The following is a 57,671-nucleotide window of genomic DNA, read 5'->3' as shown; positions in this document are numbered from 1 at the left end:
TGCTCCTATGGTTATTGTAGTCGGTCTTACGGGGATAACAACACTACTAAACCCCAAAATTACGGGTCCTTTAATAATAATCAGGGTTTTATTACTGATACTGGCCTTTCTATTAGGCATATATGGGTATTTCTTAGGGCTGCTTGGTTTGGTAGTTCATTTGATGAGTCTTCGTTCATTTGGGGTGTCTTATATGATTGGCGTAGGTTCGATTCGTCCTCAGGATATAAAGGATACAGTGATCCGGGTTCCGTGGTGGGACATGTACTTGCGTCCGGTGGTCATAGGGGCGAGGAATATGAAGAGAAAGTCATCTAAGAACAAGGGACATCATCGATGATACAGGTGAAACGTTTGCTGCAGATACTAATAGTACTGTTTTCGCTAGTTGCGATTTCAGGTTGCTGGAATTACGTTGAAGTTGATGATTTGTCCATTGTGGCAGGTGTGGCAATTGATAAGAACCCGGCAGATGGAAAATTGTTATTAACAGTAGAACTGATTGACACAAAAGGGGGGACAAAGCAGACGCAGGCAGGCTACAAGACGATTAGCCTTACAGGAGACACGATGTTTGAGATTGTCAGAAACATGATATCAATGACAGGCAAGAAATTATTCTGGAGTCATGCCAAAGTGATTATTATCAGCGAGGAGGTTGCCCGGAGTGACGGGGTGATTAGATTTATTGATTGGTACACGAGAGATACGGAAACGAGAGCTGATGTATTTATTTTTGTATCCAAGGAGAAAACAGCCCGGGAGATTCTTGATCTTCAAAGCACAATGGAGTCAATCACTTCCTTTGAGTTGGCGCAAATGATGCGGGATGAGAAGTATGTTAGCTCAGCTCCGACTGTGGAGATATGGGATTTTATCGATAAGTTGGAGTCTCGTGGGAAGTGCGCAATAGCACCGCTAGTTTATATTCACCAAAATGATACGACTAGCAGTGAGCGAGTCAACGGAACCGCTGTTTTTAGTAAAGATCGAATGGTGGGCACTCTCAGTGGTGAAGAAAGTAAATATATGCTTTTTGCCAAAAATGATATAAAGGGAGGCATTTTACCCGTGAAAGATGAGACGGGAAAACCAAGCTTCTCATTGGAAATTATATCAAGCCAAACGAAAATTAAGCCGATATTGACACTGAGGGAATCCAGATTCAGATTAACACCGTGACTCATACCGGGTTGGATGAGGTCATGTCTTCAAACGGATTGTCAGATTTCCAGAGCCAGAAGGCAATTGAACAACGTGCTGAGGAAGAACTCGAAAAAAATATCTTGAAGGTAATTTATAAAGTACAGCAGGAGTATCGTAGCGATATTTTTGGGTTTGGAGAGATTATTCATGAACAGTTGCCTAAAACGTGGAAAGAGATGGATGACACATGGGAAAATGAATTTAGCAAGTTAAAGTTTACGGTTCAATCGAAGGTTATGATTGATAACAGCGCTAGAACTTCAAGATCAATTAGAATAGGTGATTAAAAATGGCTGTATTAATTGTGTTTCTTTATGCTTTCATTGTTTTGATTGATCCGTATGGTCTGCTGAAACAGGGATTGAAACGTGACTTTTATGTATGTTCTGCCCTGTGCTTGCTTTCGTTTGTGATCGCCTTTTCACTGACGATGAAGTGGGATATTCCCAGTCCTACCCCATTAATTGAAGGCTGGGTCAAGCAACTTCACTAGAATGAATGAATACCAAGAAAGAAGGTGACCTTTCATGAGTAAAGAGACGATTACGGGTGGCCAGTACACTAGCATAACGATCATGTTTATGATCAGCAGTTCATTGTTCATGGGAGGTGCAGGTCTATCCGGCAACAGCATTTGGGTTTCTTTGTTGCTTGCGATTACAATGGCAGTGCCGCTTGTGTGCATCTACGCAAGACTGCATGCTCTGTTTCCTGGTAAAAATATTTTCGATATGTTGATTGCAGTTTTTGGCAAGGTAGCAGGTAGAGTAGTAGCCTGTTCATATATATGGTATTCCCTACATTTAGGAGCCCTTGTGCTGCGTAATTTTGGCGAATTCAGTAAAACGGTCCCGTTAACTGCAACGCCGATGATTGTGCCTATGCTATGCATTGGGCTACTCTGTGTTTGGGCAGTAAGAGCAGGGATTGAAGTGATCGGAAGAAGTGCGAAGTTCTTAGTTCTGTTTGTGCTATTTGAGCTCTTTATCATACAAATATTTTCGCTCCCCCTTTTTGAATATCATCATCTATTACCGTTGCTAGATAACGGTTGGAATGCCGTACTGAGCGATGCCATGAGTTCATTCTCATTTCCTTTAGCTGAGACTGTATTGCTGTTGGGCGCTTTTCACTCCCTACCGGATCGAGCCTCAGCCTATCGGGTAATGCTAAGTGGGGTGTTGATTTCAGGGGGAGTTATTATTCTAGTTTACCTACGTAATATGTTAGTACTGGGACCTGAGATCATAACCTCTTTGTACTTCCCATCTTATGTGGCGACGAGCCGGATCAATATAGGGGATTTTCTCACAAGAATCGAAGGCTCCTCGGCGATAGCGTTTGTAACAGCGCTGGTCATCAAGGTTAGTTTGTGTTTATATGTAGCCAGCATTGGAATTGCCAAAGTATTTAACCTAAAGAGTTATCGTTCCGTTGTCCTACAGATGGGGTTGATCATGGTGTATTTGTCGGTATTTATATTCAAAGATATTATGGGGATGCAGTACTTCGCCTTTCATATTTATAAAGTCTATGCCTTCCCTTTTCAGGTGATTATCCCGATGATATTGTGGATTGGGTCTGAAATTGTAGTTCGAAGAAACAAGAATAAGACGGCGGTGGCTTAATAGCGACGACACTCTAATGTTAGCAAATATCAGCACGGATAAGAATGGACTTGGACAATGTCAAGGATAAAAATTACTGTTCGAGAAGAAAAACAATGAAATTATCGTCAATATGGCAACATTTTCAATATTTTTTCGTCCTTGCTATTGCATCCGATCCAGAAGGAAGATAACATGGAAGAAGATGTGATAAACCGCTGATTAAAGAGGGGGCTTCGATATGTGGTTACTCGCTGGAGCTGGTGAGACTACAACGACCTATAACGGCTTTGATATCTTTATGTTATTGTTTACGCTGATTATTTTTATTGGTGTGGTACGTCTACTGATGGAGCGTCCCAAGAAGAATCTGTTTGCTATCGGATTCGGCATGCTTTGCTTGGTCATTTTTTTGGTCTCGGATGTCATCATGATCAAGGCTTGGTTCAGTTAAATCATCTGATGGCCACAACTAATGATTAATTATATTTCGCAACAAAAAGGTGGCAGCCCAAGTAATTGGCCTGCCATTTTGTATTTAGGATCACAGTTTAACTTATAACCTAACTGAAACTGTACATTGGATAGCACCGGATAGTGTCCAAAATTATTTAGTTGCATTAGTTACACTTAATATGGGTTCAATCTACGCTGCACGAGTATTAGTTGCAAATAGTACACTTAAACTTCCCATGTTCGAGTAAGTCTCCAGTTTGGCTTGAAATAGCTGTATGTTGTACAACTAAAGTGAGCGAATTCATCGATGAAGCCAATTTGGTGTATTTTATACAACTATGTGTGGTTTGGAAGTTGCTGAGTGACTAAATAGTGTAGCGGTGGATGGAAGTTGTTAAGTAACTCTAGAGTATATAGATGTATGAAGGTAATGAGTAACTTTGTGGTATTCCATGTTTGCTTATATTTTCCGCTGGATACGTGGGAATAAAGCTAGAGTGTGAGGCCGATGTCTGATAAAATAGATAAGTTATAGGAATCTCAGATTTTAGATGTTGTTAGTTCTAAGAGAGATGAATACAGAATTTAATGATGAATCCAAGTGATTTATCTAGGAGGATATAAATGAGTAAGACAGCATTAACAAGACAAGACGTGGAACTGCTTGCACCCGCAGGTGATTGGGATTGTATGCGGGCTGCGGTAGCCAATGGAGCAGATGCGGTATTTTTTGGAGTGGAGAAGTTTAATGCTCGTGCACGGGCGAACAATTTCCGGATGGACGAGTTGCCAGAGATTATGGCCTTTTTACACAGCTATGGAGTGAAAGGGTTTTTGACCTTTAATATTCTCGTTTTTGAGAATGAGTTACGAGATGCAGGAGAGTTAATTGAAGCATGTATCGATGCAGGTGTAGATGCGGTGATTGTACAGGATTTAGGTCTGGTTAAGCTGATCAGAGAACTGTCACCAGACTTTCCGATTCATGGTTCGACGCAAATGACGATTACTTCGCCGGAAGCGGTTGAGTTTACTAAGCCGTGGGGGATGGAGCGGGTTGTACTTGGACGTGAAAATAACCTGAAGCAAATCGAGAAGATTGGAGCGCAGGCGAAGCTGCCGATGGAGGTATTCGTACATGGTGCTCTATGCGTATCTTATTCCGGTCAATGTCTAACATCGGAAATGTGGGGCGGACGTTCGGCGAACCGCGGCGAATGCGCACAGGCATGCCGTCTTCCATATGACCTCATGGTTGATGGAGTGCAGAAGCCGATGGGCGATATAGCTTATCTGTTGTCGCCTAAAGACCTCGCTGCTATTGATATTATGCCTGAATTGATTGAAGCGGGAGTAACGTCTTTCAAGATCGAAGGACGGATGAAGACCCCGGAATATGTTGCTAATGTCGTGAGTAAGTATCGGAAGGCAATCGATAGTTATTTCGAAGGAGATGGAGTCCGGCCATCAAAGGAAGAAATTCGAGAGCTTCAACAGAGCTTCTCGCGTGGTTTTACGCACGGATTCCTTGAAGGAACGAACAATAAGCAATTGGTGGAGGGAACATTTCCTAAAAGCCGTGGAGTATATCTAGGTGTGGTAGAACAGGTGCTTCGTGATGGTGTTGTCTGTAAGATTGAGGCGCCAGTGAAGCGTGGGGACGGTATTGTGTTCGATGCGGGGGACCCGACGAAGAAGGAAGAGGGGGGCCGCATCTACGATTTGCGGCGCAAGGGTGTGAAGCTGGAAGGCGAAGCGGCTGAGAGTTGGATCGTGGACATTGTGCCAGGTCGCAACGATGTTGATCTGCGCCGTGTTCATGTAGGCGATCGTATCTGGAAGACGAATGACCCTGCTTTGGATAAGCGTCTTCGTCAGTCATATGAAACTGAAAAGCCGTACCGGGTGTTCCCAGTACATGTCCGGGTAATTGGACATGCAGGTGGGCTGCTCTCGACTTTCTGGACCGATGTCCAGAAAGGAACGACGGTACAAGTCGACTCGGAGCTTGAGCTCGAAGTCGCGCAGAAACGGCCGATGGACTACGCCCTGCTCGAAGAGCAGTTTGGCCGTCTAGGCGGTACGGTGTTCCAGCTTGAGAAGCTGGATGTGGAGCTGCATGGCGACGTAATCCTACCGATGCGAGAGCTGAACGGCATTCGCCGCCGCGCAGTGGAACTCCTGGCGGGCGAGCGGCCTAAACCGCCCGTTTACGTGAAACGGGCGGAAGGGCTTGATGGCGCCCTCGCGCATAGCGGGGCGCCTGCGAATGGCGGCGCGGATGCTATGCCGCGCCGCGTGCCCGTGGCTCGCGGTGAGGCGAAGCTCACCGCGCTCTGCCGCAGCCTGCCGCAGGTGCAGGCTGCACTCGAAGCTGGCGTAGAAATGATCTACGCCGACTTCGAATTCATTAAGCAGTTCCCGGCAGCGGCGGAAGCCGTACGGGCTGCAGGCAAGTCTATTGCGCTAGCGACGCCGCGCATTCATATGCCAGGCGAGAACGGCTACCATAACAACATCCTGCGTCTTGAACCCGACGCAGTGCTAGTACGCAACACAGGTGCGCTGTATTTCTATTTGCGTCATCGTCAGGAGAATCCTGATGCTAAGCATCCGCAAATTATCGGTGACTTCTCGCTTAACATCGCCAATCACAAGGCGGCAGAGTTGTTCCTAGATGCGGGCTGTGATCTCATCACACCGTCATATGACCTGAATATTCAGCAGATGGTTGATCTGCTGGGTCAGAGTCAGACTTCTGCGGTGGAGATCGTTATTCATCAGCATTTACCAATGTTCCATACGGAGCATTGTGTGTACTGTACCTTCCTTAGTGAAGGAACAGACTTTACGAACTGCGGACGTCCATGTGAAGATCACAGCGTATCCCTGCAGGACCGTATTGGAATGTCTCATCCGGTTCGAGTAGACGAAGGCTGTCGCAATACCGTGTATAACGCTATTGAGCAATCAGGTGCAGAATATTTGAATCACTTCCTTGAGCTTGGTGTGCCAAACTATCGGGTAGAATTCCTGGAAGAGACACCAGAGCAGGTACATGAGGTCATTGATCTGTATACCCGTGCGTTACGTGGTGAGATTAGCGGAACACAGGTATGGAAGTCACTTAAAGCGACTAACCAACTTGGCGTTACGCGTGGGCAATTAGTGAAATAACAAGGTTGCACCAATCGGCGTTGCTCGATCATGTTCATAGGACTGCTTCTCCGTGTGATTTACGGAGGGCAGTCTTTTTTCAAAAAAAGGTTTGTTTTTATAGGCTCAATTTAGAAATCAGTGGTTGACTGTACGCGTGAACACAGCGAAGGGTCGGAAGGATTCTGAAGAAACGGTAGTGTTCGCCTTTAAAGAACTATTTCAACCAATAATCCTTTTATAATCAGGAAATAGGGCTTTAACAGCGATCGTAAGAACCCTCCGAACCCATAGCGATTCAATTGAGCGACGTCAGCCGCTGATTTTGGTCTTGGGCCTTATTTTATAGATAAAAGATAAAAACCGAGGGGAATGGATAGAAGTATGGTTCCTTTTACATTGGGTGAAGTCAGATCACTATGCGGTAGAATCTCATATAAGCGGGGAGAGCAGCTCGTTAAAGAGGGCTTGGTGGCTGAGCTGAATAGCGATGGGGCAGGTCATTTTGAAGCCAAGGTTCACGGGGAGCAGCAATACGTTGTGAGGGTAGACGTGAACAGATCAGGTACACTCAAAGCGCAGTGCAATTGCCCGGCCTATACACCTTACTATGGATATTGTAAACATATTGCAGCAGTGTTGATCATGATACATCAAGTGCATAGTGAACCGGGAATCCGAAGTGGCTATGTAGTTCCCTTGTCTCCGCTATTTGAGAATACTGAATCAGTTGGTTCTGCAGATGATGAGTATCCTCAGGATTCACAGCCTAATACCACAGTCGCATATGAAGGGGACGACATAGTATCAAGCAGTCTTATTTCCCTTTTTCAGCGTAAATCCGGTGTAACTAGGAAACATGGTAGCGAACTAGCCACTACGGTCCCTTTACATGGTCGCAAGGAATTGTTGAATGTGGAGTTCACTGTAAAAAGAGTGCATAGTCTGGGCGATGAATATAAGTTTGTCATGGAGATGAAGGTTGGAGAAAAACGGCTTTATATCGTTAATGATCTCGGTGAGTTTCTTGGACACGTTGAAGCAGCCGATCGATATCCTTTTACCAAACTATTCGCCTATGATCCCAATGTGCATGAGTTCAGCCCAGAGGACTGCGAATTAATCATGAGGTTGATTGATATTCATAATAGTGAATATGCCTATAAAGAGGCTACTCACCTTTCTCCTAGGTACTCCAGCACTCGTTCCAAAGGAGACAAACGACAGTTGATCCTACCTCCGCTTGCTTGGAAGTCGCTAGTTCAACTCATGACGGGAGTTGGACTGAACGTGCTCATGGAGCAAGATAATGGCGCTACGCGTTCATTTGTGGCAGAAGAGGGCAAGCTTCCGGTTTCTTTTAAAATTAGTAAGGAGCAAGAGACCGAGAGTTACCTGATGGATATAGAAAGTTTGCAGGAATGTACTTTAATGCCTCGTTACGGATGTGCTGTAGCGGAAGAGCGAGTCATTATGCTTGAGGAATCGGATACCCGGATCGCAAGTGAATTGTGGAAGCTGTTGTATCACAAGGACAGTAATCAGTTGCACATTCTCCCTATTCAAATAGATTCTTTCATGGAACATGTGGTGCCCGGCCTGCGCCGACTTGGGAATGTGAGTATGGAGCAACAAATCGCCGACAGGCTTGTTGAAACGCAGTTGCGCGCTAAGTTGTTCTTGGAGCAAGATGGTGAGGTATTACGGGGCATGTTGGAATTTCATTATGATGGGATTAAGTTGCAGCCGCTGTCTTTGGGGAATAGGAATGAGAGTGAAGCTGGGAGCGGAGGCTGGGGCGTAGATTCTATCGGATCCCCATCACTCGGCGATGTTATCTTAATTCGGGATACGCAGCGCGAGGCGCTTATCTTGGATATGATTGATAGATCGGCTTTTCGAATTTATGAAGGTGGGTTGATAGCGGAGGCAGAGGATGAACTTTACGACGTGTTATTCAATTTACTCCCGGAACTTGAGCATGTGGCTGAGATATATGCAACGCCATCTGTTAAACGAATGATCCATAGCAGCAACCGTCCTCCTAAGGTGAAAATAGATACGGATAGCTCGCTGAATTGGCTGGAGGTCTCTTTTGAAATGGATGCGATGAGTGAGGATGAGCTTAGGGGAATATTCCTTAGCATCGTAGAGAAGAAGAAATATTACCGACTGCCTGAAGGAGCGTTTCTTTCCTTGGAGAATGAAGAGTTTCAGGTGTTCAATCGGTTGTATAGTGATCTGGGAATGAAGAAAAACGATATCAAAGGTGGTTTGATTTCACTTCCGGTGGCACGGGGATTACAGTTTCAGGACCGGAATGAGGATGGTTTACAAGGCGTTCAATGGGGCAGGTCTCTGCGCCGACTACTAGACCACCTAAAGGACCCGGAGGCCATGGACTTCGAAGTCCCGAGCTCACTTGCCTCTATACTGCGGGATTATCAGGTGACAGGATTCAGATGGATGAAGATGTTGGCTCATTATCATTTTGGAGGTATTCTTGCCGATGATATGGGGCTTGGTAAAACATTGCAAAGTATCGCTTATATTGTTTCTGAGCATGAAAAGAGCAGCGCCACAGGCGTTGAGCGAAAGCCGGTACTGATTGTTGCGCCAGCATCGCTAGTCTATAACTGGGAAAGTGAGTTCCACAAGTTTGCTCCGCAGCTTCATGTTAAAGTGGCTGCTGGAGATAAGCAGGAACGTAGCGAAGTTCTGAGTGAGGTTGAAAAGGTCGACGTAATCGTGACGACTTATCCATCACTGCGTCGTGATTTGGAGTGGTACCGGGAGATCACATTTGACACGTTGATCATCGATGAGGCGCAGTATATTAAGAACCCGGCGTCGCAGACAGCACAGGCTGTGAAAGAGATTTCTGCGGCTCACCATTTTGCTCTTACTGGCACTCCAATTGAGAATTCACTAGAGGAGTTATGGTCGATTTTTGACGCAGTATTCCCAGGTCTGTTCGGTGGACGGAAGACGTTTATAGAAATGCCACGGGATCGAATCGCAAAGAAGGTGCGTCCTTTCATACTGCGGCGACTTAAGAAGGACGTGCTGAGGGAGCTTCCTGATAAAATAGAGACCGTACTACAGTCCGAACTACATGTGGAGCAGAAGCAACTCTATAGCGCCTATTTGGCCAAATTGCAGGAGGATACCGCAAAGGATTTGGAGGAAGGAAACTTTCAGAAAAGTCGGATCAAAATACTAGCGGGCATTACTAGACTACGTCAATTGTGCTGTCACCCTACTTTGTTCATAGATTCGTTTACAGGCTCTTCAGGTAAGCTGGAGCAGTTACTAGAGCTGGTTGAAGAAGCACTGGACAGTGGGAAGCGGCTTCTTATCTTTTCACAATTTACCGGCATGCTGAGTTTGATCCGTTCGGAGCTCGTGCAGCGAGAGGTGGATTTATTCTATCTCGATGGCTCCACACCTTCAAGAGAGCGTGTAGACCTGTGCCGCCGTTTTAATGAGGGAGAGAATCAGATCTTTCTTATTTCGCTCAAAGCGGGAGGAACCGGACTTAATTTAACAGGAGCGGATACAGTTATTTTGTATGATCTATGGTGGAATCCGGCTGTAGAGGAGCAAGCAACGGGTAGAGCTCACCGGATGGGACAGAAGCAAGTTGTACAGGTTATTCGTTTAGTATCCAAAGGAACTATTGAAGAGAAGATTCTGGAGCTTCAGGAACGTAAAAGAGATCTGATCGAGGAAGTCATTTCATCGGAATCAGGAGAAGGGACTTCGAGCTCCCTAACCGAGCAAGAAATTCGCGGGCTACTCATGATATGAATATGAGTAGTCTGTTTTTTTGTTAGATACTAGTTGTGCTTAGCGCAGCGGGAATTTCGAGCCCGCATTTCTCATAATCGTAGATGTATCAATGGTTTGGTGCAACGCTTTAAACTGCTGATCTCTTTATTAAGTTTCTGTGACAAGGAGATATTTTCCATTGATAATAGAAGTTTATCAGTGCTAAAAAATTGTTTATATGATAAAATGAAAGCGTAACCAAAATATAAATGGAGGCAGAGTTCTACAACGTGAATTAAGTTTTCCAAGTGATTTTTTTATGAAAATCGAAAGGGAAGGATGATTCGCAAAACGGATTATGCTAATGAAGTAAGTTTTGTTACGAAGCTCACAAGAAGTCATTGCTTGCTCGAAAAAGCGTTTAGGTTTATGAAATAGATTTGTTTGTGGAAGATCAGATGGAAGGCTGTATTTCACAAAACGGATGTGCTTAGGAAGTAAGTTTTGTTACACAAAACTTTTAGGAGGCTGGATGAGATGTTTGAAGGATTCCTCGAAATGCAATCGGTAGTTTCTCGGGTTCAAGGACGACTAGAAATTGGAGGCGATCAGGCGTATCATAAACTCGAATACGGTACGGAACGTTTCTTGCATACACCTGAACCAGGCAACCGTATTCGCAAAGAGGAACCACCTCAACGATTCTCTTTCCGCAGATTTTGGAGTTAATGAACTAGTGATACAACAGCAATAGTAAATCAAAAGGCGACTTTCCCGGAATCATTTATTTCGGAGAGAGGAGCCTTTTTCTTGTTTGCTAGCTTCCTTAATAACTGTGATATAATGTAAGTAACTGAGATCCTACAATGGACAAGGAGATATTTATAAAATGAAAATTCGTAAAGCCATTATCCCGGCCGCAGGGTTAGGTACGCGTTTCTTACCTGCAACTAAAGCGATGCCGAAGGAAATGCTACCCATTGTGGACAAGCCGACTATTCAATATATCGTGGAAGAAGCCGTAGCTGCAGGCATTGAAGACATTATTATCGTCACGGGTAAAGGCAAACGTGCCATTGAGGATCACTTCGATAATTCCTTTGAGTTGGAACATAACCTCAACGAGAAGGGGAAATGGAAGCTACTAGAGGAGGTCCGCAAGTCATCTGAAATGGCGGATATTCATTATATCCGGCAGAAGGAACCTAAAGGTCTTGGACATGCTATCTGGTGCGCCCGGAAGTTTATTGGTGATGAACCCTTTGCAGTGCTACTTGGTGACGATGTAGTTGAATCTGATGTGCCTTGTCTGAAGCAAATGATTGATGTCTATGATGAACAGCAGGCTTCGGTAGTAGGTGTTCAACCTGTGCCTTGGAATGAAGTATCTCGCTATGGTATTGTAGACGGAACCGAGATTAGAGACCGGGTATATTTAGCTAATCAATTGGTAGAGAAACCCGAGGTGAACACGGCCCCTTCTAATCTGGCGATTATGGGCAGATATATTCTAACTCCAGCTATTTTCGATATACTTGGTGAACAACATGCAGGCGTAAATGGTGAGATCCAACTAACGGATGCGATATCCCGCTTGCGGGAGACCGAGCGAGTTATAGCCTATAACTTTTCAGGTATTCGGCACGATGTTGGAGAGAAACTTGGCTTCATCCAGACAAGCATCCATTATGCGTTGCAGAACATCGAACTTAGGGAACAATTACTAGATTACATGACAGAGATTATAGAAAATACAGGACATAAGAAAACGACCTCTCATTGAGAGGTCGTTTTCTATGTTTATTGTACTAATTATCAGAATGTCATCTGAGCCAATTGATCGATCGCATCTTTGGCCGTTGGGTCTATTTGAATGTATTGATCATAAAGTGGTTGATCGTTAGTTCCTGTCATCTGTAAGGCGGCCAGATACCAACGGATTATTTCTTGGTTTGTTGCTTCGGTTAAATCCTCTGTGATCCCTTGCTTCAGAATCTCAGCAGCTTCAGCAGGATTATTCAGCATGTACTGCATCTTACCAGCATTTAAAGCCATTTGAGGTGTAACATAAAAAGGATTCCCTTGGAACTGCCCCTTTGGCAGTGTCTTCAAATGCTCGACACCATCTACGACATGCTGATAGGCATCCAATCCTGCCTTAAAGTAATATTCTTTCTTATCGTTATCTTGCTCGCTGAGGGCTTGATAACCGAGTTCAAAGGATTGAGCAATCAGTTTCTCGTACCAAGCCATATCCCAGGCGTATCGATCTGCATTATCCTTCAATACCTCGTATGCTTGGTCGTTCGAACCCTTTTTCTGATGCAAAATAATGAGCTGATTATATATATTTTTATCGTACGGTTCCTTCTTTAGAGCTGACATTAGAAGGTCGTAATCAGCAGTGAAGAATGATTCGTCTTGGGTTTGCTCATAACCAGCTTGCAGTAGAGCATTCATATTGAGTACAGCATCTGGTAGGCCGCTGCGTTTATTTAGTGCCTGATCCAGCGGTGTCTTAATTTCATTAAAATCGTTACTGGTAGTCATCAACTCTCTACCCTTGATAGCGGCATTGTTTGCTTGAATATACCGGATCGAGGTGAAGATTAGAACCACTGAAGTAATGACCAGAACACCACTATAGATAACTCTGACATTCCCTGGCTTTAGGGTAAAGCGTCTAACAGGCTGATTGTCCATTGCGGCAACCATGCCCCCAAGTCCAAGAAAGACGAGCATGCCTATGAAGACGTAGCTCATATTAAAGTCCATCATACTGTGAATCAGAATGGAGAACACAACAATGAAATAAACAAAATAGGAGTCCCGTTCGTGTTCTTCTGATCGCATATACCCACGGATGTATTTATAGAAAATAAAGAGTATGAAGGCCAAAAATATGATGAAGCCTAGAAGTCCAACTTCTACTAGATACTGCATGACAAAGCTGTGGGCCTGTCGGCTCGTGTATGGATTGTTCTGGTACTTTTCGTAAATGGAAGCCCAGGCTCCGCCTCCAGCACCGATGATAGGATAATCTTTTACAACCTTCGCCGCATCTTTATAAAATGTCAGACGTTCCAGCACAGAGTGTTGTTGAAGGTTGATGTTTTCGAGGCGTTCACCGATATTTCCGGGTAAAATGTGCTTCAGGTTTGTTCCAAGGAACAACGCGATCAGCAAACCTACCGCAACGACAGACCCGATAGGCAGCCACAGATTCGAGAATTTTTTCTTGGTCAATTTACTCATACCGTTCTCTAAACGAGGTGCCACATAACGTTGGATCAAGCAGGCTAATAGGGCTGTGATCAGCGATGCGCCTAATACGTAAAACCATCCCTTGGCAGGATCGCCGATTTGTCCAAGGTGAAATTGTTGCCCAAGTTCCGTAACTGGCTTAGCAATTAGCAGTGTTCCTACACCCGCAATCAGGCAATAGAGAATCCACAGAACTTGATTGGCAGGTTTAAGGAATAATAATAGTACGATAAATACGATGGGTAGAAACATTAGACCGCCGCGTGACAATGTCAGTAGAATCGATAATACGATTGGCACGAGTGAAAAAGCGTGTATGGCTTGTCCATACCATTTTTTCGAGCGAGTAATAGCAAATATCGCAACGAAGAAGAAGGCCATCAAGAACGCAGCATATGTATTCGGATACTGGAAGACCGAAGCCAGCCGCGGACCATTGGAATCAATCCAAACTGCCTGGTTATATTGTCCATTAATGACTGTAGGTGAGAACCATCCGACTATGCTTGAAGCCAGCCGCCCTTGTCCTAACCAATTTAATAGTCCAAACAAGATAGTGAGATAGGCCACGGTAATCATTGAGGTCTCTATGATAGAATTAGCTTGTTTATTTTGCAGTAAATAGAGGCCTATAATAAAGATAAAGGCGTATAGACATTGAATAAGTACTGCGTTGGTCGCATAAAAATGTGAAGCTGCTGAGATCAAAGCAAGCATGTAAGTAATAGGAAGTAATAGTACAGCAATCGCAGTCCAATCGCGCTGATCTTCCAATTTGAATTTGTTGAAGAAGGCGAATATCCCAACTAAGAGCAATAGGCTCCCAATAATGGTTGCCCAATAAATAGGCTTCTCAAAGGTTGATACAAGTCCGTTAAATAGACCCGCTTGAAAGGGTGCCCACACCATGAAAATGATTAATCCGATAATTAACAACCATAAAGCGACAGGTAACTTTTGCCCATTTCTCGACGCTATGGCTTTTTTCCCGTATACTGGATTCGACAAGGTTATAATCTCCTTTTCTTCTAGGTACGACAATATTTTAGCATAGGTAAGGTATATAAGTATAATCGAGTACAATTTTTGGCTTAAGGGTATAGAGTAAAACGAAATACCAAGAAGCGATTGGGTGAAACACCTAAAATTAGTTGTTTGATTGAAGGAGTACGTGAATGAAATATAAAAAAATAATATTTATTGTAATAGCAGTCATACTAATGTTTCTTTACTATAATATGTTTATTTCATACCAAAAGAGTGAATCAAAGCTAAGTTTTCAATTTCAATTGAATGCTGATCAAGCCGATGATTATCAGTTATTTTATATTACCAAGGAAGGGCAAGAATGGTCTGAGGAACAATCTTTTCATCAAGCCTATGATCAATCAGGAACTTGGCAAACTATTAAATATAATATACCCAAGGATGTATATTCTCTTAGATTAGATCTGGGTAATCAGAAGGCGATAGTTAATATTAGGAATATTAAGTTAGTAGGGAACTCTAAAGTTAGCATTTCTCTTAATGATATAATGAATCAACATCATGATATAAAGATAATAAGTATGATGGATCAAAAATCGGAACTACAAGCAACGGATAAAGATCCATATCTAGTGCTAGATATTAAACCAATCCATGATGCTGCTGTAAATGGCATTAACCCTCTTAAAGTTATTCTTGGCTCCTTTGCTAGTATAATAACTACTTTAGTAAGTTTGTATATATTAAATTCAATCAAAGATTTATATAGATTTTTGATAGAGATATATAGAGGAAGACATTTGATTTTCAGCTTAGCTAAAAATGATTTTAAAACGAAATATGCTTCTTCTTATTTAGGGATAGTTTGGGGATTCATACAGCCACTACTTACCATTATTACATATTGGTTTGTATTTCAGGTGGGTTTGCGAAGTGGTAGTGTATCGGACGTCCCGTTCATACTTTGGTTTATAGTCGCTATAATCCCATGGTTTTTCTTCTCTGAAGCCTTATCTGGTGCTACAAATGTATATTCAGAATACAGTTATCTTGTGAAAAAAGTAGTATTTAAGATTGAATTGTTACCTGTAGTTAAGATTACATCTGCATTATTCGTACACTTGTTTTTCATTCTATTTATTTTCGTGATGTACACTGGATATGGATATTATCCTAATATTCACAATGTTCAATTGCTCTATTATTTGATTTGTACAATTGCACTTACTTTTTCATTATCATTAATAACATCTGCTATTGTGATATTTTTTAAGGATTTAAACCAAATAATAATAATAGTTTTGCAAATTGGATTTTGGTTCACGCCGATTGGATGGTCATACACAATGCTTTCTGATTTCTGGAGTAATATATTCAAATTGAATCCAATGTTCTATATTGTGGAAGGGTATAGAGATACCTTCATTAGACAGGTAACCTTTTTAGATCATCCATATTACACGTTTTATTTTTGGATGTTTTGTATAGCTGCGCTTGTGATTGGAGTTAAGAGTTTTAAAAAGTTAAAACCTCATTTTGCAGATGTAATATAAGAGGTAAAGGTGGAATGAAGGTTGAATGAAATAATTAAAATTCAAGATGTTGTGAAATCCTACAAATTGTACGATAAACCCTTAGACCGTCTAAAAGAAGCAATCTCTCCCACTCATAAAATATATCATAAGGAGTTCAAAGCCCTTAATGGTATTTCTTTTAAGGTTGAGAAAGGTGATGCCCTAGGTATTCTAGGAAAGAATGGATCCGGAAAATCAACTTTATTAAAACTAATAACAGGAGTTCTATCTCCTTCAAGTGGTAACATACAAGTAAATGGTAAAATATCAGCCATATTGGAGCTTGGTGCAGGATTTAATCCAGAGTATAGTGGCAAAGAGAATGTCTACTTAAATGGTTTAATGATGGGTTTTACCCGTGAAGAGATCGATAAGAAAATGAATGATATAATTGAATTTGCTGATATCGGTGAATTTATTGAGCAGCCTGTGAAAATTTACTCTAGTGGTATGTTTGCCAGGTTGGCATTTGCTGTTTCTATTAATGTTGAACCGGACATTCTGATTGTAGATGAGGCTTTGGCAGTGGGTGATGTACGTTTCCAAACGAAATGTATTGATAAAATGAAGGAATTAAAGAATAAAGGAACAACAATATTGTTTGTATCTCACGCAACTGAGCAGGTCAAAAGGTTCTGTAATAAAGCAGTGTGGCTTAAGGATGGTATATTGCAAGCCTCGGGTGAATCATCTGAGATTGCTGATTTATATGAGGATTTCATGAAATATAATACTGAACATAGTATTTATAATGAGATTCTAAGTGGAATAAACGAACCAGGAATTACTCAACTAGAGGATTTTGTGAAACCAACCAACCCTGATATTGTAGCATCAATAACAAAAGTGAACTTAAACAAGAATAGTTTCAGAACTTTTGATGAATTAGAAGTTGAAATAGAGTATGAAGTCTATGATGATTATATAGAAGATTTATTATTGGGTGTCGCGATTTATACACCAGATCGCAAATATATATTCGGACCTAATACTCACTTAGAGAAAATTGATATTCCGAATAAATTAGGTAGACATAGAATGAAGTATATTATTTCTAGCCTACCGTTGCTTAGTGGAACGTTTTGCATTGATGTGGGTTTATTTAATAATGAAGGCATAGTATGTCTACACTACAAAGAGAATGTGGTGGACTTTAATATAACGAATAAGTATATTTCAGAAGGATTAGTATATATGAATCATAGATGGGAAGTGTTGGGATGATTAATACTCTCTTTGATCAATATCAAAGATATAACAATGTTCGAAGAATTATCAATAATTTAAGAGTTGATAATGAAAAGTTTCGTGTTCTAGAGGTGGGGGCAAATGAACATCGGAATTTGGAGAAATTCTTGCCTATGGATAACATAACTTATTTAGATATTCAATTGCCAGAGGAATTAATGGATGATCCGAACTATATTCTTGGTGACGCCACGAAAATGCCCTTTCCAGATAACGAGTACGATGTGATTGTTGCCTTGGATGTATTTGAACACATTACAATGGAGAAGAGAAATCAATTTGTAGACGAAATTTATCGTGTTAGTTCTCAAATTTGTATTGTGACTGCACCATTTTATTCTCAACAAGTGGTAGGTGCGGAAACCAGAGTGAATGCTGTTTTTAAAAGCTTATTCAATAAAAACTTTATTTGGCTTGAAGAGCATATGGACAACGTTCTCCCCAGTAAAGATATTCTTGAAGATTATCTTAAGTCGAAAAATATCAGCTATAAGATGATCGGTCATGGGAATATAGATATTTGGGAAAGGCTAATGGGAATTCATTTTTTCGCCGCGAAGAATCCCCAACTGGGGCTTTATCGTCTCGAAATAGATAAATTCTATAATTCATATATATTTGATTATGATTACGTGGAAGAATCCTACAGAAAGGTTGTTGTTTTAGAAAAAAATAGAAAGTGTCCTAAACTAGAAATATCAACTATGGAAGTACCTCAAACAACATTGAGAAAGTTCGATAGGATGGAACGGACATTCTATAATCTGTGTTTAATGATAAATAAGGATGATGAAAAGGATTTAGTGTATGAAGATAAGGTCCAAGTGTTTATAGATTCCGGGCAAGGGTTCTCTGAATCTGAGAGTGAGTGTTTTCAATTTAATGATAAAAAATTAATAAAGCACATTTCGGTTGATCTTCATAATATTAAAGGAATTCAAAGTATAAGAATAGATCCTTCAAACTATAGTGGTTTTTATAGAATTGAAATCCTTAAATTTATTGATGAAAATAATGGGAAATCAATCAACTACCAAATAACAGGTAATTTCGATCTAGAAATATCGGATGTTTATTTTTTTGGAACGGATGACCCTAACATTATATTAAGTCTCGACTTTGAAATAGATATTTTGGGGTTAGAGCTTACAGTTTCTGAATTATCAAAAGAAGAGATTGTTTTTCATGTAGTGAAAATGTTATCGAGTAAAGAAAATGAGATTGTCTCTATAGCTGAAGAATATAAGCACCAAGTTAAGATGAACGAGACGCTTAATGATAACTTGGCTAATAATAATCATAGTTTTGAGGCACTGCGTAGTGAAATGGAACGATTAAGAGAAGTGAATGATGAGACGGAATCAAGGTTGAAGACTTCTACTGAGAAGATTAATGATGATGAGAATGAGAAGCAAGAGCTTATCAGGTTATTGCTTTCAAAAGAGCTTGAACTGAGAGATATATATGAATCAAAAGCTTGGGCATTAGTCGTTAAAATAAGGAAAATACTAGGAAAGTAACTCTGCAAGAAAAACCTGATGAGGAGGATTGTATTGAAGATTAAAGGCATAATAAATCGGATTCTAACTGCGTTAGCTGGATTAATTAGATTTGAATCAACTCTGAATCTTAACCCAATATCAGATCTGAATAAGTTGGATGGGACATGGATATCAACAGGGGGAGATCCAGCGTTCATTTTAGACGGAAGGTTCTTTGGAGGTTGGAATATTATAACTTGGGATTCAGTGAGTTCACATAACATTCCAGTTAAATTATATTGGGATGAGGGTGCTGGCTTTTCTGAAGATAAGAGTATGAATCTGGTTTGGATTACTTCTGGAGCAAGTAAGTATAAATCAACTTTTTATATTCAGCAGAGTGTTAAGAGACTTCGATTAGATCCAGGCGAACAGGAAGTTAAGTTTAAACTTGAAAATATAAAAATAAAGAATACAACAAAGTACTACATATTAGTTGAGTACATTGTGAAGATATTGAAACAACGCGGGTTCAACATCCGGACGTTAAGAACACTTATAAACAAAGCAATTACTGTTTACAAGTACGACGGACTAAAGGGATTGAGTCAAAAAGTAAAGGAATTACAAGGCGGGACTTTTGATAATAGAAACAGCTATGAAATATGGCTTTCAAGGAATCAAGTTACTGAAAATGTTATACAAGAGGCCGAACGAAATATGAGGATTTTTGAATATAAACCATTAATATCAATCATTCTTCCCGTTTACAATGTCGATGAAATTTGGTTAAGGAAATGTATTGATTCAGTTGTAGACCAGATTTATTCGAATTGGGAGCTATGTATATCTGATGATGCATCTACTGAACCTCATATTAAAAAGGTGCTAACGGAGTATGCAGAGAAAGATGAACGAATTAGGGTTGTATTTAGGAAAAGGAATGGACATATCTCTGAAAATTCAAACTCTGCAATTGAAATAGCAATAGGTGAGTATATTGCTTTATTAGATCATGATGACGAATTAGCAATCGATGCGTTATATGAAAATGTTTTATTGTTAAACACAAATCGTGATGCCGATGTTATTTATAGTGATGAAGATAAAATTTCTATTGAGGGTGAGCGCTTTTCTCCATTTTTCAAACCGGATTGGGCCCCGGATTTATTAATGTCTCAAATGTACATATGTCATTTAACGTTGTATCGTAAGGCATTAGTAGATCAACTCGGAGGATTTCGAACCGGATACGAAGGTAGCCAAGATTTTGACTTAATGTTAAGAGCTTCTGAGCTAACTAATAAAATTTATCACATCCCTAAAGTTTTGTACCATTGGAGATCGATTCCTAACTCTACTGCTACTAACACTAAATCAAAGGATTATACTCATGTTGCCGGAATTAAGGCATTGGAGGATGCTATTGAAAGAAGAGGGGGGAATGCTTTTGTTGAATCGATAGAAGATCATTCTAATATATATCTAACAAGGTATTTACCCGTAGGAAATCCAAAGGTATCTATTATAATACCAACAAGAAACATGGTGTCGGTTTTACAAAAGTGTTTAGAATCAATCTTCAAGAAAACAAGCTATGAAAACTTTGAGATAATAATCGTTGATAACAATAGTGATGATCCAGCGACATTTGAAGCTTATCATTATTGGGAAGAACGGGAAAAGTCACGAATTAAAGTATTCTCATTAAACATCCCGTTTAATTATTCTAAGTTAAATAACTTTGGCGTGACTAAAGCAGAGGGTGAATTATTGTTATTACTTAATAACGATATAGAAGTAATATCTGAAAACTGGCTGACTGAAATGGTCGGACAAGCTATCCGTTCAGAGATTGGAGCAGTAGGCGCCTGCCTATATTACCCTGATGGTTCTTTACAGCACGGAGGAGTGGTATTGGGTCTTGGTGGTGTTGCTGGTCATAGTCATAAGCACTTTTCAGCAGAAAGCCCAGGATATTTCCGTAGATTAAAGGTGGTTTCTAACTATACAGCAGTCACTGCTGCATGTTTGATGATACGTAAAGAGATATTTATTGAAGTTGGTGGTTTTGAAGAAGAGCTACAAGTAGCATTTAATGATGTTGATTTTTGCCTTAAAGTTTGGAGTGAAGGGTACAATAATGTATGGCTTCCCCAAGTGAAACTTTATCATCATGAATCGAAGAGTAGAGGCTATGAGGATACTCCTGAGAAGCAGGAACGATTCAAGAAGGAAATTGAATGGATAAAACGACGTTGGGAAAGAGTTCTTAATAATGATCCTGCGTATAATCCAAATTTAACGAAAGACAGAGAGGACTTCTCTCTTGAAGAATCTTCAATTTCATACGAAAATAATATTGGCATTAACAGATCTTGAATTTCAATAAGGGTATTCCGTAATAATTCCAAGAAATACACTGTTGCATGACGAAGAAATCAGATACTGTCATTGACATTAGGAATTTGGATTTGGAAAAGAAACTGTATTTAAAAGTTAGGAAGTACTATAAAAAGCGAAGGGTCGCCGGATGTGCAAACGAAAGCAGAGCAGAATTTGATTTGCTAACTAGCCTATATTCCCGAATGAAAGATAACAAGGGATTTTGGGTTTCGCATTGATTAAGGCAGGAACCAAAACGTAGGCAGAGTGCTCAGATAAGGCTGATCTCCTTGAGGGGGCAGCCTGTTAACAAGTTTTGACCTTATGTAACTTTATCATTATGCATGTCAAGTATTGAGGAGAGATCTGTTTGTTAAAAGAAGCGATTCAACGAGACAAATATTATTGGTTGTTAATAACGATAACTATATTGTTGACCTATGGGTTCACGTTAACAAATTTTTCTATGGGTGTAGACGATGAGAGTTTCAATATTTATATTAATGAAGGTGCCCTTTTAGGTCAGGGGAGATGGGGAGGCTATATAACAAAATTCATATTTAATACTTATGACTTTTTGCCTTTCTGGCGGGACATCATTGGTGTGTTACTTATCACTGCAGGGATTACTTTTTGGGGGTATTTGATACAGAAGTTTTCTAATAATTACTTTAATAATGTCTCCATAATTATTTTTTCTTGTGTAGCTATAAGCTGTCCTTTTATTGCGGATAATTTTATTTTTATGTTGACTACTATCGAGATGGGGACAGTTTTATGTTTAGTCCCCCTATCACTTAACTGTTTCTTCGAATGGGCTATGAATCGGAATTCCTTTAGAAAGGTATTCATTTCTGGTGCTCTATTATTGTATGCACTTTCTTTCTCGGAATTAGCAATCGTTTATTTTTTACTTGGTATATTCATCGTATGTCTTGTAACTGTGTGTTTCTCGGAACGTAAGATGGAGTATACTATTCCAAATATTCTTTTTATTTTGTTGAAAGGATTTTCTTTAATTGTTGGAGTGCTTCTTTTGAATTCAATTATTATATCCATTCTGCAGAAAGTATTTTCAATTAGTCCAAATAAGTATATATTCAATCATATTCAATACGATTTTAGTAGCATTGGAAATTTCATTGATTCTCTTATGAAATTTCTAAAGGCATTCTTTCAATTTGATTATATATCGCAAAATTTGGGCACATTTATTGCATTTTTATCAGGTTTATTTTTACTGCTGTATAGTACTGCTTTTTCCCTGAAAAAGAAAAAAATGATTTATTTATTATTAGGTATTGGATGTGTTCTTGCTGCATTTTCAATGTACTTTATAAACGGGAGCATTCATATTTTAAATCGGATGCTTATAACTAATAGTGTGTTTACTGGTTTTGTTGCTTCATTATTCTATATGTATTTTAAGAATAAATATTTTTTGAAGATAAAGCTTCGCAGGATCACTACTTTATTAATAGTGTTAATCGTATTGTATCAATCAAAGAATATGAACCAGCTGTTTTATACTGACTATTTACGTTATCAGCTGGACCTAGCAAAAATGAATTCCATTGCCGAGGAGATACAAAAATATAGTGGTGGTAACTCTCAAAAAGAAATTGTTTTTATTGGGCAACCTGAAAATTACAATTTAAAGCTCGGGAATACAGAAGGTTACTCTATCTTTCAATGGGATAGGAATTTTGGCCTTCAGAGCCAATTGAGAAATTCAAGTAGGATATTCCGCTTTATGAATTCGCATGGATATAATATTAAACAACTTATAGATATGGACGAGCAAGAGATCATCACTAGAGCTGGCGGAATGGAGCATTATCCGAATGATGGGTATGTTAATAACTTTGGTGAATACGTAATAGTTAAACTTGGACCAATGCCATATGTAACAAGCGAACTTACTTTGACTGAATTTTATAAGAAGTATAGAAATGATACGAGTGGGGTGAAATATTCAAAAGATTGGTTCTCATTTGAAGCCAATATCCTTAGAGTGGAAGGATGGGGGCATGTTGACGGTATGAATTCTTCAGATACGGCTATTCAGGTTGCTCTCTTTAATGATCGAAGGCAATATTTGTTGAAAACAGATACCTTGCTTATGGAAGATGCTGCAGCCGATGTCGATGATGGATTGATTACTAGATTCAGCGTTTCGCTTGATACCACTACACTAATGGAAGGAATCTATGATGTTGCGTTGATCATTAGTGATCATGAGAATACACGAGTAGAACCTATAGGGGAAACTATTCAACTTCCTTAATTCGATTGTCATACTAAATTAGCAAAAGAAAAAAGAGGCCAATGCATTGTTGAAAATAGACTATACATTCTAAACCTAGAAAATGATGTCCTGTAAAAGAGTCCAACTCTGCTATAAATGCTTTTGAATCTTGTCATATAACATTGAGAAGTTCGTGCCGAGTAACATCTAAGGAATGAAATATTGCTCTGATTTTAAATTATATCAGTATATTTAGTTTGGGCTCCTAATTAAAGGAGATGGGGACTTGCTGAAAAAAAGTAATAAAATAGGGGGGGGAACATGATTAATGAACGGAGATTATTTATATCTGCTTTTTTTAGTATAATATTTTCATTTATTTTAATGTATTTTATAGGTATTTTTATTAATCAGGATATTCCAAGCAGTTTATTTCCCGATATTAAATTAATGTTTTCTGTAGATTCAAATTCATTTTTACCAGAACCAGGTGAAAGAAATATATTCGTTATATCAGTATTTTTTATTCCAATAACAATGAGTATTCTCTATATATTTTTAAATAGAATATTGATTAGGATTCCATCACTTTCTTCCAAATTAGTTTATAATGTAACCTATTCGTTAAGTATAGTAATTGTATTGGTTTTACTGATTTTATATAGTCTGCAAGGTGATAATATATTTTTTTTGGATAATTTTTTTGTGAAAGAGTATCCCTTGTTTTTTATAGTAATCATTTTATCTATTGGGGTAGTCGGATATCTTTTTGGGAAATTGGATTACAAGGCTCACACTTACATTAAGTTATCTGATGAAAAATCTAGAATCATAAAAAATTCACTAGTTTTGTTGTTTATTCTTTTTATTGGATTATCGAATGTATATTCAGTTTATTCACTCGCGGATACACCAGAATATTTAAGTCACCTTAATGCAATATTTCATTCTATGGCTGCTGTTTATATGGGAGAGAGTATGTTAGTAGATATTACTAATCAATATGGACTATACCCTCATATATTGGAAATGGTATTTAGGTTAATAGGATTGAATGTTTTTACTTTCACGTGAGAGCGTAAAATATTTTGTGTAAATAGATAAATAGAAAAAGGAAGACCTTTTCTTGTAGAATTGAGTTACCACACAACAATTCAAAGAGAGGTCTTCCCTATGAATCATTTTACAACAGATTTAGTCCAAGCTCTAGTCACAAAACAAGATGTAACGGAAGTATTTCGCAGTCACTTAGAGTGTGCTATGAATCACCTGTTAGAGACGGAGCTTACTGCATTCCTAGACTATGAAAAATATGACCGTATAGGTATGAATTCAGGGAATTCTCGAAACGGTGGCTACTGCCGAACGCTTCATACCGAGTATGGGGACCTGCAACTCAACATTCCTCGAGATCGTAACGGAGAGTTTAAGCAACAGACTGTAGCACCGTACAAACGCTCGAATGATACGCTAGAATCCTTTGTCATCCACATGTTTCAAAAGGGTGTCACGATGACGGAGATTGCCGACCTAATCGAGAGAATGTACGGTCACCACTACACACCACAAACCATATCGAACATGACAAAAGTGATGGTAGAGCATGTCGATGCGTTTATGAAACGACCTCTTGAGGAGCGCTATGTGTGCGTCTATATTGATGCGACCTATATCGCCGTTAAACGTGAAACGGTATCTAAGGAAGCGGTCTACATTGCCGTGGGAATTCGTGAGGATGGCTCCAAGGAAGTTCTTACGTACGCCGTTGCACCGACCGAATCAGCTTACATTTGGAAAGAACTCCTTCAGGACGTGAAACAGCGTGGCACGGAACAAATCCTTCTGTTTATCTCCGATGGACTCACAGGTATTGTGAATGCGATTCAGGAGATCTACCCGCAGGCGAAGTACCAAACATGCTGTGTTCATTTAGCACGTAATATTGCCCATAAAGTTCGTGTCTCAGATCGAGCAGAGATCTGTGAAGACTTCAAATCCGTCTATCGATCTGACGATGAAGCAGCTGGTAAAGCGGCGCTGGCAACCTTCTGTGATAAATGGAAAACAGCATATCCTAAGGTCACTAAATCCCTGCGAGAAAATCCCTATATCTTCACGTTTTACAGCTTTCCTAAGCCGATCTGGAGAAGCATTTATTCAACGAATTTAATAGAATCCTTTAACAAACAGATTAAGAAATACACTAATCGTAAAGAACAATTTCCCCATGAAGAGGCACTAGAAAAATTCTTGGTTTCACAGTTTGAAAGCTATAACCAACGCTTTGCTACCCGTTGTCATATTGGCTTCGATCAAGCTCGATCAGAACTGCTAGCAATGTTCTCTAACAAAAACTAAACGAACTTCTACAAGAGAGGTATATTTTCATTTACACAAAATTCTTGACGCTCCCTTTCACGTTTGTAATGAGCCTTCTAATATCACTGTCATTATATTTTTTATATAAGGTTCTAGATAAATTAATTATTAATAAAGTTTTCTCTGTAATAGCATTTTCTTTTGTCTTATTTTATGGTTATGTACATTTCAAACTTGTAAACCCTGATCCTTATTTTCAGTATTTTCCAATAAGAACACTGTTTCCTACTTTAATAATATATGGATCCCTAAAATATTTTGAAAATAAAAGCTCTTTGAGATATTATCTTGTTACATTGCTATCCTGTATTTCTGTATTGTGGAATTTAGATACAGGCTTAATTGTCTTTTTAACTTGGATATTGGTGCAGATATTTGATGAATGCTTTAATTGGAAAGATGGCCTCTTATTCGTTAGGAAAAGTCTTATACATATATTAGTTTCAATAAGTGCGCTTATTGTTGTTCTAGTACTATTTCTTTTCTATATTTATTTTAGATCAGGAACTATCCCTAATTTATTTGAGTTCTTTAATTATCAAATCTATTTTTATGGCTATGGATTTTTCATGTTACCTATGGATTTAATTCATCCTTGGAATCTAGTTGTACTAGTATATATTATTGGACTCGTCGTTTCATTGAACGCTGTACTTAAAAAAGAGAACACGTTATTAGTAAGGATGATCTTTCTTTTATCTATACTTGGTGTAGGATTGTTAAGTTATTATCAAGGTAGAAGTCATAATCACGTTTTAACACTTGTATGGTATCCTGCATTGATGTTACTGGTAATATTTGTCTACATGCTATACTGTAAAGTTGAAAAAAAGATTGTTAAGGGAGAAAATAAAAACTGGTTGCAAATTTGCGTGTTGTTAACTCTAATTTTATTTATGGCTTCTTCAATATTTAGTCTCTCAAAAGGTAGCATTACAATATATCAATTATTAGAAAATCGTTGGTCATCGACATACGGGAAAAAGGAGACTCCCATTACATCCGGTATTGACTTTATTAGAGAAAATACAAAAGAAGGTGAAGAAACCTTAATATTATCGTATCATTCAGGAGTAGATTATCTATATTCAAAAACTACTGCTCAAATTAATATTCCTGGGATGTCAGAAATATTTTTGAATAAAGAATACGATAAAATTAATGAAGCTATAGTGAACAGTTCTTTGCAAAAGATATTCTTAGATAAAAATTTTTTAAGTAACGTACAACAAAATTATAAGGCAAATATAAAGGTGATAAGTTTGTTGTTCGATAACTTTAAGATTGTAAGCACAAGTGATTATAACAATGTGTTGATGTTAAGTCGAAAGTCTGATAATTTACCATTTAAAAATACAACTTTGTTACCTAATTCTAAGAGCAAGCAGCACTATGTTTTTTATAATGATCTGTTTGCGGTGGATTCTATAAGTAACCAGTTTGTTGGATTTAAGGAGTATTTACCTTCAATCGATCTAGATCAAAAGTTTTCTATTGAAGTTCTATTAAATCCAAATAAAACCCAAAGTCCATACGCCTCCATTATTGGAAATCATCCAGGAAACGGATTTCAAGGCTTTGTAATTCACCAGGAAATCGATAATCCAAATGTATATTCCTTTAACTATGGTGATGGACTTCAGTGGTCTTCCCCATTGAGTTTCCCATTAGAACCAGGAGAATGGAATTACCTTGCCGTTGTATTTAATATAGGGAGTGTTAAAATTTTTAAGAATGGTCAGTTTATTGAAGAGGCAAACGATTCGATACTTGATCATTTCAAAAATAGCGAGATACCACTCTCAATAGGTAATTGGGCAGGTAACGATCGAGAATTTAACGGTACTATTAGAGAAGTAAAAATAAGTGATGGTATCTTGTCAGATCAAGATATACTAGATAATTGGAAGGGTATGCTAGAACACTTGCTAGATTAAAATTATTAATAAATAAGAAGTTTGGTGATTTATGAAGAATCAATCGATTAAGTTCATTATAGTAGGCGTATTAAATACTGTTGTTGGTTTCCTTGTGTACGCTGCATTTATTCATTTCATTCACAACAATTACTTACAAGCGCTTATTACTTCACACATTATTGGTGTTGCCCATAGTTATCTCTGGAATAATAGATGGACTTTTCAACAAAAAAAGTATAATGCAAGAAGTGCTGTGAAATTCATGTCGGTATATGTTGTAACTTTTTTTGTTAATTTGTTTCTACTGGCTATATTAGTTGATACAATAGAGATGAATAAATTAGTTGCTCAAGCGATTGCTCTTTTCTTAACTACTTTAGTTAGCTTTTTCGGTCATAAATACTGGAGTTTTAGAACTTCCAAAAAATCATTAGGAGTGAAGTAATGTTAAAGCAAGGTAATATTGTTGTAATAGAAGAAACACAAGAATATGCGTTGATCTGCGGTACGGAAGCGAATCTAATTCAAGTGTATGCACTATCTAGTAACAAGCCTGAAACATTTTCAGATAGATATAACTTCGAAATTAATCATTTGAATTTAAAGATACCATTGTATTTAGATATCCGTGAAAAATTGAGTTTATCTCCAGATAACGTTAGTTTTTTTACTGAAATTAACAAGGTTGAATATGAGAAAATTATGAGATTAGATATCTTGTCGAAAGTTGAAAACTATTATGAATTAGTTTATTCAGATAGAAATAAAAATTTCGACAAGGATAGTTCCTCTATTGTTTACGGGGGGCGTGTATTTGATGAAAGAGAGATGAGAAATCTGGTGGACTCATCTTTAGACTTTTGGCTAACGGCAGGTCGATATCATAAGCAGTTTGAGAAGGATTATGCAGAGTATTTAGGAGTAAGATATGCGCTGTTAACGAACTCAGGGTCATCTGCTAACTTATTGGCTTTCTCTGCACTAACTTCTCCTAAGTTGAAAGAGAGACGGGTTATGCCTGGGGATGAAGTGATTACGGTAGCAGCAGGATTTCCTACAACTGTTGCTCCAATCATTCAGAATGGTGCTGTACCGGTCTTTATTGATGTTGAGCTAGGTACATATAATATTATGGCAGATCGTATTGAGGAAGCGATCACACCAAAGACCAAAGCTATTATGGTTGCTCACACGATGGGTAATCCTTTTGAGTTAGACAAGGTATTGGCTATCGCTAATAAATATAACCTATGGTTAATTGAAGACAACTGTGATGCGTTAGGTTCAACCTTCAATGGACAATTAACAGGTACCCATGGGCATATCGGGACTTCTAGTTTTTATCCTCCTCATCACATGACTATGGGTGAAGGTGGAGCTGTATATACCAATAATGCTCTGTTAAAATCGATAGTTGAATCATTCCGCGACTGGGGTAGAGATTGCTGGTGTCCGTCAGGTTGCGACAATACATGTAATAAACGTTTTGGATGGGAGCTAGGCTCTTTACCGTATGGATATGACCACAAATATACCTATTCACATATAGGATACAATTTAAGAGTTACTGATATGCAAGCGGCTGTCGGCGTTGAGCAATTAAAGAAAGTACCTGCGTTTGCTCAAGCTAGAAGGGATAACTTCAACCGTTTATATCAAGGGTTAAAAGATTTAGATCAATACTTTATTTTGCCAAGAGCAACAGTTAATTCAGATCCAAGTTGGTTTGGCTTTATATTAACGGTACGTGACGATGTTAAATTTACTAAGAATGAGATTGTTAGTTTCCTTGAAGCAAACCGCATTCAAACTCGTATGCTCTTTGCAGGAAATCTAATTAGACAACCTGCATACCAGGATGTGAATTATCGGATTCACGGAGACCTGACTAATACAGACAAGATCCTACATGATACCTTCTTAGTTGGTGTATACCCAGGGCTAACAAATGAAATGATTGATTATGTAATTGAAAAAATCAGAGGATTTGTTCTTTCAAAATAGTTAACTAGGAGGTTCATACATGAAAGTAGTTATTCTTGCAGGTGGTTATGGAACTAGAATTAGTGAGGAATCACACCTTAGACCTAAGCCAATGATTGAAATTGGACAGCGACCGATTCTTTGGCACATTATGAAGCAATATTCTCATTATGGATTTAATGATTTTATCATTTGTTTAGGTTATAAAGGATTTTTTATTAAGGAGTATTTTGCTCACTATTTTCTTCATGAATCTGATGTGACATTTGACTTTCAAAATGAGAATCAACTTGTGACGCATCATCATACTGCTGAGCCATGGAAGGTGACATTGGTTAATACAGGAATAGAAACTATGACCGGTGGTAGAGTGAAACGGATTCAGCATTATGTAGGCGATGAACCATTTATGATGACTTATGGCGATGGTGTTTCTGATGTCAATATAGCAGAGCTTGTTAGTAATCATAAACTCCACGGAAGACTTGCTACGGTTACAACTGTACAACCAAATGGTAGATTTGGGGCATTGGATATTACACCAAGTAATGAGGTTATGGGTTTTCAAGAGAAGCCTAAAGGCGATGGTTCTTGGATTAATGCTGGTTTCTTTGTTTTACAACCCGAAGTTTTCAACTATATCTCTGATGATAGTACGATATTTGAGAAGGATCCACTGGAGGGTTTAGCAAGAGATGGCGAATTAATGTGCCACAGGCACGAAGGATTTTGGCAGCCTATGGACACATTAAGAGATAAGAATCATTTAGAAGAACTTTGGAAATCCGGAGAGGCTCCTTGGAAGACTTGGGATAGTAGAGAATCGGTGATAATCAAATGATAGAGAAGTCATTTTGGAAAGATAAGAGGATCTTTTTAACTGGACATACTGGTTTTAAAGGTTCTTGGCTCTGTTTGTGGTTATCTTCCATGGGGGCCAAAGTGACGGGTTACTCTCTTGAACCTACTACTCAACCTAACCTGTATGAACTTTGTGAAATTGAGGATTTAATTCATAAAAGTATTATAGCTGATATTAGGGATAAGGAAACAGTCGAAGCAGCCATGCTGGAATCACAACCTGAAATTGTTATTCATATGGCGGCCCAACCTCTTGTGAGAGAATCTTATAAGAACCCTATTGAGACCTATTCAATAAACGTAATGGGTACAGCAAACCTTTTTGAAGCTGTGAGACAATGTGAAAGTGTTGTAGCTGTTGTTAATGTCACGACTGACAAATGTTATGATAATAAGGAATGGGTTTGGGGTTACAGAGAAAACGAACCACTTGGTGGATATGACCCATACTCAAGTAGTAAAGCGTGTTCAGAACTGGTTACAAGTGCCTATCGGAATTCTTTCTTTAATGGAACAAATGATGGAAGGACCGTGGCAGTTGCTTCAGCTAGAGCGGGTAATGTCATAGGGGGTGGCGACTGGGCAGCAGATCGTCTTATACCTGACTGTATTAGATCAATATTATCTGGAGAATTGATAAAACTTAGAAATCCTTATTCAATTAGGCCATGGCAGCATGTACTGGAACCATTAGGAGGTTACCTGCTTCTAGCACAGAGACTTTATGAGTCTGGATTACAATATGCTAGTGCTTGGAACTTCGGACCCCATGATGAAGATGCTAAACCTGTTGAATGGATTGTGAGAACAATGTGCCTAAAGTGGGGCGCAGGAGTGGATTATGAAATAGATAAAGATCCACAACCACATGAAGCTCAATATCTAAAGCTTGATTGTTCGAAGGCCGGAAATGAGTTGAACTGGCACCCCAGATGGAATCTTGAACAGGCTATAGATAAGATTATTGAATTTACTATGGCTTTCCAAAAACATGAGGATTTAAGAGAATTGTGTCTTAAACAAATCGATCAATATCAAACTGCGTAGTTAGGAGATTGCAAAATGAAGCTTTCCGATTATGTTATAAATTGTATAAAAGAAGAAGGCGTCTCTCATGTATTTGAGTTTATAGGTGGAGCAATTGTTCATCTATTAGATTCTATCTCCTATAGGGATGATATTGAATGTATATCTGTTCGACATGAACAGGCGGGAGCATTTGCAGCTGAAGCATATGCAAGAATGAACGGGAAACTTGGTGTAGCTATGGCTACCAGTGGACCAGGAGCATTGAATTTAGTTACGGGTATTGGGAGTTGTTATTTTGATTCGGTACCCTGTCTATTTATTACTGGACAGGTAAATACCTATGAATATAAGTTTGATAGACCTATTCGACAAATAGGGTTCCAAGAGACGGATATAATAAGCGTGGCTAAGTCTTTGACCAAATATGCAGAATTAGTTACAGATCCTACGAAGATTAGATATCACTTGGAGAAAGCCATTTATCTAGCACAAACAGGACGTCCAGGTCCTGTCCTTCTAGATATTCCTATGAATATACAACGAGCAGACATTGACGTAGATAATTTGGAAAGTTACTTTGATAGCTCAGAGTACTTAGATAGCGTAAATAGTTACAGTATTGAAGAAGAAAAGTATGATAATATTATTCATTTGTTGGAGAAGGCAGAAAGACCGTTAGTCTTGGCAGGTGGTGGTATTAGGGTTGGAAATGCCGTTGAGGAACTCAATGGTTTTCTAAATAAAACAGGAGTTCCAATTGTTAGCTCCTTAATGGGCTTAGATGTAATATCTCATCATAATCCTCAATACTGCGGATTGATTGGTTCCTATGGCAATAGGTACAGTAATATGACGTTAGCAAATTGTGATTTGCTTATAATATTGGGCTCAAGATTGGATAGTAGACAAACGGGAACCAGACCGGACACATTCGCTAGAGCTGCAAAAAAAATCCATGTTGATATTGATGCGCTGGAGCTTAATAGTAAAGTTCAAGCGGATATTTTAATTCAATCAGACTTAAAGGGCTTCTTGACGGAGATGAATACAAGGTTAGAAAACTACGTGAGGACGGATATTACTGAGTGGTTCGGAACCATTAGTAACCTCAGAGAAAAATACCCTACCTATTCCTTTACTCCGATTAACAAGGAAATAGAACCTAATCGGTTTATACAATTGCTTTCATCTAAAAGTGAACAGATCGGAACTATATGTCTAGATGTAGGACAACATCAAATGTGGGCATCTCAATCATTCCAACTTTCTGAGAATCAAAGACTATTAAATTCAGGCGGAATGGGTGCAATGGGATTTGCATTACCAGCAGCGATTGGTGCTGCCTTAGCCTCAGACAAAGATGTATTAGTTATTGCAGGTGATGGTGGGATTCAATTGAACATACAAGAATTGGACACTATAACTAGATTTAATTTACCTATTAAGATCGTTATCTTAAACAATAGTTCTTTAGGTATGGTTAGACAATTTCAAGATTTATATATGGATGGAAGACAACAATCTACGGTTAATAAGAATCCATCTTTTATTAATATTTTCAATGCATATGAGATACCGTCTTTCCAAATGGGTTCTATGGATGATGCAGATCAGCTAGATGAATTTTTGAACACCAGTGGACCAGCATTTTTAGAAGTTAAATTAGAAAAAAATACTGAAGTACATCCTAAATTAGTTGTTAATAGACCTATTGAGGATATGTTTCCATTCTTAGAGCGCGATGAATTAAAAAAAGATATGTTGATTGATCTTGTAGAAGAAATGGAAATCCCTAAATAAAAGGAGCTATAGTATCATGTTGAATAGTTCCGTGAAAAAGATAGCATTATTGGGAGCTACAGGGCATATAGCCAAGAATTTAATCTTAGGATTATGTAATAGCAGTCAATTTGAGCTTCATCTATTTGCTAGAACTAGGAGCAAAGTGGTTTCTTTCTTAGTGGAATTTAACATATTAAATAGTGTTAAGTTAGTAGATTTTACCGAGTTAAACCACTTCAATTATGATGTTATTATTAATTGTGTTGGTATGGGTGATCCCGATGAATTATTGAAAAACCCATTTAGAGTGTTTCAGGTTACTGAAGAGTATGATAATTTAGTGCTGAGTTACTTACAGAATTCTAATGAAACATTGTACATTAATTTAAGTAGTGGAGCAGCGTATGGGACTGATTTCTCGGAACCAGCTTCAAATTTGAAGTGGTCTAATGTAGACGTGAATAATTTAACAATAAAGGACTACTATGGAATAAGTAAGTTAAACATGGAGGCTAAACATCGTAGTTTGTCTAAAAATCACATTGTGGATCTACGTGTGTTCAGCTTCTTTAGTTGTCATATCGATCTACAATCTAGATTTTTGTTAACTGATATTATCCAATGTTTGATGACTGGAAAAATTCTGGAGACTTCTTCGGATGAGATAATTCGTGACTATGTTCATCCAAAAGATTTAGTGAACTTGGTCGAGTTATGCATAGACAAACATGTAATTAATGAAGTCTTTGACGTTTATTCTCGTAAGCCTATTTCTAAATTTGAACTTTTGGATTTTTTTATATCAAATCACGGACTAAAGATTGATATCAAGGCTAATGAAAAAGTTCACTCTGTAACGGGTTCAAAAAGTAATTATTATTCCTTAAATAGAAATGCTCAAATGATCGGATATTCACCAAAGTATAATTCGCTTCAAAGTGTAGCTGATGGATATAATTCATTGAAAATGAGGAAGTCAAATGAGTAAAATTAGTATCGTCACTCCTTGTTATAACGAGGAAGAGAATGTTGCAGAACTATATAGACAAGTGAAAGATGTAATAGAGGACTTAGGGAAATATGAATATGAACACATTTTTATAGACAATGCTTCAAAGGACAACACTGTTTCTATATTAAAAGGAATTGCAGCTAGAGATTTGAATGTTAAGATAATAGTTAATTCTAGGAACTTTGGACATATTCGTTCTCCTTACCATGCTCTGCTTCAGGCGGAAGGCGATGCCGTCATTCTAATAGTCGCAGACTTACAAGACCCACCAGGCATGATTAAAGATTTTATTGAAAAGTGGGAAGAGGGCTATAAAGTTGTTTTAGGAGTTAAAACGCAAAGTCATGAGAGTCCTGCTATGTTTGCAATTCGAAAGATGTATTATAATTTTATAAATCGAGTCTCGGACATCGAACTAACAAAGAATAATACAGGATTTGGTTTATACGATAAACAAATAATAGAGATTCTCAAAGAGATTAATGATCCTTATCCCTATTTCAGGGGCCTAATATCTGATATTGGTTTTGAAAGCTACAAGATAGAGTATGTACAGCCTGTAAGAAAAAGAGGAATCACCAAAAATAATTTTTATACTCTATATGACATGGCCATGCTTGGTATTACTAACCATTCTAAAATTCCGTTAAGACTAGCAGCTATGCTGGGATTCTTGATGTCAGCACTTAGTCTACTAGTAGCGTTAGGATATTTAGTGGCAAAACTAATCTTTTGGAACTCATTTTTATTAGGAACAGCGCCACTAATTATAGGGCTTTTTCTATTTTCTTCAGTACAATTGTTTTTTATTGGAATTATCGGAGAGTATATAGGGTCTATACATACTCAGATTCTAAAGAGGCCGCTAGTTGTTGAGAAGGAACGGATTAATTTTAGGATATCAACTAAGAACTCAGGCTCATCCGAAATTGAAAGTCATCATGTGTATAGTAATCAAATTTAATTGGTAAGGAGACATATATATATGAAAGGCATAATCCTAGCAGGCGGTACAGGCTCACGCCTTTATCCTTTAACCAAAGTTACCAATAAGCATCTTCTTCCTGTAGGTAAGTATCCAATGATTTTTCACTCTGTCTATAAACTTAAGCAAGCTGGTATTAACGATGTTCTCATTGTCACTGGTAAAGAACATATGGGGGATGTAGTTAACCTACTTGGTAGTGGTAGAGATATGGGGGTTTCCTTTACCTATAAAGTGCAAGATGAAGCAGGAGGTATAGCGCAAGCACTTGATCTAGCTGAGCAGTTTGTTGGTGATGACCAAATGGTCGTTATTTTGGGGGACAATGTATTTGAGGATGATATTTCTCCTTACGTACAAAACTTCCAACAACAACAGTCAGGAGCTAAGATCTTAATCCAGGAGGTTCAAGATCCAAAACGCTTTGGTGTGCCTGAACTTCAAGGAGACCGAATTGTTTCTATCGAAGAAAAGCCAGAACAACCTAAGTCTAGTTACGCAGTAACAGGGATTTATATGTTTGATCATAAGGTATTTGATATTGTTAAGACATTAAAACCATCTAACCGAGGCGAACTGGAAATCACAGATGTCAATAATGCATATATTAATCGTAATGAGCTTACATTTGATGTTCTTCAAGGTTGGTGGACGGATGCAGGGACACACTCTTCACTAGCACGAGCTAATGAATTGTCTCAGGAATTAGTATTTGGAGAGGCATTTGGAAAATTAAAATTATAAATATAAGGAGGAACCCTAAGTTATGAAAGTCACTCCTCTTAAGTTACAAGGTGCGGCTCTAGTAGAGCCAATTGTTCATGGAGATAGTCGTGGTTATTTCATGGAAAGTTATAATGGTGCTATATTGCAGCAACATAGAATTAGTAATGACTTTATTCAAGACAACCAATCCCTTTCTGCAGAACCCGGTGTTCTACGGGGTCTGCACTACCAACTCAATCCCAAGGCTCAAACCAAGCTAATCCGTGTGCTCTCCGGCGCAATCTACGACGTCATCGTTGATATTCGTCGCAAATCACCGACCTTTGGCCATTGGGTAGGAGTCATCTTGAGTGAACATAACCACCGTCAACTTCTTGTGCCGAAAGGCTTTGCCCATGGCTTCTGCACGTTGGTGCCAAACACCCAAGTTTTCTACAAGGTGGACGAATACTATTCACCGGAGAACGACCGTGGCATACTATGGAATGATCCTGCTTTGGGGATTGATTGGCCGATATCAAGTCCGATTCTTTCGGACAAAGATCAACGTCATCCACTGCTGAAAGATGCAGAACTGAACTTTGAGTAGGAGGAATATTTTCAAATGAAGCTTCTAGTTACCGGCGGTGCCGGATTTATAGGTAGTAATTTCATCATATATATGTTGCAGCAGCATCCAGATTATCAAATTGTAAATGTAGATGCCATGACATATGCAGGAAATCTAGAGAATCTTAAGTCAATCGAGAGTCATCCTAATTACTCCTTTGTGAAAGCAGATATTACTGATGCAAAGTTGATGGATGAGTTGATCAGCCTAGGTGTCGATGTAGTTGTTAACTTTGCAGCAGAGTCGCATGTAGACCGGAGTATTTTGGATCCAGGAGTATTTGTGAAGACAAATGTACTAGGGACACAGGTGTTGCTCGATGCTGCTAAGAAGTATGGCGTGACAAAGTTTGTACAGGTATCTACGGATGAAGTGTATGGTTCGCTAGGTGAGACGGGGCTCTTCATGGAGAGTACGCCTTTAGAGCCGAATAGTCCTTATTCCGCTAGTAAGGCAGGTGGCGATCTGTTGGTTCGTGCCTATCATGAAACGTTTGGATTGCCAGTGAACATTACTCGTTGCTCTAACAACTATGGGCCATATCAATTCCCGGAGAAGTTAATTCCATTAATTATTTCTCGGGCATTGAGCGATCAAGCCTTACCCGTGTATGGTGATGGGTTGAATATTCGTGATTGGCTATATGTAGAAGATCATTGTAGTGCGATTGACCTTGTCATTCATCAAGGACGTGTAGGTGAAGTGTACAATATTGGTGGTAACAATGAGCGGACGAATCTCCATATTGTGAAGACCATTCTACAAGAGTTGAACAAACCAGAGTCTTTAATCACATTTGTAGAGGATCGCTTAGGCCATGACCGTCGCTATGGAATCGATCCAACGAAGCTAACGCAAGAGCTAGGGTGGAAGCCTAAGCATAATTTCGAAACGGGAATCAAAGAGACAATTAAGTGGTACTTGGATAATAAAGATTGGTGGACTCGTATTCAATCGGGTGAATACCAACAATATCAGCTCCAACAATATGGAGAGCGACTTGGAAATTCACTATGAAAGCACTTGTGACTGGAGCAGCCGGACAATTAGGGAGTGACGTAGTCACTATACTACGTAACAATGGTCATGATGTGCTTGAGTGTGACCGGAATGAGATGGATATTACTGATTTGGATCAATGTAGGCAAGTGATCGGTCAATATGAACCGGATGTAATTATCCATTGTGCGGCATATACAGCGGTTGATGTGGCTGAGACAGATATAGATGGAGCGTACGCTGTGAATGCAGTGGGCACTAGAAACATTACTGTAGCCGCTGAGAGTAATGGCGCGAAATTGATCTATATCAGTACGGATTATGTATTTGATGGCACTGGTACTGAACCGTATCAAGAGTATGATAATACGAATCCTCAGACCATCTATGGAAAGTCCAAACGTGCTGGAGAGGTTTTAGTCCAGAGCCTATCTTCACGTTATTTTATTGTTAGGACGTCTTGGTTATATGGTGTTCAAGGCAATAACTTTGTCAAAACGATGCTGCGTCTAGGTCAAGAGCAGCCTTCTCTAAAAGTTGTAAATGACCAGAAGGGTTCTCCAACTTATTCGGTTGATCTGGCCAACTTCTTATTTGAGCTTATGCATACTGAAAAGTATGGTATTTACCATGTATCCAACAGTGGCTCATGTACGTGGTATGAGTTTACACAGGCTATCTTTGAAGAGGCTCGGCAGTTAGGAATCAGCATTATCGCCGAGCCAGTACCTTGCTCGACAGATGAATTCCCGCGTCCAGCGCATCGTCCAGCGAATTCAGTCATGGAGCATCTATCCATCCGAACGAATGGCTTTCAGGATCTACGTCCTTGGCGGGAAGGGCTTAAAGAGTTCTTACAGCAATGGAGTGCGACTAAGACTAAATAGATAGGTCATTGAAACCCTCGATCTTTTCTTAATTGATCGAGGGTTTTTTGTTATAATAAGAATTAATTCAATTAATGAGATGTGATATCGGAGGTATGAACCCTTGAAGAAACAAAAAATACTGGTGTTACTTTCTACATATAATGGTGAACGGTATATCTGCGAACAATTGGATAGCTTATTAGCACAAGATGGAGTAAGTTTAAGCTTGTATATTCGGGATGATGGTTCTACCGATTCAACACAAACAATGATCGAGGACTATGTACAACGTTATCCCGAAATTATTAAGTACTATCCCACAGATAATATTGGCGCAAAGGGAAGTTTCTTTGAGCTGATGGAATTAGCGTATGTAAATAAGGATGACAGTGATTATTTTGCATTCTGTGATCAAGATGATGTATGGGATAAACAGAAGTTGCTTCGAGCTCTGATTTTGTTAAATGCAGAGAATAGAACGGTACCGATAATGTATTGTTCAACCACCCAAATGGTAGATGCTGAACTTTTACCACTAAGCGTTTGGCCTATTTCTCCCAGAAAGCCTCTAACTATGTATAATGCTTTAGTAGAAAATGTCGCAGTTGGATGTACGACAGTCTTTAACAAGGAGTCAATACGATTACTTATCTCCCATCTTCCGAAGAAACAGGATCATGTAATTATGCATGACTGGTGGAGCTATTTATGTATCTCTACATTTGGAAAGGTAGTCTTTGATGAGAAACCTTTTATTAAGTATCGGCAACATAGCAGTAATGTGCTAGGAGGTAACACCGATAGCTGGGTTGGAAAATGGAAGAAGAGATTTCAACGGTTTTCTAAGGGGCAAAATCACTATATTATAAGTAATCAGGCACGTGAATTCTATTCTTGTTACAAGCATTTGCTAGAACTAAGTGACAAAAACGCAATTCAGAATTTCCTGGACTCCATCGAAAGAAATGGAATTCAAAGGTTGCTATATATACTCCGTTCTCCATTTTATAGACAATCTTCAATGGACAATCTGATCTTAAAGGTGATTTATACATTGGGAAAAGTATGAAATGCGAAGGGACTACCTTCGTTGGATAACTCCCACAACAAACACTTCCCCTATCACATTATGTTATAATGTCGATAGATTACTATATTTGTCAGGAGTGTCTGCTACATGGATTTGAGTATCTTGATTCTCAACTATAATACTTGCCGCTTGACGCTCGACTGTCTGCAATCGGTATTTGATTCTAGGACGGTCTTTAATTATGAGGTTATTGTTGTTGATAATGCATCGTCTGACGACTCGGTTGAGGTTATTGGTAAGGAGTACCCGGGAATTACGCTGATTGCGAATCGCGAGAATACCGGCTTTGCCAAAGCTAACAACCAGGCGATGGAGATAGCCAAGGGACGGTATGTACTGCTTTTGAATTCGGATACGATCGTACAACCTGATACTCTCCAAACGATGGTGTCTTATATGGACGAACATCCTGATCTTGGTGCTTCGGGTTGCAAAATAATTCTGCCTAACGGTTCGCTCGACAAAGCGTGCAGACGAGGATTTCCAACACCATCAGCATCGTTCTACTATGCCTTCGGTTTCTCCAAGTTCTTCCCGGACAATCCGAAGTTCAATCAATATCAACTGGGATACATGGACCCTAATGAGACTTACCCAATAGATTGTCTAGTTGGTGCGTTTATGATGGTCCGGCGGGAAACGATTCAGCAGGTCGGTGGACTGGATGAAACCTTCTTTATGTATGGGGAAGATATCGATTGGTGCTACCGAATCAAAGAGGCAGGTTGGGGGATTCATTATCATCCGGCTACGTACATAGTTCACTACAAAGGAGCGAGTAGTCGGCGTAAACCGCTCAAGATCATTTATGAATTCCACCGGGCAATGTGGGTATTTCATCGTAAACACTATAAACGTAAATATTCATGGATCACGAACACAGCGGTATATTCCGGTATTTCCGTGAAATTCACATTATCCTTATTGAAGAATAAATTAGCTATTCCAATGGCCAGAAGCACCCCAGCGAGGGGAGCTCAACCAGCCGATAACAAAATGGAGGTGAAACAATGATTCGTAAAAACCAGCGATTTTTGACCCAATTATATGTCCTTACTGATTTTGCGTTCATTCAAATCTCCTTCTTGTTAGCCTGGTGGCTGAAATTTGAGAGCGGATGGATCGAACATACCCCACCTTTGCCTGCAGAGACTTATTTCTTTTGGAGCTTGGTTTATGGCTTCGTTTCAGTCTTTTTAGGAACGATGATGTTGTTGTATTCACCGAAACGTAAGAAGCGTTTTGCTGATGAAATGGTAAAGATTATTCAAGTTCATTTTACGAGCTTAGTCGTATTGCTCAGCTTGATGTTTTTCTTTAAGCAGGTTGATATTTCACGTGATTATCTAGCTATGTATATGGTCGCTAATCTGATACTGATCTTGCTGTACCGGTATTTCTTGAAGATGTCATTGAAGCATTTTCGCAAAAAAGGCTACAACAAACAGTTCGTTCTCATTATTGGAGCAGGTTCACTTGGTCGTAGATTTCATGACAACTTGAGACAATACCCCGAGCTTGGATATGAGATTATCGGTTTTCTCGATGATAACCCGGAATTGGGTAGTATTGAATCAAGCAGGTATAAGCCCGTACTCGGAGCTGTAGATCAACTTGAGGAGATTCTGAAAGACAAGATGATCGACGAGGTTGTACTGGCACTTCCACTTGATGCGCATGCAAGATATTCTAAGATTATTTCTATTTGTGAAAAAATAGGGGTTCGTACCTTGATCATCCCCGACTTTTTCGACTATCTACCAGCGCGTCCTTATTTCGATAATTTCGCAGGTATGCCAATGATTAATGTGCGGGATATTCCGCTCGATCTATCAGGTAACCGGTTGGCTAAGCGATTGTTTGATATTGTGTTCTCCCTAGTAGCTATTTGTATCACATCACCGGTGTTGCTCGCGGTTGCAATAGGAGTGAAGTTGACCTCACAAGGACCAATTCTTTTCAAACAAGAGCGAGTGGGGCTCAACCGACGTTCTTTTCAAATGTATAAATTCCGCTCAATGAAGGTGCTTCCTGAGGGAACGATGGATACGGGGTGGACGACTGAGAATGATCCACGGCGCACGAAATTTGGTGTGTTCCTTCGTAAGACGAGTCTTGATGAACTGCCACAGTTCTTTAATGTTCTAGCTGGACACATGAGTGTGGTTGGCCCGCGGCCTGAACGTCCTTATTATGTCGAGCAATTCCGTGAGGAAGTGCCGAAGTATATGGTGAAGCACCATGTCAGACCGGGAATTACCGGATGGGCGCAAACGAATGGTCTACGCGGGGATACATCGATCGAGGAACGAATTAATCACGATATTTTTTACATTGAAAATTGGTCTATTCTATTTGATATCAAAATTATTTTTAAAACAGTAGTTAACGGTTTTGTAAATAAAAATGCCTATTAATATATTACGGGCCTAGGTTCTGCATGTTTTGAGCTTTGATAGATTATCGTGCCTTAGGATATAAAGAAAAGGAATGTCGAAACTCCATGAAAAAAAGAACTCTATACATCGCTATTGTAGCGGCCGTAATTTTAATATTAATTGTGGGGATTGCTACTATAATCAGACCGAAGAATAATATTGTAGCCGAAGGCTTCAAGTCACATCGAATGGTTGCCCATGCCATGGGCGGCATTCACGGACAGGCCTATACCAATACCTATGAAGCTTTTGTTGCTAACTATGAAAAAGGACTTCGTATTTTCGAAGTAGACTTACTCCTAAGTGCGGATGATGATCTCATTGCTCGTCATGAGTGGGGAAAGAGCTTTACGGCGATGATGGGCCAACAGGATGAGTTAGAGCCGGAACGTCATGATGGGGTCTTTACCACCGCTGAATTCAAAGAGGCCAAAATCATGGGGCAATACGAGCCATTGACTTGGGAAGAAATTTTGGACCTTATGGAATTTTACCCTGATGTGTATATCGTCACCGATACCAAGCAGATTAAGCCTGAAGAGATTGACCAGATCTTTGGAGATATTGTGGATAGTGCGGAGGCAAAGGATCCAGCGTTGCTTGAGCGAATTGTACCGCAAATTTACAATCAGCCGATGTGGGATCAACTCCAAGGAATTCATCCCTTTGAATCCATTATTTTTACACTCTATACGGTTCACGATACGAACGAAGAAGTGACACAGTTTGTGAAGGAGAAGGGAATCACAGCGGTTACGATGTCGGATACCCGGGCGAATAAAGAGTTGATCTCTTCACTGAATGATCTTGGAGTTCCATCCTATGTCCATACGGTGAATGACCCTAAATTAATGATGAAGCTAAAAAGAATGGGAGCCTACGGCTTTTACACCGATTTTCTAACGGAGAAAGACGTAGCACGTTCCGAATGGCTTGATTTATTGGGATTATAAAGAAGAACGAAGTTAGAAAGAACCTTGCCGATGGCAGGTTCTTTTTTGTTGGGCTCAAAGGGTAGGTGTGCGGATCTTTGTTATTGACCGACGGGGAATTAGCCTATATTATGATATGAAGTTACTAAAATTGGATAGTATGGAGGAAGGTGGATTTGGAGCTGATGCAGATGACCATTCGTGCTGAACTGGAGAACTATCTAAAGAAGAGCGGAATAACCATTAACCAGTTTGCAGAAGTTTCCGGAGTAAATTCGGGAACGATTAGTAGTATTATTAATGGAAATCGATCTATTGCAATGCAACAGCTTGATCGCATTACAGAAGGAATGGGGCTTGCTGAAGGTAGTTTCTATGAACTATATGTGGATGAGTGTTCCTATCAATCCGCTCCGAATTGGCGACGATTAGGTCCGCTAATATTTCGTTGTGCAGAATTGGACAAGCTGGATTGCATCAAGCAGGTGGTAGGAATGATGATGGATAATCTCTCCTATGCTCCCGTTTTATTCGAAACAGCAGAAACTTTATTTAAGCAAGACAAACATACCGCTGCGGCGATTCTCTATGGAAGTGTAGCTGAAAGCGAAAAGTATCAGCATTCTGAACGACTGGCTCTTTGCCAATATCGTTTGTTTAAAATTGCCCTGTGCGAGGATCAGGAGATAAATTTAAAGGCCGCTGTCCAATTTGAGAGTTTTGTAAATCGGCTTGATGAAGTGAATCAATTGGATGCTTTAAAGGATTTGGCGAATTTATATTTTTCTATACGAAAATGGAATAAAGTTGAAGGAATTGCAAAAGAGATGGAGCAAAAAGCAACCGTTCTGTTTAATTATAGACATGGAGAGAATAGAAGAAAAGATTTCTTTAAAGAACCCACCAATCCTTTGTTTGTATATATTGCGTTCCCTAACGTGTTATTTACGGGTTCATACGGGGCTCGTGGTGACTATGATCAAGCATTATATTATGCTTCCCTTTATTCTGATATGAGCTGGGTGGAAGAGAATAGTGAGGAAGCGAACCTGATAAAAAGTAAATTTGAAGTATGGTCGATAGCAAATACATACCTATATCAGCTTATGAAAGGCAAAGTTGAAGTTCTGCAGGAGTATGTAGAGTATATTGAACATCAAGAAGATGAGGTTCTCCCAGCTTTGTTCAAGATACTTCAAGCGGCTAATATTCATGGTTTCGATGTGGATGACGTTCTCTTGCGGTTTGAGAAAGTGATTTCTAAATGGCAGAAAGAGCGAAATTTTAAAACCTATATTCGCTCAGTGACTGAAGAACGGTATAATCGTTTTATTATTGAATTATCACTATATTATTTAACTAGAAAACAATATAGTGTTGGCATCAAGTTCTTGTTGGAAAGTATGGAAACTTCTTCTATAATGAGTGATGAAGGGTGTGTCATCAGATGTATTGGTTTGTTTGAGAGATTTAGGTGTGAAGCATCCTTTGAAGCTCTAGCGAAATACCAAAATTTGATAAGTGAGGTGTATCGACGTAATGATGAAAAAAATGGTTTTATTATTAGTAGTTAGCTCTCTCATTGTAATAATTCTTTCTTCTGCAGACACACTAATCAAACCTTTTATACATGGCGTTGGATTTTAATCAGACTAGTATTTAATAGCAGATTATTAAAAAGAACGCATTGATTCTCAGATTCTCAGAGAGCGTTCTTTTTTTGTGCTGTACCAAGCCGAAATAGAACGTATGTGCTATAATTTATTAGTGGAAATTTACGTATACATCCAACGATAAATACTAAGCGTTCAAACAAAACGTTGACAGTGAAACTGTGGTAACATGAATACTCCCGCCACTTGCCAATGCTGTCGCTTCGGCTGAAGAGGGGGGTTCTGATGTATCATCCCATTTATTTCAGGATGCTTAACACCAGTGGAGTTGACACGTTGATGGTATGGTTACCATCCAACCCCTCTATCCCATTCGCTCCTTTGGCGGATACGTCTGGGAATACTTTTCGCATAATATTGGCTGCGCCGTTAACATCGGCATGAATCAATCCCTTTGTGTTCTTATACAGACCGCGATACATCCGTTTACCTGAGAAGGTCCATGTACCCTCTTTGCCATAACTCGGCAACGGGTCTTGATCCAGGAAACTGGCTTTCGAGGTATATGCTTCTTCGGTCAGGATAACGACAATTCCCTGTTCTCTTGCCTTATACTCGATCATACCGATGAGCATCTGATGGGGAATATAACTGAAGGACTGATTATTTCGCCGTCCGATCCCGGGTGCTTGCTTCCATCCATCGTTATGCCCAATAACAATCGTACCGATGTTGTGCTCCACTGCCAACGTAACGATATAATGACTTACCTTGTGGAACAAGTCTTTGATCCTACGGTGGCGCTTCAGATGGAGCCGTTCTAATCGTCTGGACGTATGCGCTCCTTCGCGTGGTTTCTTGCCCTGACGAAGAATGCCGGTATAGTACGCTTTCATCTTGTTGTAATACTGATTGATCGCTTTAACGATCTTGCCCTTCACAACGATCGGTTTCGCTCCGGTGGTCGTGACGATGGTTGCAAGATTGTTGACGCCAAGATCAATCGCCAGCACGTGTTCTTGTACCTTTCTCTTCTGTTCGATCGAATAAGCGAAGATCAATTCAACCACATATTGTCCATGGCTTGGGACGACACGTACTTGCTTCAGTTGTCCGTCGGTACAGCCCAGCTTGCCGATGTTCAGTTGTAGTTTGGACTTTGGAAACTTGAGAAATTTCCGTTCTTTGATCACACAATCTTGATTGGAGAAAATGGCTTCCTTCACCCTGTTCCGAGCGTAGCCTGGAATATTCGGTTTACCGTTGTACTTCTCGGGGTGCTGGCGGTAATCCTTGATGCTGGCAAAGAAGGCATTCCAATTGTGGAACACCACTTTCATGATTCCCTGACTACTCTGCGTTGGGAGCGCCCTATAATTGACTTGATTCATCACCTTGAACAAAGCGTCCAAGAAGTTATAATGAATAAAGGGACTTTCTTGCGATGGTAGCTTGAACGGAAGGGAACGGTTCCTTTCACTTCGTCGTTCATTCATGAGGTCAATATGTGACGCCAGCGTCTCCAGAACTTGCTGTTGCAACGGCTGAAGTGGCTCATTCTTCCCAAAGGCAGTAACGATCTGCCTTATGTAAAAGTTGGTCGTGTTATACAGGATCTTGGCATCCTGGCATACTTGATCGAGGTACGAAAACAAGCGATGGCCTGGCTTAATCCATACTTGATGGGTTCTGTACATTGTATTTGAATCTGACAAAACTTCACCCCCTTCCAGTCGCGAAATACGAATGTATGTTCCATTTAAATTATACCTCTTAAGATTTAGGAAGGGAAGAATATCTTGTGGAATTATTCAGGAGGTCGCCGATTCACCTCGCCACTTATAGAAGTTGAAGTACTCTCGGAGAAAATTGATAGATTATACTTTGGTGACATTATCTGATCTTTTTTTTGTTGATATTAATGTTGAAGAACCTTGGAAATGGACCTGTTGGGGGAATAATTATTGAAGCAAATGATGCAATCTTGGCAACATGTATTTAAATTGGACCCAGATCGTGAACTTAGTGATGAGGCGCTACAAGCCATTTGTATGTCTCATACGGATGCCATAATGATAGGTGGATCCAGCGGGGTAACCTATGAGAACACCGACCATCTACTGTCACGAGTGCGTCAGTTTGATGTGCCTTGTGTTTTGGAGATTTCCGATTTGGAGGCTGTAGTACCTGGTTTTGATTTGTATATGATACCTATGGTACTTAACACACAGCAAACCAACTGGATCATTGGTCATCATGTCCAGGCTGTTGAACAATACGGTTATCTTATTCCTTGGGACAAGCTAATCGTTGAAGGATACATTATTCTTAATCCAGATTGCACCGCTGCAAAAGTAACTGGGGCCGTAGCCTCATTAACTACCTTCGAAGCTGCCGCATATGCACAAGTTGCCGACAAAATGTTGCAATTACCCATCGTTTATCTTGAATACAGTGGTACATTCGGCGACATGGAACTCGTATCCGACGTGCGTCGCAAGCTTGATGGTCCCCGCCTCTTTTACGGTGGCGGTATCATTGATGCCGATACAGCCCGCCTTGCCTCCGCCGTATGCGACACCATTGTCGTAGGTAATGCAATATATAACAATCTTGAACAAGCATTGACCACCGTGTCTGCAGTCAAGCTCAAGTAGCTAATCACTACACTGAGAGCTAGCGCATCCCAAAGGGACAGCGATTCCTAGCACATAGTATCAGTTAGCCGCCAAAATGGTGTTGTCTAATTGGCGCCTCCCCCAAAGGGGATAGCAATTCTTAGCAGGAGTGCCATAGTAAAGCGTGCCCGTAGGGAGATAAGCGGCTCATCGTACACTACTCTCCGGGTGCGCCAACCGTAGAAGTCTTGAGCAACATGTTTACCCTGGTCACCCGGGCCCTCCAAAAGTAAGACGTACCCGAAGGGAGAAAATCGTTCCTATCACCACACTTAGCGTATCCCCGCAGGGGACAGCGAGCAGGAGCGCCTCTGTTCCTCCAACGTTACCCAGGCGGGTATCCAAAGGGCAGCAGCCCTTGGGGTCCCCCTTCGGAAGGGGGATTTAGGGGGATCGTTATCAAAATTCGAAAGGAGCATATACCTATGCAACCTGTTAATATACAAGAGGCGATAAACGGCCTCAACCCGGAGCAGCGTAAGGCTGCCCTGGCAACGGAAGGCCCGCTGCTCATCATGGCTGGCGCGGGGAGTGGTAAGACACGCGTGCTAACGCACCGCATTGCTCACCTAATTAGTACCCGTAAAGCTCCGCCATGGGCGATTCTTGCCATTACTTTTACCAACAAAGCAGCACGCGAAATGCAGGAGCGTGTATCCCGTATTATTGGAACCGAAGGGAGGGACGTTTGGGTATCCACGTTTCACTCCATGTGCGTTCGTATCTTGCGGAAGGATATTGAGCGGATCGGCTTTACCCCGAACTTTTCTATTCTCGATTCTACTGATCAGCTTTCGGTTATTCGCGGTTGTATGAAAGATCTTAACGTCGATACGAAGAAATTTGAGCCCAAAGCAGTTCAAGCGATCATCAGTTCAGCGAAGAATGAACTTACGACGCCTCAGCAGTTTGAGCTGAAAGTTGGCGATTATTTCGAAGGCATTGCAGCCAAAGTGTACACGATGTACCAGAAAAGACTTCGTAGCAACAACTCGCTTGATTTTGATGATCTCATCATGAAGACGATTCAGCTATTCCAAGACGTTCCTGAAGTGCTTGAATTCTATCAGAAGAAATTTCAATACATCCATGTCGATGAATATCAGGATACCAACCGTGCACAGTATATGCTCTGCAAGATGTTAGCCGATAAACATCACCGTATCTGTGTAGTAGGGGACAGTGATCAGTCCATCTATCGCTGGCGTGGTGCTGATATTAGCAATATTCTTAATTTTGAAGAGGATTACCCAGAAGCAACGACTATCTTATTGGAGCAGAACTATCGCTCTACATCAACGATCCTAAATGCGGCTAACGAAGTGATTCGCCGAAATACGGGACGTAAGCCGAAGAAATTGTGGACAGACAAAGCGGAAGGCGACAAGATCAAAGTGTACCGTGCAGATTCGGAACATGCCGAGGGATACTTTGTTACTTCAGAAATCCAAAAGGATATCAAAGAAGGGAAGCTATACAGCGAGCACGCTATTTTGTACCGTACGAATGCTCAATCCCGGGTTATAGAGGAAATTCTCATCAAATCAGATATTCCTTATCAAATTGTTGGCGGGATTAAGTTCTATGATCGTAAAGAGATCAAGGATCTATTAGCTTATTTGAAGCTTCTATCTAATCCAGATGATGATATCAGCTTGACGCGGATTATTAACGTACCAAAACGAGGCATAGGTGATACAACGGTTGCCAAACTCGCAGCTGCTGCAGCGGAGCGTGGAACGTCCATTTTCCGTGTGTTGCACACAGTTGATGATCTCGGATTCGCAGGTCGCACACGCAATATGCTGGTTGAATTTTACGATATGATTCTGGGACTACACCGCATGGTGGAGTACCTGACGGTAACCGAATTAACTGAGAAAATTCTAGAGATGAGTCAATACCGTCTAGAGCTACAAAATGAAAAGACACTTGAGTCTCGTTCCAGATTAGAGAATATTGACGAGTTCCTGTCTGTAACGATGGAATTCGAGAAGAATAGTGAAGATAAATCTTTGGTGTCCTTCCTGACGGATCTGGCATTGATCGCTGATATCGATAGTATGAATGATAAGGAAGAAGAGAAACCTGGTGATGCAGTTGTACTTATGACGATGCATAGTGCCAAAGGTTTGGAATTCCCAGTTGTCTTTATCGTCGGTATGGAAGAAGGGGTCTTCCCGCATAGCCGTGCATTTCTCGACAATGAGGAGCTTGAAGAGGAACGTCGATTGGCCTACGTTGGGATTACACGCGCTGAGGAAAAGTTGTTCCTCTCCTGCGCACAAATGCGTACTCTATATGGACGTACAACAGCGAATGCCCCATCTCGCTTTCTTGCAGAGATTCCTGATGAATTGAAGGAAGATACGGAAATGGAACGCGATCGTTATGGTCGTGGAGCCAGTGTCGGCGGGGCGTATAGTGGACGTGGTTTTGGAAGCGGTGGGGGTGGCAACTTTGGTCAACGTTCGGCTGAAAGTCCGGCGAAGCGAACTGCCGCTCCTTCCGCTGGGCGCGTAACAATGACAACCGGTATGCCGGGGGCTCCAGCCGCTAAATCGACCGGAGCTGTTGGTGAGTATAATGCCGGAGACAAGGTGTCTCATGGTAAATGGGGCATTGGTACGATCGTCTCGATCAAGGGTACGGGGAATGATATGGAACTACAGATCGCTTTCCCTGCACCTGTGGGTGTTAAGCGTCTATTGGCTGGTTTTGCACCTATTACCAAGGTGGAAGGTTAATCCTAACAAAGTAAACGGAAGAGACCCCGGTAACGGTGGTCCCCTCCGTTTCTATACATATAAGGAGGGTTGTCCCTAGATGGATGTCAATCAGAGAATGGAACGGCTCGTCGAGCAATTAAATCAATACAACTATCATTACTATACTCTGGATCAGCCGTTGGTTAGTGACAAGGAATATGACGTTTTGTACGATGAATTGACCCTACTTGAGACGGAGACAGGGATTATTCTTCCGGATTCACCTACAGGCAGAGTTGGAGGGGATTTACTTAAAGGTTTCAAACCACATCGTCATCTATCGTCTCTTTGGAGTCTCGACAAAGCGCAGAATGAGGAACACCTCTTAAGCTGGAACAATCGGGTTCTGAAATTGATTGCGGACTACAATGGCAAAAATCTAGATACCCCACTACCCGCTCCCACCTATGTCGTTGAACTGAAGTTTGATGGACTGACATTGAATTTGACCTATAGTGATGGACAGTTGGTACAAGCGGCGACTCGGGGGAATGGTGTCGTAGGTGAAGGGATTCTTGCTCAAGTGAAGACAATCAGATCTGTCCCATTGAGCATTCCGTACCGCGAGGGAACGATTGAAGTACAGGGCGAAGGGATTATGAATTTATCCGTCCTAGCGAAGTACAATGAGACTGCCACTGAACCGCTCAAGAATGCCCGGAATGCGGCGGCAGGAGCCCTACGTAATTTGAATCCACGGACAACGGCAGAGCGTAAACTTAACGCTTTTTTCTATAACGTGGGTTATTCCGATGATATTTCGTTCGCGGATCACCGTGAAATGATGGAGTTTCTAAAAGATAACCGATTTAAAGTAAATCCATATGTATCTTATTTTGATAGTTTTGATGAGGTTATGCAGGAACTGCATTCTATTTCGGAAACCAGGGCATCACTCGATTATCTGATCGATGGAGCTGTTATCAAGATTACAGATTTGCGTACGCGTGAAGCGCTTGGTTATACGGATAAGTTTCCTCGGTGGGCTGTAGCATACAAGTTTGAAGCAGAAGAGACAACCACCGTGCTAGAGTCGGTCACTTGGAATGTGGGACGTACCGGCAAAATAACCCCACTCGCCAAAGTCGAAGCCGTTGAGCTAGCAGGCGTTACCGTTCAAAATTGTACTTTGAATAATGCTGGCGATATCGAACGTAAAAACTTAAAGTTTGCGCTCGGTTCCCGCGTCTTCATTCGTCGGTCTAACGACGTCATACCAGAAATACTTGGTAAGGTGACGGATGAACAGGATGGCGAGGAAATTATCGTTCCGGAAAATTGCCCTTCTTGTGGGTTTCCGTTGGAGCAGCGCGGAGCGCATCTGTTCTGCAACAACCGTCTTGAGTGCAAACCCCAGACTGTGGCCCGGATTACACATTTTGCCTCACGGGATGCAATGGATATCGAGACGTTCAGCGATAAGACAGCCGAACAGCTATATGATGAAGTGAATGTCCGTGAACCAGCGGATCTATATACGCTGACTTATGATGACCTGATCGGGCTAGAGCGATTCGGTGAGAAGAAGGCGAACAACTTACTTGACGCCATTCAGCAGAGCAAAGGACGAGATTTGGCATCTTTCTTGTTCGCTCTCGGCATTCCTAATACGGGTAAATCGACAACTAAAGTGCTCGCTGAACATTTCCGTGATCTAAGTGCAGTCATGTCGGCGACTGTAGAAGAACTAACCGTTCTACCGGACATCGGTGGCATTGTCGCTGAGAGTATCGTGTCCTTCTTCGCAGATCCGTTCATGGTAGCTAGTATCCAGAAAATGCTTGATCTTGGTGTAGAAGCTAAAGCCCCAGAGAAGCCAAAGGCGCCGGTAACAGATTCCTTCTTCTCGGGTAAGACAGTTGTATTAACCGGTTCATTACAGATGCTTAGTCGTGAAGAAGCGACGGAACGCTTAGAAGCACTAGGCGCTAAGGTCACAGGCAGCGTATCGAAGAAGACGGACCTTGTGATTGCCGGTGAGAAAGCGGGTAGTAAACTTGCAAAGGCGCGAGAACTTGGTATTCCGGTGATGGAGAATGAAGAAGAGTGGATTAAATTGCTTGATGGAGAAAATATATAAAAAATTAAGTTTCCTCATATGACTAAACTGAAGTTCCCTAACTTTCTGGAAAATGAAAAAATTCTTAAAGAATAGCTGGCATGGGTAATTAACCTTGCCAGCTTTATTAGTTTCAAACTAGTAAGTTAGTATGTAATACTCCTTTATAACTCGGTGTAAAGATATAATTACGGAGTGTTACCGTTTGAATAATAATTGTTGTATCAAGGTTTAAGTATTATTATTTAATGAACTATTTGGTTGTTGTGTCTTTTTTGTGGATTTATTTTAAATAATAGTATTTTTTTGAAATTCGGACATTGATTTTAAAAACTAGGAGTTGTACTATTAAATTGTAAATATAATACATTTAAGGAGATGGTATATTTGAAGAAAATTTTTACTATGTTATTTTCATCGGTGTTATTGTTAACAGTTATGGTTACTGGGGTGTCAGCGTCTGAAAGTAAAAGTAATATTTCTACTAATGTAACAACTCGTGATGCACAACGAATACCAATGTCAGTTAATCGTACTTGGGAAGGGCAACTTCCAGCAGGGACGGGGTTCTACTATTACGTTGGTCTTGGTGGTAGTGTTACTGTGACGTCTAGTGGGTATGCGAAGGCAGTAGGATTTGGTATTACGACAGTGATCGTAGAATATGCTGGTACAGTTGTGCTTATTTATGATATAAATGTTAACTCCATATAGTATTAAAGCTATTTCATAATAGTTATTTATAATAGGCAATTTTGGAGTAGGCTTAATAAGTACAGCATAAGGCGGTCATTCCTCGATATGTAATCGAGAATTGATCGTCATTTTTTTAGGAGTTATATCTATCAGTGATCAATTTACTAGTTTTTTGCTAGACATAGAATTTTCTTTACTTTTTCAGATTCAGCTTATCGAAAGGGTATTTCAGAATGTTTTTTTGTGGTCTGTTGGTAGAATGAAACTTTAAACCTAATAAAGAAGCGTTGAAAGGGAATCTACGATTAAAATCGTAAATTTATTTGAGTAATTATTTCTACTCGCAGTATTGGAATTAATCGCTACATAAAAGGTATGATACAGCATTTAATGATTTTATTGAAAAGGAACCACCGTATATGTTTTGGCTCGACACCAGTAAATGAGAAACCTCCGATTCTGGGAGGGATGAAACTGAATTCGTTGATTGCACGTGAATACAATACGGAGAGAATTTATCTTGAATTAGTAGATTTGTTAAAAGAAAGGGACCTGCAAGCTTAAGGAATGGCTTTTTCATTTAACATGATCCATTATAGTGCTGATTCGTTTAAAAAATATGGCGTTGAGCTTCCTTTCGATGGGATGACCTAGAATGTAGAATGTTTTATTTGTAAATTGCTGTAACTATTATGTTGTAGTAACGTTACTATATTAGGAGAATGATTTAAAAAAATAATTGGGGGTTAAGATGAGGATGAAATTCGTACATAAGGCGGCTCTTTTTGCTATGAGTTGTCTGTTGGTAGTGGGTTGTAGCGCAGGATCAGGGAAAGAAACCGTTAAAGAAACATCTAGTCTTAAAGTTATGTTTTATAGTGAAGATTGGTTTTATCAACAATATGGTGACTTGTTCGCTATGAAACATCCTGAGGTTGAAATTGAAGTGGTCAGCCAGCAATCGATTTATAATGGTCAGAATACCGACTATGTTCAGGCCTTTAAGGATCTTGTGGAAAAGGAACAGCCGGATATATTAATGCTCGACAACAGCAATTACGGAACCTTTGCTTCCGATGGCAAACTAATGGAATTGGATACATTGATTGCGCGTGATAAATATCCTACAGAGACGATTTACCCCGGTTTGATGGATCTATTAAAGGAGGAGGGTGGGGGTAAGTTGTACGGCCTATCACCTTCTTTTAGCGGAACCGCTATTTTCTATAATGCAGATTTGTTTAACAAATATGGAGTTGAACTTCCGCATGATGGGATGACTTGGCAGGAAATTATGGATACCGCTCGTCGTTTCCCAACGGATGGGGATGAGAAGACTCGGGTATACGGATACGGTATGGAGTGGTCCATGTCAGTAAGTAATATGGCTGACTCTATTGCTAGTACTGAAGGTTTGAGATATATCAATCCAGACACGATGAAAATAACCCTTAATACGGATTCATGGAAGAAAGTGTACCAACTAGCTATAGATGCGTTGGATTCTAGTGCGATTTACGTACCCAAAGATGGTGGGTTTGGCGGTGGGACAATGGAAGAGTATTACGAAAGCCAATTGTTCGTTATGGGACGTATGGCTATGACAATAGGCCGCCCATATAACCTGCAAAATATCAAACAAGCTCGTGAATCGCTGAAAGACTATAAATCGTTTGAGCTTGGAATGGCAGCTGGTCCGGTTAATCCAGCAGAACCAGATACGACTAGAGATGTTTCTTTTAATTCAATTTTTGCGATCCGGGCGAACTCACCCAATGCGGACGCTGCATGGGAATTTATGAAGTTTATTAACGGTGATGAATATGCCAAGATTAAGTCAAGAAGCATGAATAATGAGCTTATGTCGCGCATGGGATATAGTAAGGAATATGATGGACACAATCTAGAGACATTCTATAAGTTGAAGCCTTCAGCAAGCAATAGCTACTCAGGAATGGAGAAGATCCCTTCCGAATTTTACGGACAGTATCAGCCGATCGTGGATAGAGAGTTGGCTTTAGTTAAGGATAAGACGAAATCTATAAGTGAAGCGCTAGCGACTATTGAGGCTGAAGGTCAAGTGGTGCTCGATAAAGCAGTAAAGGACGCAGAAGCCAAGAAGAATAACCCTGCCGAGGATAAAGATAGTGGTGAGGTAGGAGCAGATACAGGGGAAGTCAGTTCTGGAACCGTAACAATAACAAATTAGAAGTCTATTATACAAAAAGAAGGTTAACTCTCTTATAGTTATGGAGGGTTAACCTTTTTGTTTTCCATCAGTTTACTATGGGAATAAGTAGAGTAGACCAATTGTGAATTTCTGTAACTTTTATGCTGTATATACGTTCCTTTATTAAATTAGGGAGAAAAATGATGCGGAGGTTAAGATGAGGATGAAATTCGTACATAAGGCGGCTCTTTTTGCTATGAGTTGCCTACTAGTGGTAGGTTGTAGCGCAGGACCAGGGAAAGAAACGGTTAAAGAAAAGTCTAGTCTTAAAGTAATGTTCTATAGTGAAGATTGGTTTTATCAACAGTATGGTGACTTGTTCGCTATGAAACATCCTGAAATTGAAATTGAAGTGGTCAGTCAGCAATCGATATATAGTGGTGAGAACACCGACTCTGTTCAGGCTTTTAAGGATCTTGTAGAAAAGGAACAGCCAGATATATTAATGCTCGATACTAGTAACTATGAGACTTTCGCTTCTGACGGAAAATTGATGGAATTGGATCCATTGATTGCTCGTGATAAATATCCTACAGAGACGATTTACCCCGGTTTGATGGATTTGTTGAAAGAGAAGGGCGGAGGCAAGTTATACGGTCTGTCACCTACTTTTAGCGGAACCGCTATTTTTTATAATGCAGATTTGTTTAACAAATATGGAGTTGAACTTCCACATGATGGGATGACTTGGCAGGAAATTATGGATACCGCTCGCCGTTTCCCAACGGATGGTGATGAGAAGACTCGGGTATACGGATACGGTATGGAGTGGTCCATGTCATTAAGTAATATGGCTGACTCCATTGCCAGTACTGAAGGCTTGAGATCGATCAATCCAGACACGATGAAAATAACGCTTAATACGGATTCGTGGAAGAAGGCATATAAACTAGCCATCGATGCATTGGATTCTAATGCGATATACACGCCCAAAGATGGTGGGTTTAGAGGTGGGTCCATGGAAGAGTACTACCAAAGCCAATTGTTCGTTATGGGACGTATGGCTATGACAATAGGCCGCCCAGATAACCTTCAAATTTTAAAACAAGCTCGTGAATCGATGAAAGACTATAAACCGTTTGAGCTTGGAATGGTAGCAGGTCCAGTGAATCCGGCAGAACCCGACACGACCCGGGATGTATACTTTGGCCAAATTTTTGGGATCCGAGCGAACTCACCCAATGCAGATGCTGCATGGGAATTCATGAAGTTTATTAACGGTGATGAATATGCCAAGATTAAGTCAAGAAGCATGAATAATGAGCTTATGTCGCGCATGGGTTACAGTAAGGAATACGATGGTCACAACCTTGATGTGTTCTATAAGCTGAAGCCTTCACCAAGCAATAGCTATTCAGGGATGGAGAAGATTCCTTCCGAGTTTTACGGACAGTATCAGCCGATCGTGGATAGAGAGTTGGCTTTAGTTAAGGATAAGACGAAATCTATAAGTGAAGCGCTAGCGACTATTGAGGCTGAAGGTCAAGTGGTGCTCGATAAAGCAGTAAAGGACGCAGAAGCCAAGAAGAATAACCCTGCCGAGGATAAAGATAGTGGTGAGGTAGGAGCAGATACAGGGGAAGTCAGTTCTGGAACCGTAACAATAACAAATTAGAAGTCTATTATACAAAAAGAAGGTTAACTCTCTTATAGTTGTGAGGGTTAACCTTCTTTTTATTGTAATATTCCTAAATAATCCTTTACTGGTACACAGTGTAACTATATTTTTGAGTTGTTCGTTCTTTTTTTAGAATGAAATAAAGGACGTGCTAATAATGAAAGTTAAATTCATACATAAAGTACTTTTGTTTGTTATGGGGTATCTCTTAATAGTTGGTTGTACAAATGTAGAGCAAGTAAAGGAGAAAACCTCGAAGATTAAGATTATGTATAACTGGAGTGAAAGCTCTTTTTATATGCAGTATGGAGATATGTTTGCCATGAAGTATCCGAACATCGAAGTTGAGGTTGTTAGTTCGCAAGAGTTGCGTTTAAACACGGGGACCGAGGATTACTATACAGCAATGAACAAGTTTATTGAGAAAGAACAACCAGATGTGCTTATTCTAGACAATTCATCATATGAAGGACTTGCGTCTAGAGGGATGCTTCTTGAAATCGATCCTCTTATTCAACGCGATAATTATGATACTCAGGGGATATATTCTGCTGTACTGGATATTTTGAAGGAAAAAGGTACGGGTAAGCTTTACGGTCTTAGCCCTAATTTCGAGACTTCTGCAGTGTATTATAACGTAGATCTATTTAATAAATACGGTATCGAGCTTCCACATGACGGGATGAGTTGGCAAGAAATCATGGATTTAGCTAGACTCTTTCCAACAGATGGTGGAGAGGAGAACCGTATATATGGTTTCAGTATAGGGAATTCGCCTCTATCCGTTTCTCATCTTGCTGCATTCATATTCGCTGAAACTCAAGGTTTAAAACCGCTGAATAAGAGTGCCATGAAAGTTACGATGGATACTAAACCGTGGAAACAACTGTTTCAAATCGCTTTAGATGCTAAAAAGTCAGGTGCTCTTTACGAACCCTCGGTCGGCTCATTAGGTGGATCTATCGTGAGCAGTCCATTTTTTATGGGGCGTGTAGCGATAACAACGGGCGGA

The 57,671-nt window shown here is 40.0% G+C and carries 42 protein-coding genes and 1 pseudogene (2 of these 43 only partly in view); 41 read left to right on the top strand and 2 right to left on the bottom strand.

Features of this window, described 5'->3' with window-relative positions; genetic code table 11:
• The 9 genes and pseudogenes from NST85_RS25965 to galU all read left to right on the top strand — a co-directional run.
• Positions 1–340, top strand: the 3' end of a protein-coding gene (locus NST85_RS25965; RefSeq protein WP_341190796.1) for a spore germination protein. Its footprint begins 1,214 nt before the window's first position; 340 of the gene's 1,554 nt are visible here — the last part of the coding sequence; its start codon lies off the left edge, out of view; it ends in the stop codon at positions 338–340.
• A pseudogene (locus tag NST85_RS25960) lies at positions 337–1,493 on the top strand (Ger(x)C family spore germination protein). Before NST85_RS25965 ends, NST85_RS25960 begins: the two are co-directional and overlap by 4 nt.
• A 2-nt stretch (positions 1,494–1,495) precedes the next feature.
• Positions 1,496–1,699, top strand: coding sequence for a hypothetical protein (locus NST85_RS25950; RefSeq protein WP_127194169.1), 204 nt, complete (start codon positions 1,496–1,498; stop codon positions 1,697–1,699).
• A gap of 34 nt (positions 1,700–1,733) precedes the next feature.
• Positions 1,734–2,834, top strand: a complete 1,101-nt coding sequence (locus tag NST85_RS25945) for a GerAB/ArcD/ProY family transporter (RefSeq protein WP_127194170.1) — start codon at positions 1,734–1,736, stop codon at positions 2,832–2,834.
• A 220-nt stretch (positions 2,835–3,054) separates the two neighbouring features.
• A complete protein-coding gene (locus NST85_RS25940; RefSeq protein WP_127194171.1) occupies positions 3,055–3,267 on the top strand; it encodes a hypothetical protein in 213 nt (70 codons plus the stop codon).
• A gap of 626 nt (positions 3,268–3,893) precedes the next feature.
• Positions 3,894–6,446: a U32 family peptidase gene (locus NST85_RS25935; RefSeq protein WP_341190793.1), complete on the top strand. Its 2,553-nt coding sequence runs from the start codon at positions 3,894–3,896 to the stop codon at positions 6,444–6,446.
• Positions 6,447–6,797: 351 nt separating this feature from the next.
• Entirely contained in the window at positions 6,798–10,235 is a 3,438-nt protein-coding gene (locus NST85_RS25930; RefSeq protein WP_341190792.1) for a DEAD/DEAH box helicase, read from the top strand.
• Between the two features lie 498 nt (positions 10,236–10,733).
• Positions 10,734–10,925 (top strand): hypothetical protein, encoded by a 192-nt coding sequence (locus NST85_RS25925; protein WP_127194174.1) that lies wholly within the window; start codon positions 10,734–10,736, stop codon positions 10,923–10,925.
• A gap of 160 nt (positions 10,926–11,085) precedes the next feature.
• Positions 11,086–11,979 carry a UTP--glucose-1-phosphate uridylyltransferase GalU gene (galU, locus tag NST85_RS25920; protein WP_341190791.1) on the top strand — a complete coding sequence of 298 codons (894 nt, stop codon included), beginning with the start codon at positions 11,086–11,088 and terminating at the stop codon, positions 11,977–11,979.
• 32 nt (positions 11,980–12,011) lie between these two features.
• Here galU and NST85_RS25915 read toward each other — a convergent pair whose 3' ends face one another.
• Positions 12,012–14,468 carry a Wzy polymerase domain-containing protein gene (locus NST85_RS25915; RefSeq protein WP_341190790.1) on the bottom strand — a complete coding sequence of 819 codons (2,457 nt, stop codon included), beginning with the start codon at positions 14,466–14,468 and terminating at the stop codon, positions 12,012–12,014.
• Positions 14,469–14,635: 167 nt separating this feature from the next.
• Here NST85_RS25915 and NST85_RS25910 point away from each other — a divergent pair, with 167 nt between their 5' ends.
• From NST85_RS25910 to NST85_RS25795, 24 genes are all read left to right on the top strand, one after another.
• On the top strand, positions 14,636–16,000 hold the full coding sequence (locus NST85_RS25910; RefSeq protein WP_341190789.1) for an ABC transporter permease: 1,365 nt from the start codon (positions 14,636–14,638) through the stop codon (positions 15,998–16,000).
• 21 nt (positions 16,001–16,021) lie between these two features.
• Positions 16,022–17,245 carry an ABC transporter ATP-binding protein gene (locus tag NST85_RS25905; RefSeq protein ID WP_341190788.1) on the top strand — a complete coding sequence of 408 codons (1,224 nt, stop codon included), beginning with the start codon at positions 16,022–16,024 and terminating at the stop codon, positions 17,243–17,245.
• Complete coding sequence (locus tag NST85_RS25900; RefSeq protein ID WP_341190787.1) at positions 17,242–18,789, top strand: class I SAM-dependent methyltransferase; 1,548 nt, start codon at positions 17,242–17,244, stop codon at positions 18,787–18,789. Before NST85_RS25905 ends, NST85_RS25900 begins: the two co-directional genes overlap by 4 nt.
• A 33-nt stretch (positions 18,790–18,822) precedes the next feature.
• Positions 18,823–21,132, top strand: a complete 2,310-nt coding sequence (locus NST85_RS25895) for a glycosyltransferase family 2 protein (RefSeq protein WP_341190786.1) — start codon at positions 18,823–18,825, stop codon at positions 21,130–21,132.
• Between the two features lie 373 nt (positions 21,133–21,505).
• A complete protein-coding gene (locus tag NST85_RS25890; protein ID WP_341190785.1) occupies positions 21,506–23,422 on the top strand; it encodes a glucosyltransferase domain-containing protein in 1,917 nt (638 codons plus the stop codon).
• Positions 23,423–23,704: 282 nt separating this feature from the next.
• A complete protein-coding gene (locus NST85_RS25885) occupies positions 23,705–24,457 on the top strand; it encodes a hypothetical protein (RefSeq protein WP_341190784.1) in 753 nt (250 codons plus the stop codon).
• Positions 24,458–24,556: 99 nt separating this feature from the next.
• On the top strand, positions 24,557–25,741 hold the full coding sequence (locus NST85_RS25880) for an IS256 family transposase (RefSeq protein ID WP_341189008.1): 1,185 nt from the start codon (positions 24,557–24,559) through the stop codon (positions 25,739–25,741).
• A 68-nt stretch (positions 25,742–25,809) separates the two neighbouring features.
• On the top strand, positions 25,810–27,699 hold the full coding sequence (locus NST85_RS25875) for a LamG domain-containing protein (RefSeq protein ID WP_341190783.1): 1,890 nt from the start codon (positions 25,810–25,812) through the stop codon (positions 27,697–27,699).
• Between the two features lie 31 nt (positions 27,700–27,730).
• On the top strand, positions 27,731–28,126 hold the full coding sequence (locus tag NST85_RS25870) for a GtrA family protein (protein WP_341190782.1): 396 nt from the start codon (positions 27,731–27,733) through the stop codon (positions 28,124–28,126).
• Positions 28,126–29,685 (top strand): lipopolysaccharide biosynthesis protein RfbH, encoded by a 1,560-nt coding sequence (rfbH, locus tag NST85_RS25865; protein ID WP_341190781.1) that lies wholly within the window; start codon positions 28,126–28,128, stop codon positions 29,683–29,685. Before NST85_RS25870 ends, rfbH begins: the two co-directional genes overlap by 1 nt.
• Before the next feature lie 19 nt (positions 29,686–29,704).
• Entirely contained in the window at positions 29,705–30,505 is an 801-nt protein-coding gene (rfbF, locus tag NST85_RS25860) for a glucose-1-phosphate cytidylyltransferase (RefSeq protein ID WP_341190780.1), read from the top strand.
• On the top strand, positions 30,502–31,572 hold the full coding sequence (gene rfbG / locus NST85_RS25855) for a CDP-glucose 4,6-dehydratase (RefSeq protein WP_341190779.1): 1,071 nt from the start codon (positions 30,502–30,504) through the stop codon (positions 31,570–31,572). Before rfbF ends, rfbG begins: the two co-directional genes overlap by 4 nt.
• A 15-nt stretch (positions 31,573–31,587) precedes the next feature.
• Positions 31,588–33,354, top strand: a complete 1,767-nt coding sequence (locus NST85_RS25850; protein WP_341190778.1) for a thiamine pyrophosphate-binding protein — start codon at positions 31,588–31,590, stop codon at positions 33,352–33,354.
• A gap of 16 nt (positions 33,355–33,370) precedes the next feature.
• Positions 33,371–34,324 carry an NAD-dependent epimerase/dehydratase family protein gene (locus NST85_RS25845; RefSeq protein WP_341190777.1) on the top strand — a complete coding sequence of 318 codons (954 nt, stop codon included), beginning with the start codon at positions 33,371–33,373 and terminating at the stop codon, positions 34,322–34,324.
• Entirely contained in the window at positions 34,317–35,312 is a 996-nt protein-coding gene (locus NST85_RS25840) for a glycosyltransferase (RefSeq protein WP_341190776.1), read from the top strand. Before NST85_RS25845 ends, NST85_RS25840 begins: the two co-directional genes overlap by 8 nt.
• A 21-nt stretch (positions 35,313–35,333) precedes the next feature.
• Positions 35,334–36,077, top strand: a complete 744-nt coding sequence (locus NST85_RS25835) for a sugar phosphate nucleotidyltransferase (protein ID WP_341190775.1) — start codon at positions 35,334–35,336, stop codon at positions 36,075–36,077.
• Positions 36,078–36,099: 22 nt separating this feature from the next.
• Positions 36,100–36,648: a dTDP-4-dehydrorhamnose 3,5-epimerase gene (rfbC, locus tag NST85_RS25830; protein WP_341190774.1), complete on the top strand. Its 549-nt coding sequence runs from the start codon at positions 36,100–36,102 to the stop codon at positions 36,646–36,648.
• A gap of 15 nt (positions 36,649–36,663) precedes the next feature.
• Positions 36,664–37,686: a dTDP-glucose 4,6-dehydratase gene (rfbB, locus tag NST85_RS25825; RefSeq protein WP_341190773.1), complete on the top strand. Its 1,023-nt coding sequence runs from the start codon at positions 36,664–36,666 to the stop codon at positions 37,684–37,686.
• A complete protein-coding gene (rfbD, locus tag NST85_RS25820) occupies positions 37,683–38,555 on the top strand; it encodes a dTDP-4-dehydrorhamnose reductase (protein WP_341190772.1) in 873 nt (290 codons plus the stop codon). Before rfbB ends, rfbD begins: the two co-directional genes overlap by 4 nt.
• A gap of 103 nt (positions 38,556–38,658) precedes the next feature.
• On the top strand, positions 38,659–39,606 hold the full coding sequence (locus tag NST85_RS25815) for a glycosyltransferase family 2 protein (RefSeq protein ID WP_341190771.1): 948 nt from the start codon (positions 38,659–38,661) through the stop codon (positions 39,604–39,606).
• A gap of 108 nt (positions 39,607–39,714) precedes the next feature.
• A complete protein-coding gene (locus NST85_RS25810) occupies positions 39,715–40,641 on the top strand; it encodes a glycosyltransferase family 2 protein (RefSeq protein WP_341190770.1) in 927 nt (308 codons plus the stop codon).
• Positions 40,638–42,044, top strand: coding sequence for an undecaprenyl-phosphate glucose phosphotransferase (locus NST85_RS25805; RefSeq protein ID WP_341190769.1), 1,407 nt, complete (start codon positions 40,638–40,640; stop codon positions 42,042–42,044). The genes NST85_RS25810 and NST85_RS25805 overlap by 4 nt, the downstream gene beginning before the upstream one ends.
• Positions 42,045–42,130: 86 nt before the next feature.
• Entirely contained in the window at positions 42,131–43,018 is an 888-nt protein-coding gene (locus tag NST85_RS25800; protein WP_341190768.1) for a phosphatidylinositol-specific phospholipase C/glycerophosphodiester phosphodiesterase family protein, read from the top strand.
• A 164-nt stretch (positions 43,019–43,182) separates the two neighbouring features.
• Complete coding sequence (locus tag NST85_RS25795; protein WP_341191170.1) at positions 43,183–44,571, top strand: helix-turn-helix domain-containing protein; 1,389 nt, start codon at positions 43,183–43,185, stop codon at positions 44,569–44,571.
• Between the two features lie 338 nt (positions 44,572–44,909).
• On the opposite strand, the gene NST85_RS25790 is transcribed toward NST85_RS25795, so the two are convergent.
• Entirely contained in the window at positions 44,910–46,307 is a 1,398-nt protein-coding gene (locus NST85_RS25790) for an RNA-guided endonuclease InsQ/TnpB family protein (protein WP_341191169.1), read from the bottom strand.
• Between the two features lie 276 nt (positions 46,308–46,583).
• Between NST85_RS25790 and NST85_RS25785 the strand changes: the two genes are divergently transcribed.
• The 8 genes from NST85_RS25785 to NST85_RS25750 all read left to right on the top strand — a co-directional run.
• Positions 46,584–47,267 carry a heptaprenylglyceryl phosphate synthase gene (locus tag NST85_RS25785; protein WP_445671190.1) on the top strand — a complete coding sequence of 228 codons (684 nt, stop codon included), beginning with the start codon at positions 46,584–46,586 and terminating at the stop codon, positions 47,265–47,267.
• 446 nt (positions 47,268–47,713) lie between these two features.
• Positions 47,714–50,035: a DNA helicase PcrA gene (gene pcrA / locus NST85_RS25780; protein ID WP_341190766.1), complete on the top strand. Its 2,322-nt coding sequence runs from the start codon at positions 47,714–47,716 to the stop codon at positions 50,033–50,035.
• Between the two features lie 79 nt (positions 50,036–50,114).
• A complete protein-coding gene (gene ligA, locus NST85_RS25775) occupies positions 50,115–52,136 on the top strand; it encodes an NAD-dependent DNA ligase LigA (protein ID WP_341190765.1) in 2,022 nt (673 codons plus the stop codon).
• 366 nt (positions 52,137–52,502) lie between these two features.
• Positions 52,503–52,829, top strand: coding sequence for a hypothetical protein (locus tag NST85_RS25770; protein WP_127195178.1), 327 nt, complete (start codon positions 52,503–52,505; stop codon positions 52,827–52,829).
• Positions 52,830–53,186: 357 nt separating this feature from the next.
• The gene (locus NST85_RS25765; RefSeq protein WP_341190764.1) at positions 53,187–53,375 is read left to right on the top strand and encodes a hypothetical protein; all 189 of its coding nucleotides are present in this window, start codon (positions 53,187–53,189) and stop codon (positions 53,373–53,375) included.
• A 193-nt stretch (positions 53,376–53,568) separates the two neighbouring features.
• Positions 53,569–55,020 (top strand): ABC transporter substrate-binding protein, encoded by a 1,452-nt coding sequence (locus tag NST85_RS25760; RefSeq protein WP_246054452.1) that lies wholly within the window; start codon positions 53,569–53,571, stop codon positions 55,018–55,020.
• Between the two features lie 184 nt (positions 55,021–55,204).
• Positions 55,205–56,656 carry an ABC transporter substrate-binding protein gene (locus NST85_RS25755; protein WP_341190763.1) on the top strand — a complete coding sequence of 484 codons (1,452 nt, stop codon included), beginning with the start codon at positions 55,205–55,207 and terminating at the stop codon, positions 56,654–56,656.
• A 160-nt stretch (positions 56,657–56,816) separates the two neighbouring features.
• On the top strand, positions 56,817–57,671 hold the 5' portion of the coding sequence (locus tag NST85_RS25750) for an ABC transporter substrate-binding protein (protein WP_341190762.1). It continues 507 nt past the right edge of the window; only the first 855 of its 1,362 coding nucleotides appear in the window; it begins with the start codon at positions 56,817–56,819; its stop codon lies beyond the right edge, outside the window.

This window comes from Paenibacillus sp. FSL K6-2524 (genome assembly GCF_038005525.1).
GTDB classification, from domain to species: domain Bacteria; phylum Bacillota; class Bacilli; order Paenibacillales; family Paenibacillaceae; genus Fontibacillus; species Fontibacillus anaericanus.
The sequence above is the reverse complement of the archived record's forward strand: the minus strand, read 5'-3'. Positions and strand labels throughout refer to the sequence as shown.

Excerpts from the sequence above, each read along its gene's own strand:
- rfbH (WP_341190781.1), top strand. The coding sequence starts at position 28,126 with ATGTTAAAGCAAGGTAATATTGTTGTAATAGAAGAAACACAAGAATAT.
- galU (WP_341190791.1), top strand. The coding sequence starts at position 11,086 with ATGAAAATTCGTAAAGCCATTATCCCGGCCGCAGGGTTAGGTACGCGT.
- NST85_RS25910 (WP_341190789.1), top strand. The coding sequence starts at position 14,636 with ATGAAATATAAAAAAATAATATTTATTGTAATAGCAGTCATACTAATG.
- NST85_RS25870 (WP_341190782.1), top strand. The coding sequence starts at position 27,731 with ATGAAGAATCAATCGATTAAGTTCATTATAGTAGGCGTATTAAATACT.
- rfbD (WP_341190772.1), top strand. The coding sequence starts at position 37,683 with ATGAAAGCACTTGTGACTGGAGCAGCCGGACAATTAGGGAGTGACGTA.
- NST85_RS25935 (WP_341190793.1), top strand. The coding sequence starts at position 3,894 with ATGAGTAAGACAGCATTAACAAGACAAGACGTGGAACTGCTTGCACCC.
- NST85_RS25850 (WP_341190778.1), top strand. The coding sequence starts at position 31,588 with ATGAAGCTTTCCGATTATGTTATAAATTGTATAAAAGAAGAAGGCGTC.
- NST85_RS25930 (WP_341190792.1), top strand. The coding sequence starts at position 6,798 with ATGGATAGAAGTATGGTTCCTTTTACATTGGGTGAAGTCAGATCACTA.
- NST85_RS25810 (WP_341190770.1), top strand. The coding sequence starts at position 39,715 with ATGGATTTGAGTATCTTGATTCTCAACTATAATACTTGCCGCTTGACG.
- rfbF (WP_341190780.1), top strand. The coding sequence starts at position 29,705 with ATGAAAGTAGTTATTCTTGCAGGTGGTTATGGAACTAGAATTAGTGAG.
- NST85_RS25805 (WP_341190769.1), top strand. The coding sequence starts at position 40,638 with ATGATTCGTAAAAACCAGCGATTTTTGACCCAATTATATGTCCTTACT.
- NST85_RS25760 (WP_246054452.1), top strand. The coding sequence starts at position 53,569 with ATGAAATTCGTACATAAGGCGGCTCTTTTTGCTATGAGTTGTCTGTTG.
- NST85_RS25945 (WP_127194170.1), top strand. The coding sequence starts at position 1,734 with ATGAGTAAAGAGACGATTACGGGTGGCCAGTACACTAGCATAACGATC.
- NST85_RS25925 (WP_127194174.1), top strand. The coding sequence starts at position 10,734 with ATGTTTGAAGGATTCCTCGAAATGCAATCGGTAGTTTCTCGGGTTCAA.
- NST85_RS25835 (WP_341190775.1), top strand. The coding sequence starts at position 35,334 with ATGAAAGGCATAATCCTAGCAGGCGGTACAGGCTCACGCCTTTATCCT.
- rfbG (WP_341190779.1), top strand. The coding sequence starts at position 30,502 with ATGATAGAGAAGTCATTTTGGAAAGATAAGAGGATCTTTTTAACTGGA.
- rfbC (WP_341190774.1), top strand. The coding sequence starts at position 36,100 with ATGAAAGTCACTCCTCTTAAGTTACAAGGTGCGGCTCTAGTAGAGCCA.
- rfbB (WP_341190773.1), top strand. The coding sequence starts at position 36,664 with ATGAAGCTTCTAGTTACCGGCGGTGCCGGATTTATAGGTAGTAATTTC.
- NST85_RS25755 (WP_341190763.1), top strand. The coding sequence starts at position 55,205 with ATGAAATTCGTACATAAGGCGGCTCTTTTTGCTATGAGTTGCCTACTA.
- ligA (WP_341190765.1), top strand. The coding sequence starts at position 50,115 with ATGGATGTCAATCAGAGAATGGAACGGCTCGTCGAGCAATTAAATCAA.
- NST85_RS25845 (WP_341190777.1), top strand. The coding sequence starts at position 33,371 with ATGTTGAATAGTTCCGTGAAAAAGATAGCATTATTGGGAGCTACAGGG.
- NST85_RS25875 (WP_341190783.1), top strand. The coding sequence starts at position 25,810 with ATGAGCCTTCTAATATCACTGTCATTATATTTTTTATATAAGGTTCTA.
- NST85_RS25840 (WP_341190776.1), top strand. The coding sequence starts at position 34,317 with ATGAGTAAAATTAGTATCGTCACTCCTTGTTATAACGAGGAAGAGAAT.
- NST85_RS25885 (WP_341190784.1), top strand. The coding sequence starts at position 23,705 with ATGATTAATGAACGGAGATTATTTATATCTGCTTTTTTTAGTATAATA.
- NST85_RS25900 (WP_341190787.1), top strand. The coding sequence starts at position 17,242 with ATGATTAATACTCTCTTTGATCAATATCAAAGATATAACAATGTTCGA.
- NST85_RS25950 (WP_127194169.1), top strand. The coding sequence starts at position 1,496 with ATGGCTGTATTAATTGTGTTTCTTTATGCTTTCATTGTTTTGATTGAT.
- NST85_RS25790 (WP_341191169.1), bottom strand. The coding sequence starts at position 46,307 with ATGTACAGAACCCATCAAGTATGGATTAAGCCAGGCCATCGCTTGTTT.
- pcrA (WP_341190766.1), top strand. The coding sequence starts at position 47,714 with ATGCAACCTGTTAATATACAAGAGGCGATAAACGGCCTCAACCCGGAG.
- NST85_RS25765 (WP_341190764.1), top strand. The coding sequence starts at position 53,187 with ATGATACAGCATTTAATGATTTTATTGAAAAGGAACCACCGTATATGT.
- NST85_RS25795 (WP_341191170.1), top strand. The coding sequence starts at position 43,183 with ATGCAGATGACCATTCGTGCTGAACTGGAGAACTATCTAAAGAAGAGC.
- NST85_RS25785 (WP_445671190.1), top strand. The coding sequence starts at position 46,584 with ATGATGCAATCTTGGCAACATGTATTTAAATTGGACCCAGATCGTGAA.
- NST85_RS25880 (WP_341189008.1), top strand. The coding sequence starts at position 24,557 with ATGAATCATTTTACAACAGATTTAGTCCAAGCTCTAGTCACAAAACAA.
- NST85_RS25940 (WP_127194171.1), top strand. The coding sequence starts at position 3,055 with ATGTGGTTACTCGCTGGAGCTGGTGAGACTACAACGACCTATAACGGC.
- NST85_RS25800 (WP_341190768.1), top strand. The coding sequence starts at position 42,131 with ATGAAAAAAAGAACTCTATACATCGCTATTGTAGCGGCCGTAATTTTA.